General features: G+C 72.8%; 44 protein-coding genes, 3 tRNA genes and 2 pseudogenes (2 of these 49 cut by a window edge). 24 read left to right on the forward strand and 25 right to left on the reverse strand.

Annotated features, from left to right (window positions below):
* Positions 1-1,928 carry the 3' end of an HAD-IC family P-type ATPase gene (locus tag ACIQR3_RS21730; protein WP_403541260.1) on the forward strand. Its footprint begins 2,419 nt before the window's first position, so 1,928 of the gene's 4,347 nt are visible here — the last part of the coding sequence; the start codon falls outside the window, past its left edge; its stop codon occupies positions 1,926-1,928.
* Between the two features lie 2 nt (positions 1,929-1,930).
* On the opposite strand, the gene ACIQR3_RS21735 is transcribed toward ACIQR3_RS21730, so the two are convergent.
* A complete protein-coding gene (locus tag ACIQR3_RS21735; protein WP_403541262.1) occupies positions 1,931-2,791 on the reverse strand; it encodes an aldo/keto reductase in 861 nt (286 codons plus the stop codon).
* Between the two features lie 74 nt (positions 2,792-2,865).
* Between ACIQR3_RS21735 and ACIQR3_RS21740 the strand changes: the two genes are divergently transcribed.
* The gene (locus tag ACIQR3_RS21740) at positions 2,866-3,528 is read left to right on the forward strand and encodes a DNA-binding response regulator (RefSeq protein WP_403541265.1); all 663 of its coding nucleotides are present in this window, start codon (positions 2,866-2,868) and stop codon (positions 3,526-3,528) included.
* A gap of 25 nt (positions 3,529-3,553) precedes the next feature.
* Here the strand turns inward: ACIQR3_RS21740 and ACIQR3_RS21745 are convergent, their stop codons facing one another.
* On the reverse strand, positions 3,554-5,005 hold the full coding sequence (locus tag ACIQR3_RS21745; RefSeq protein ID WP_403541268.1) for an MFS transporter: 1,452 nt from the start codon (positions 5,003-5,005) through the stop codon (positions 3,554-3,556).
* A gap of 77 nt (positions 5,006-5,082) precedes the next feature.
* On the opposite strand from ACIQR3_RS21745, the gene dusB reads away from it, so the two are divergent.
* On the forward strand, positions 5,083-6,225 hold the full coding sequence (dusB, locus tag ACIQR3_RS21750; protein WP_403541269.1) for a tRNA dihydrouridine synthase DusB: 1,143 nt from the start codon (positions 5,083-5,085) through the stop codon (positions 6,223-6,225).
* Here the strand turns inward: dusB and ACIQR3_RS21755 are convergent, their stop codons facing one another.
* Both ACIQR3_RS21755 and ACIQR3_RS21760 read right to left on the reverse strand, forming a co-directional pair.
* Positions 6,226-7,944: a CDP-alcohol phosphatidyltransferase gene (locus ACIQR3_RS21755; RefSeq protein WP_403541270.1), complete on the reverse strand. Its 1,719-nt coding sequence runs from the start codon at positions 7,942-7,944 to the stop codon at positions 6,226-6,228.
* Positions 7,945-8,182: 238 nt separating this feature from the next.
* The gene (locus ACIQR3_RS21760) at positions 8,183-10,132 is read right to left on the reverse strand and encodes a glycogen debranching N-terminal domain-containing protein (protein ID WP_403541273.1); all 1,950 of its coding nucleotides are present in this window, start codon (positions 10,130-10,132) and stop codon (positions 8,183-8,185) included.
* A 292-nt stretch (positions 10,133-10,424) separates the two neighbouring features.
* Here ACIQR3_RS21760 and ACIQR3_RS21765 point away from each other — a divergent pair, with 292 nt between their 5' ends.
* Together ACIQR3_RS21765 and ppdK are read left to right on the forward strand one after the other, a co-directional pair.
* Positions 10,425-11,693, forward strand: coding sequence for an ROK family protein (locus tag ACIQR3_RS21765; protein WP_403541275.1), 1,269 nt, complete (start codon positions 10,425-10,427; stop codon positions 11,691-11,693).
* 407 nt (positions 11,694-12,100) lie between these two features.
* Positions 12,101-14,830, forward strand: a complete 2,730-nt coding sequence (gene ppdK / locus ACIQR3_RS21770) for a pyruvate, phosphate dikinase (RefSeq protein WP_403541277.1) — start codon at positions 12,101-12,103, stop codon at positions 14,828-14,830.
* 460 nt (positions 14,831-15,290) lie between these two features.
* Here ppdK and ACIQR3_RS21775 read toward each other — a convergent pair whose 3' ends face one another.
* The gene (locus ACIQR3_RS21775) at positions 15,291-16,010 is read right to left on the reverse strand and encodes a GntR family transcriptional regulator (RefSeq protein WP_403541279.1); all 720 of its coding nucleotides are present in this window, start codon (positions 16,008-16,010) and stop codon (positions 15,291-15,293) included.
* Positions 16,011-16,064: 54 nt separating this feature from the next.
* Here ACIQR3_RS21775 and ACIQR3_RS21780 point away from each other — a divergent pair, with 54 nt between their 5' ends.
* From ACIQR3_RS21780 to ACIQR3_RS21800, 5 genes are all read left to right on the forward strand, one after another.
* Positions 16,065-16,880, forward strand: coding sequence for a class I SAM-dependent methyltransferase (locus ACIQR3_RS21780; RefSeq protein WP_403541281.1), 816 nt, complete (start codon positions 16,065-16,067; stop codon positions 16,878-16,880).
* 171 nt (positions 16,881-17,051) lie between these two features.
* Entirely contained in the window at positions 17,052-17,516 is a 465-nt protein-coding gene (locus ACIQR3_RS21785) for a hypothetical protein (RefSeq protein ID WP_403541283.1), read from the forward strand.
* 13 nt (positions 17,517-17,529) lie between these two features.
* The gene (locus tag ACIQR3_RS21790; RefSeq protein ID WP_403541285.1) at positions 17,530-17,892 is read left to right on the forward strand and encodes a DUF952 domain-containing protein; all 363 of its coding nucleotides are present in this window, start codon (positions 17,530-17,532) and stop codon (positions 17,890-17,892) included.
* Between the two features lie 102 nt (positions 17,893-17,994).
* Entirely contained in the window at positions 17,995-19,209 is a 1,215-nt protein-coding gene (locus ACIQR3_RS21795; RefSeq protein ID WP_403541288.1) for a cytochrome P450, read from the forward strand.
* Between the two features lie 8 nt (positions 19,210-19,217).
* Positions 19,218-20,300, forward strand: coding sequence for a type III polyketide synthase (locus tag ACIQR3_RS21800; RefSeq protein WP_403541289.1), 1,083 nt, complete (start codon positions 19,218-19,220; stop codon positions 20,298-20,300).
* A 2-nt stretch (positions 20,301-20,302) separates the two neighbouring features.
* Here ACIQR3_RS21800 and ACIQR3_RS21805 read toward each other — a convergent pair whose 3' ends face one another.
* The 6 genes from ACIQR3_RS21805 to ACIQR3_RS21830 form a co-directional block, all read right to left on the reverse strand.
* On the reverse strand, positions 20,303-20,866 hold the full coding sequence (locus ACIQR3_RS21805) for an excalibur calcium-binding domain-containing protein (protein WP_403541292.1): 564 nt from the start codon (positions 20,864-20,866) through the stop codon (positions 20,303-20,305).
* Positions 20,867-21,005: 139 nt separating this feature from the next.
* Positions 21,006-21,593, reverse strand: coding sequence for an ALF repeat-containing protein (locus tag ACIQR3_RS21810; protein WP_403541294.1), 588 nt, complete (start codon positions 21,591-21,593; stop codon positions 21,006-21,008).
* Between the two features lie 149 nt (positions 21,594-21,742).
* Positions 21,743-22,687 carry an SMP-30/gluconolactonase/LRE family protein gene (locus ACIQR3_RS21815; RefSeq protein WP_403541295.1) on the reverse strand — a complete coding sequence of 315 codons (945 nt, stop codon included), beginning with the start codon at positions 22,685-22,687 and terminating at the stop codon, positions 21,743-21,745.
* A 134-nt stretch (positions 22,688-22,821) separates the two neighbouring features.
* On the reverse strand, positions 22,822-23,190 hold the full coding sequence (nirD, locus tag ACIQR3_RS21820) for a nitrite reductase small subunit NirD (protein ID WP_403541297.1): 369 nt from the start codon (positions 23,188-23,190) through the stop codon (positions 22,822-22,824).
* Positions 23,187-25,775, reverse strand: coding sequence for a nitrite reductase large subunit NirB (gene nirB / locus ACIQR3_RS21825; RefSeq protein WP_403541299.1), 2,589 nt, complete (start codon positions 25,773-25,775; stop codon positions 23,187-23,189). The genes nirD and nirB overlap by 4 nt, the downstream gene beginning before the upstream one ends.
* Positions 25,775-26,989, reverse strand: coding sequence for an NAD(P)/FAD-dependent oxidoreductase (locus tag ACIQR3_RS21830; RefSeq protein ID WP_403541300.1), 1,215 nt, complete (start codon positions 26,987-26,989; stop codon positions 25,775-25,777). Before ACIQR3_RS21830 ends, nirB begins: the two co-directional genes overlap by 1 nt.
* Positions 26,990-27,109: 120 nt before the next feature.
* Here ACIQR3_RS21830 and ACIQR3_RS21835 point away from each other — a divergent pair, with 120 nt between their 5' ends.
* Positions 27,110-27,892, forward strand: a complete 783-nt coding sequence (locus ACIQR3_RS21835) for a TSUP family transporter (protein WP_215174781.1) — start codon at positions 27,110-27,112, stop codon at positions 27,890-27,892.
* Positions 27,893-27,902: 10 nt separating this feature from the next.
* Here the strand turns inward: ACIQR3_RS21835 and ACIQR3_RS21840 are convergent, their stop codons facing one another.
* Together ACIQR3_RS21840 and ACIQR3_RS21845 are read right to left on the reverse strand one after the other, a co-directional pair.
* Positions 27,903-28,529, reverse strand: a complete 627-nt coding sequence (locus ACIQR3_RS21840; RefSeq protein ID WP_403541302.1) for a class F sortase — start codon at positions 28,527-28,529, stop codon at positions 27,903-27,905.
* A gap of 111 nt (positions 28,530-28,640) precedes the next feature.
* Positions 28,641-29,174 (reverse strand): hypothetical protein, encoded by a 534-nt coding sequence (locus ACIQR3_RS21845; RefSeq protein ID WP_403541304.1) that lies wholly within the window; start codon positions 29,172-29,174, stop codon positions 28,641-28,643.
* Between the two features lie 231 nt (positions 29,175-29,405).
* On the opposite strand from ACIQR3_RS21845, the pseudogene ACIQR3_RS21850 reads away from it, so the two are divergent.
* A pseudogene (locus tag ACIQR3_RS21850) lies at positions 29,406-29,835 on the forward strand (NADPH-dependent FMN reductase).
* 113 nt (positions 29,836-29,948) lie between these two features.
* Here the strand turns inward: ACIQR3_RS21850 and ACIQR3_RS21855 are convergent.
* From ACIQR3_RS21855 to ACIQR3_RS21865, 3 genes are all read right to left on the reverse strand, one after another.
* On the reverse strand, positions 29,949-30,302 hold the full coding sequence (locus ACIQR3_RS21855) for a beta/gamma crystallin domain-containing protein (protein WP_403541306.1): 354 nt from the start codon (positions 30,300-30,302) through the stop codon (positions 29,949-29,951).
* 191 nt (positions 30,303-30,493) lie between these two features.
* Positions 30,494-32,587: a molybdopterin oxidoreductase family protein gene (locus ACIQR3_RS21860; RefSeq protein WP_403541308.1), complete on the reverse strand. Its 2,094-nt coding sequence runs from the start codon at positions 32,585-32,587 to the stop codon at positions 30,494-30,496.
* Between the two features lie 97 nt (positions 32,588-32,684).
* A complete protein-coding gene (locus ACIQR3_RS21865; protein WP_403541310.1) occupies positions 32,685-33,368 on the reverse strand; it encodes a vancomycin high temperature exclusion protein in 684 nt (227 codons plus the stop codon).
* 221 nt (positions 33,369-33,589) lie between these two features.
* Between ACIQR3_RS21865 and ACIQR3_RS21870 the strand changes: the two genes are divergently transcribed.
* The gene (locus tag ACIQR3_RS21870) at positions 33,590-34,357 is read left to right on the forward strand and encodes a sirohydrochlorin chelatase (protein WP_403541312.1); all 768 of its coding nucleotides are present in this window, start codon (positions 33,590-33,592) and stop codon (positions 34,355-34,357) included.
* Between the two features lie 105 nt (positions 34,358-34,462).
* Here ACIQR3_RS21870 and ACIQR3_RS21875 read toward each other — a convergent pair whose 3' ends face one another.
* Positions 34,463-35,299 carry an enoyl-CoA hydratase/isomerase family protein gene (locus ACIQR3_RS21875; protein WP_403541314.1) on the reverse strand — a complete coding sequence of 279 codons (837 nt, stop codon included), beginning with the start codon at positions 35,297-35,299 and terminating at the stop codon, positions 34,463-34,465.
* 108 nt (positions 35,300-35,407) lie between these two features.
* Between ACIQR3_RS21875 and ACIQR3_RS21880 the strand changes: the two genes are divergently transcribed.
* The 6 genes and pseudogenes from ACIQR3_RS21880 to ACIQR3_RS21905 all read left to right on the forward strand — a co-directional run bounded on the left by ACIQR3_RS21880 (position 35,408) and on the right by ACIQR3_RS21905 (position 43,523).
* On the forward strand, positions 35,408-35,827 hold the full coding sequence (locus tag ACIQR3_RS21880) for a winged helix-turn-helix transcriptional regulator (protein WP_403541544.1): 420 nt from the start codon (positions 35,408-35,410) through the stop codon (positions 35,825-35,827).
* A 49-nt stretch (positions 35,828-35,876) separates the two neighbouring features.
* The gene (locus tag ACIQR3_RS21885) at positions 35,877-37,160 is read left to right on the forward strand and encodes a deoxyguanosinetriphosphate triphosphohydrolase (protein WP_403541317.1); all 1,284 of its coding nucleotides are present in this window, start codon (positions 35,877-35,879) and stop codon (positions 37,158-37,160) included.
* A gap of 78 nt (positions 37,161-37,238) precedes the next feature.
* On the forward strand, positions 37,239-38,501 hold the full coding sequence (locus ACIQR3_RS21890) for an NAD(P)/FAD-dependent oxidoreductase (protein ID WP_403541319.1): 1,263 nt from the start codon (positions 37,239-37,241) through the stop codon (positions 38,499-38,501).
* 29 nt (positions 38,502-38,530) lie between these two features.
* Positions 38,531-40,438 (forward strand): DNA primase, encoded by a 1,908-nt coding sequence (gene dnaG, locus ACIQR3_RS21895; protein ID WP_403541322.1) that lies wholly within the window; start codon positions 38,531-38,533, stop codon positions 40,436-40,438.
* 82 nt (positions 40,439-40,520) lie between these two features.
* A pseudogene (locus ACIQR3_RS21900) lies at positions 40,521-41,835 on the forward strand (RNA polymerase sigma factor).
* Positions 41,836-42,194: 359 nt separating this feature from the next.
* Complete coding sequence (locus ACIQR3_RS21905) at positions 42,195-43,523, forward strand: SGNH/GDSL hydrolase family protein (protein ID WP_403541324.1); 1,329 nt, start codon at positions 42,195-42,197, stop codon at positions 43,521-43,523.
* On the opposite strand, the gene ACIQR3_RS21910 is transcribed toward ACIQR3_RS21905, so the two are convergent.
* From ACIQR3_RS21910 to ACIQR3_RS21925, 4 genes are all read right to left on the reverse strand, one after another.
* A complete protein-coding gene (locus ACIQR3_RS21910; protein ID WP_403541327.1) occupies positions 43,520-45,448 on the reverse strand; it encodes an ABC transporter ATP-binding protein in 1,929 nt (642 codons plus the stop codon). The genes ACIQR3_RS21905 and ACIQR3_RS21910 overlap by 4 nt on opposite strands.
* The gene (locus ACIQR3_RS21915; protein ID WP_403541330.1) at positions 45,448-47,181 is read right to left on the reverse strand and encodes an ABC transporter ATP-binding protein; all 1,734 of its coding nucleotides are present in this window, start codon (positions 47,179-47,181) and stop codon (positions 45,448-45,450) included. The genes ACIQR3_RS21910 and ACIQR3_RS21915 overlap by 1 nt, the downstream gene beginning before the upstream one ends.
* Positions 47,182-47,297: 116 nt before the next feature.
* Complete coding sequence (locus ACIQR3_RS21920; protein ID WP_403541333.1) at positions 47,298-48,752, reverse strand: FGGY-family carbohydrate kinase; 1,455 nt, start codon at positions 48,750-48,752, stop codon at positions 47,298-47,300.
* A gap of 50 nt (positions 48,753-48,802) precedes the next feature.
* The gene (locus tag ACIQR3_RS21925; protein ID WP_403541335.1) at positions 48,803-49,108 is read right to left on the reverse strand and encodes a YtxH domain-containing protein; all 306 of its coding nucleotides are present in this window, start codon (positions 49,106-49,108) and stop codon (positions 48,803-48,805) included.
* Between the two features lie 147 nt (positions 49,109-49,255).
* Here ACIQR3_RS21925 and ACIQR3_RS21930 point away from each other — a divergent pair.
* The 3 genes from ACIQR3_RS21930 to ACIQR3_RS21940 all read left to right on the forward strand — a co-directional run bounded on the left by ACIQR3_RS21930 (position 49,256) and on the right by ACIQR3_RS21940 (position 49,680).
* Positions 49,256-49,328: transfer RNA gene (locus tag ACIQR3_RS21930), tRNA-Asn, on the forward strand.
* 6 nt (positions 49,329-49,334) lie between these two features.
* Positions 49,335-49,407: transfer RNA gene (locus ACIQR3_RS21935), tRNA-Asn, on the forward strand.
* 199 nt (positions 49,408-49,606) lie between these two features.
* Positions 49,607-49,680, forward strand: a tRNA-Ile gene (locus ACIQR3_RS21940).
* 89 nt (positions 49,681-49,769) lie between these two features.
* On the opposite strand, the gene ACIQR3_RS21945 is transcribed toward ACIQR3_RS21940, so the two are convergent.
* Genes ACIQR3_RS21945 through ACIQR3_RS21955 form a run of 3 tightly spaced genes read right to left on the reverse strand, consistent with a single transcriptional unit; the run spans position 49,770 to position 53,446 of the window.
* Positions 49,770-50,426: a DUF742 domain-containing protein gene (locus ACIQR3_RS21945; RefSeq protein WP_403541338.1), complete on the reverse strand. Its 657-nt coding sequence runs from the start codon at positions 50,424-50,426 to the stop codon at positions 49,770-49,772.
* Between the two features lie 15 nt (positions 50,427-50,441).
* Entirely contained in the window at positions 50,442-50,876 is a 435-nt protein-coding gene (locus ACIQR3_RS21950; RefSeq protein ID WP_403541341.1) for a roadblock/LC7 domain-containing protein, read from the reverse strand.
* Entirely contained in the window at positions 50,873-53,446 is a 2,574-nt protein-coding gene (locus ACIQR3_RS21955; protein ID WP_403541343.1) for a nitrate- and nitrite sensing domain-containing protein, read from the reverse strand. The genes ACIQR3_RS21950 and ACIQR3_RS21955 overlap by 4 nt, the downstream gene beginning before the upstream one ends.
* A 551-nt stretch (positions 53,447-53,997) precedes the next feature.
* On the opposite strand from ACIQR3_RS21955, the gene ACIQR3_RS21960 reads away from it, so the two are divergent.
* Positions 53,998-54,390 carry a DUF485 domain-containing protein gene (locus ACIQR3_RS21960; RefSeq protein ID WP_403541345.1) on the forward strand — a complete coding sequence of 131 codons (393 nt, stop codon included), beginning with the start codon at positions 53,998-54,000 and terminating at the stop codon, positions 54,388-54,390.
* Positions 54,387-55,982 carry a cation acetate symporter gene (locus ACIQR3_RS21965; RefSeq protein ID WP_403541348.1) on the forward strand — a complete coding sequence of 532 codons (1,596 nt, stop codon included), beginning with the start codon at positions 54,387-54,389 and terminating at the stop codon, positions 55,980-55,982. The genes ACIQR3_RS21960 and ACIQR3_RS21965 overlap by 4 nt, the downstream gene beginning before the upstream one ends.
* 55 nt (positions 55,983-56,037) lie before the next feature.
* On the opposite strand, the gene ACIQR3_RS21970 is transcribed toward ACIQR3_RS21965, so the two are convergent.
* Positions 56,038-57,299, reverse strand: the 3' portion of a protein-coding gene (locus ACIQR3_RS21970; RefSeq protein WP_403541350.1) for a diacylglycerol/lipid kinase family protein. The gene runs 79 nt beyond the window's last position; 1,262 of the gene's 1,341 nt are visible here — the last part of the coding sequence; the start codon falls outside the window, past its right edge; the stop codon is at positions 56,038-56,040.

A 57,299-nucleotide genomic window follows, 5' to 3' on the forward strand; every position in this document is an offset into this window, starting at 1 on the left:
CGGAGGCGGCCCGCGCCGTGTCGCTGGCCTCCCGCACCCCGGCCGCCGCCGGCGTACAGGCCCGGCTCCAGGAGCTGACCGGCAAGGCGCTGCCGCTCACCCTGGCCGGCGGCGCCGCGGTGACCGGGCTGTCGCTGCTGCGCGGCACGCCGATCCGGCAGGCGGTCAGCGGCGGCGTGTCGGTGGCGGTGGCCGCGGTGCCCGAAGGGCTGCCGCTGGTGGCGACGGTCGCGCAGCTCGCGGCGGCCCGGCGGCTCGGGCGGCGCGGCGTACTGGTGCGCACCCCGCGCACGCTGGAGGCGCTGGGCCGGATGGACACCGTCTGCTTCGACAAGACCGGCACGCTCACCGAGAACCGGCTGCGGCTGGTCCGCGTCGCGGACGAGAGCGGCGCGGTGCACCGGGCCTCCGCGCAGGAGGCGGCCGAGACGGTACGGGTCGCCGCCCGCGCCTGTCCCCGGCTGGACGGCGACGGCACCCGGCCCACCCACGCCACCGACGAGGCGGTCCTCGACGCCGCCGGGGACGACGCGGAGTGGGAGCAGATCGAGGGGCTGCCGTTCGAGACCTCGCGGGGTTACGCCGCCGCCGTCGGCCGCGCCGGGGACGGCACCCCGGTCCTGGTCGTCAAGGGCGCCCCCGAGACGGTGCTCCCGGCCTGCCCCCGCCTCCCGGACCACGCGCACGACGGCGCCCACGACCTGGCCGCCGCCGGACTGCGCGTCCTGGCGGTCGCCCACCGTCCGCTGACCGGCGGCGAGGACCCGGCCGAGCTGCTCGAACGCCCCCTGGACGAGCTGGACCTGCGCTTCACCGGGCTGCTCGGCCTGTCCGACGTGGCCCGCGAGACGTCCCCGGCGCTGGTGCGGGGGCTGCGCGCGGCGGGCGTACGGCCGGTGGTGCTGACCGGCGACCATCCGCAGACCGCCCGCGCCATCGCCGCCGAGCTGGGCTGGCCCGAGGACGCGGTCGTCGTCACCGGCGACGAACTCGCCGCCGCCGACCGCCGGGGCCGCTCCCGGATGCTGCGCGACGCCGATGTGGTGGCCCGCGTCGCGCCCGAGCAGAAACTCCAGGTCGTGGAGTCGCTGCGGGACGCCGGGCGGGTCGTCGGCATGGTCGGCGACGGCGCCAACGACGCCGCCGCGATCCGCGCCGCCGACATCGGCGTCGGCATCAACGCCCGCGGCTCGGCCGCCGCCCGCAACGCCGCCGACCTGGTCGTCACCGGCGACGACCTGCTGGTCCTGGTGGAGGCGGTGCGCGAGGGCCGCGCCCTGTGGCACAGCGTCGCGGACGCCATCGCCATCCTGATCGGCGGCAACGCCGGCGAGGTCGGCTTCGGCATCCTCGGCACGGTCCTCGGCGGCTCCGCGCCCCTGTCGACCCGGCAGATGCTGCTGGTGAACCTCTTCACCGACCTGTTCCCGGCGATGGCCGTGGCGGTGACCGAGACCGGCGACCCGGAACAGGAGGACGCGGACGCGGGCGCCCCGCTGGGTACGGCCGTCCTGGGCGAACCCCTGATCCGGCAGATCCGGCACCGGGCGCTGACCACGGCGCTGGGCGCGACGATCGCCTGGCTGTTCGGCCGGTTCACGCCGGGCACCCGCCGCCGGTCGACGACGATGGCGCTGTGCGCGGTGGTCGGCACCCAGCTCGCCCAGACCCTCGCCGACCGGCGCGGCAGCCGCCTGGTGCAGCTGACCTCGCTCGGTTCCGCCGCCGCGCTGGTCGCCCTGGTGCAGACGCCGGGCGCCAGCAACCTCTTCGGCTGCACCCCGCTCGGGCCGCTGGCCTGGACGGGCGTCGCCCTCGCCATCACCGCGGCGCTGGCCGGGCAGCGGGCCCTGCCGCACGTGGAGGAGGCGGTGGCGCGGGTGTGGCCGAAGGTGGCGGAGCGGCTGCCGGAGTTCGCCCGGGTCTGAGTTCAGCCGAGGTCGGCGAGGTCCTCCTCGGTGAGGGTGATCCCGCCGGCCGCGACGTTCTCCTCCAGGTGGGAGACGGACCCCGTGCCGGGGATGGCCAGCGTGACGGGGGAGGAGGCCAGCAGCCAGGCCAGCGCGATCTGCGGGACCGTGGCCCCGTGGCGGTCGGCGACCTCGGCCGGCCGGTCGCCGGCGGCGAGACCGTCGTGGCCGCCGCCGAGGGGGAAGTACGGCACGAAGGCGATGCCGGCCTCCTCGCACGCCCGCAGCAGCTCCACGTCGTCCCGCCGGGCGGCGTGGAAGTGGTTCTGGACGGCGGCGACGGGTGCGATGGCGCGGGCCTCGGCGAGGTGGCCGGCGTCGATGTGGCTCAGCCCGAGGTGCCGGATCAGGCCCTCCTCGCGCAGCGCGGCCAGCGCCTCGAAGCGGGCGGCGACGGACTCGCCGCGCGGCGGCGGCGCCATGCCGCCGATCCGCAGGTAGACCAGGTCGAGACGGTCCAGCCCGAGGGTCTCCAGGTTCTCCTCGACCAGGGCCCGCAGCCCCGCCGGGTCGGTGATCGCCCGCGCCCCTCCGTCCGGGGTGCGCACCGGGCCGACCTTGGTGGCGATCACCAGACCGGCCGGGTAGGGGTGCAGGGCCTCGCGGATCAGGTCGTTGGCGCGGACGCTGCCGTCGTCGCTGGTGTAGAAGGCGGCGGTGTCGATGTGGTCGACGCCGAGTCCGACGGCGCGGCGCAGCACGGCGCGGCCGGTCTCGGGGTCACGGGCCGGGCCCAGGAAGGAGTGGGCGGGCAGCCGCATCGCGCCGAAGCCCATGCGGTTGATCACGAGGTCGCCGCCGAGGCGGAAGTCGTTGCTCATGCGGTCCAGCCTCCGCGGCGGGACCCGCGCAGGCGAGGCGGTGGCCACTTGCTGCCAGGGGGCACTATGGACGGGTGGCAGAAACCATGACCATCCGCGGCGACCTGGAGTTCCTGGCCCGCACCGGGCACCTGTTCTCCTCGGTGCGCGAGGAGTTCGTCTGCGCCGCCCGCGACCTGCGCACCTGGCCGCTCCCCGAGACCGGCCGGGCGGCCCGCGCCCGGGTGCGCGACAGCGGGGTGCGGCACGTCCGCAAGCTGATGAGCCCGCTCGCGCTGGCCGACGAACCCGGCCGCGAGCACCTGCGCGCGATGGCCGACGCGGGCGCCCGGGTGCGGATCGCCGCCACCGCGCTGCCGCACGAGACGATCATCATCGACCACCGGTACGCGATCCTCGCCGGACCGGCCGCACCGGCCGGTCCCGACAGCCGCGAGTACACGGTGACCAGCGCGCCCGCCGTGGTCGGCGGGGTCTACTCCCTGTTCGAGGCGGTCTGGGAGGCGGCGACCGACCTCGCCGCGTTCCTGCGCGCCGAACGGCCCCGCCTCGACGCCGGCAGCCGGACGATCCTGCGCGCCCTGGCCTCGGGCGCCACCGACGAGAGCGCCGCCCGCGAACTCGGCATGTCCCTGCGCACCTACCGCCGCCGCGTCGCCGGCCTCCTCACCGCCCTCGACGCGGACTCCCGCTTCCAGGCGGGGCTGCGGGCGGGGGAGATGGGGCTGAAGGGCTGACGGGCCGAAGCGCTCAGGGGCCGCGTCACACCCCCGCCCGAGCCCCCTCACGCGCTCCCGGCTCCGCCGACGCCAGCCGCGCCGCCGCCCGCTCCGCGCTGCCGCGCGCCCACCGCCCCGTCGTCACCCCGCCGAGCACCAGCACCGCCAGACCGCAGGCGGCCAGGATCCACCAGCCGGGCCGGGCGGCGGAGACGAAGGTGTCCGCGTACGACGACCCGCTCACCCCCGCGGCCAGCACCGCGCCGATCACCGCCACGCCGAGGGTCTGGCCCAGCTGGCGGCTGGTGGAGGCGACGGCGGCGGCCACGCCCGCCTGGGCGCGGGGCATGCCGGAGACGGCGGTGTTGGTGATGGGCGCGTTGACGAAGCCGAAGCCGACACCGAACAGGACGAAGCCGAGGAAGAGGGTGGCGTCGGAGGTCTCGGCCTCGAAGGCGGCGAACAGCACCCCGCTCACCGTCATCGCCGCGCCCGCGACCAGCAGCGAGAGCCGCGGCCCCCGGCTGCCCACCAGCCGCCCGGACAGCGGCGCGCACAGGAACATCGGCAACGCCATCGGCAGCATCCACAGCCCGGCGTGCAGCGCGCTGAGCCCCCGTACGTTCTGGAGGTACAGCGTGGACAGGAACAGGAACCCGCCCAGCGACGCGAACGCGCCGATCGCTATGAGCGTCGCCCCGCTGAACGGCGCCGAGCGGAAGAACCGCAGGTCGATCAGGGGCTCGCGGCGGCGCGGCTCGTAGATCAGCAGCCCGGCCAGCGCGACGACGGCGACGCTCGCGTACGGCAGCACGGCCGCGAGCCCGGCGTTCGGCGCCTCGATGATCGCGTACGTCAGGCTGCCGAACAGGGCGATCACCATCACCTGGCCCAGCGGGTCGGGGCGGCGCGCCTTCGGGGCGCGGGACTCGGGGACGCAGCGCAGGGTGAGCAGCAGGGCGGCCAGCCCCACCGGGAGGTTGATCCAGAAGATGGAACGCCAGCCGACCGACTCCACCAGCACCCCGCCGACCAGCGGTCCCGCGGCCATCGAGATGCCGACGACGGCGCCCCACACGCCGATCGCGCGGGCCCGCTCGCGCGGGTCGGTGAAGGTGTTGGTGATGATCGACATGGCGACCGGGTTGAGCATCGAACCGCCCACCGCCTGCACCATCCGGAACACCACCAGCGACGACAGGTCCGGCGCGAGGGAGCACAGCACCGAGCCGACGGTGAAGACGGCCAGGCCCGTCATGAACACCTTCTTGCGGCCGATCCGGTCGGCCGTCGACCCCGCGAGCATCAGCAGTGCGGCGAGGACGAGGGTGTAGGCGTCGACGGCCCACTGGAGGCCGGAGGTACTCGCGTCCAGGTCCCGTTGCAGGGCGGGCAGGGCGACGTTCAGGACCGTGTTGTCGATGCTCACGATGAGCAGGCTCATGCAGCAGATCGCGAGCACGAGCAGACGGCGGCGACGGGTCAGCTCGGGCATGGGTTCATCGTACGCCGATATCGATAGTATGCCTAACTAACTAACTTTGCCATTTCATTACACGGCACAATGGAGGAATGTCCACGTCCAGGCCCGCGCCGCTCCAGATCGGCCCGCACACCGTCCAGCCGCCCGTCGTCCTCGCCCCGATGGCCGGGATCACCAACGCCCCCTTCCGCACCTTGTGCAGGGAGTTCAGCGGGGGCAAGGGCCTGTTCGTCAGCGAGATGATCACGACCCGGGCGCTGGTCGAGCGCAACGAGAAGACCATGCAGCTGATCCACTTCGACGCGACCGAGAAGCCGCGCTCGATCCAGCTGTACGGCGTCGACCCGGCCACCGTCGGCAAGGCCGTCCGCATGATCGTGGACGAGGACCTCGCCGACCACATCGACCTCAACTTCGGGTGCCCGGTCCCCAAGGTGACCCGCAAGGGCGGCGGCTCCGCCCTCCCCTTCAAGCGGCCCCTCCTCCGCGCCATCCTGCGCGAGGCCGTCACCGCCGCCGGTGACCTGCCCGTCACCATCAAGATGCGCAAGGGCATCGACGACGACCACCTCACCTACCTCGACGCCGGCCGGATCGCCGTCGAGGAGGGCGTCACCGCCGTCGCCCTGCACGGCCGTACCACCGCCCAGCACTACGGCGGCACCGCCGACTGGGAGGCCATCGCCCGCCTCAAGGAGGCCGTCCCGGAGATCCCGGTGCTCGGCAACGGCGACATCTGGTGCGCCGAGGACGCGCTGCGGATGGTCCGCGAGACCGGCTGCGACGGCGTGGTCGTCGGCCGCGGCTGCCTGGGCCGGCCGTGGCTCTTCGCGGACCTGGTGGCCGCCTTCGAGGGCCGGGAGGACCGCGCGCGCCCCACCCTCGGCCTGGTCGCCGACGCCATGGTCCGGCACGCCACCCTGCTCGGGGAGTGGATCGGCGACGAGGCACGCGGTGTGATCGACTTCCGCAAGCACGTCGCCTGGTACCTCAAGGGGTTCGCGGTCGGCTCCGAGATGCGCAAGCGGCTCGCGATCACCTCCACCCTGGCGGACCTGCGCGCCGGGCTCGACGAACTGGACCTCACCCAGCCCTGGCCGGCCGGCGCCGACGGCCCCCGCGGCCGCACCTCCGGCAACAACCGCGTCGCCCTCCCGGACGGCTGGCTGAAGGACCCGTACGACTGCGCGGGCATCGGCGAGGACGCGGAACTGGACACCTCCGGCGGCTGATCAACTCCCGGAGGGCGTGGTGCCGTAGGCCGTCAGGAAGCGGTCGCGGAAGGCGCTCATCCTCCAGACCGGGGCGTCGTGGGCGGGCTTGAGGCCCTCCGTCCAGTTCCAGCCGTCGATCGCGTCCAGCACCTCCGGGTCCTTGGCGACGATCGAGACGGGCACGTCCCGGCCGGCGTGGTCGCCGCTGACGCGGGCGATGGGCTGGTGGTCGCCGAGGAAGACCAGGACGGTGTCGTCGGTGCCGTAGCGCTCCAGCCACTGGGTGAGACTGGTGACGGAGTACTGGATGGACCGGCCGTACGCCCGCTTGGACCGGTCGCCGTCGGCGACGACGTCGGCCGCCTTCTCGCCTGCCTCCGCGATCGGGCCGAAGGCCCGCCCGTCGCCCAGCTCGTCCCAGTCCACCAGCTCCGGGACCGGCGCCCACGGCTGGTGACTGGAGGTCAGGACGATCTCCGCCATCAGCGGCCGGTCGCGCTCGCGGCCGTGCTCCAGGCGCTGGAACGCCTCCAGGGCGTACTGGTCCGGCATGGTCGACCAGCTGAACTTCGGCCCCCGGTAGCCCAGCCGGGACGCGTCGTAGACCGTGTCCAGGCCGAAGAACTCCGCCTCCGGCCAGCTCTTCCGCACGCCCGGCATGATCCCGACCGTGTCCCACGCCCCGGTCCGCCGGAACGCCTCGGTTAGGGTGAGCCGCCCGCTCGACGTCACCGTCCGGTAGCGCTGCTGGTTGTCGACCCACAGGCCGGACAGGAACGTGGAGTGACCGAGCCAGCTGTTGCCGCCGTACGTCGCCGACGTCAGCCAGCCGCTCTCGGCCCGGAACCCCGCCTTCGCCAGCTCCTGCGTACCCGCCTCCAGCGTCCGGTCCACACCGGGCGCGATCAGCGGGTCCTCGACGGCGGAGCGGCCGTAGCTCTCGACGAAGGCGAACAGGACGTCCTTGCCGCGCAGGTCCGGGACCAGCTCGGCGGCGGGGGTGGCGCCGAAGGCGTCGGTCCCCGCCTCCTTCTCGAACGCCGCCTCGTCGCGGACGGTGTCCACCACCCGCCGGGCCTGCACTTCCAGCGCCCCGGTGGCCCGGTCCGAGGCGAGGGGCGTCCCGAACGGCTGGAGACCCAGCGCCGAGCAGCTGATCCACACCGTGGCGGCGACCAGCGCGCCCCGCCCCGCCCGCTCCCGGTGCGCGGCCAGCACCTCGCCGAGCCGGACCGCCGCCAGCGCCGTGACCACCGGCACCAGCACCGCGAGGACAACGGCGCCGACCGTCGCCCAGACGGCGGTGGCCCCGCCCAGCGAGTCCGCCACGTACGCCCGCGCGTCGTCCAGCAACTCCCAGTCGAGGACCGGGTTGAAACCCCGGCCGAGGTACTCCCGGAACCCCATGTCGAGCAGGTTCAGCAAGGTCAGCGCACCGAGCAGGGCCCCGGCCGGCGCGGCCACCGCACGGCGGGCCCGGCGCGGCAGGGCGAGCAGCACCACGGCGCCGACGACCGCCTCCGCCGGGATGCGGGCGAAGCGGTCCGGCCGCAGCGCGCCGAGGGTGTTCGGCAGCAGCAGCGCCCCGAGGACCAGCAGGGCGGCCAGCACGGTCACCGTCCGGCGCGTGACGAGGGCCGCCGCCGGGTGCCGGGTGCGCCAGGCACGCCAGTGGGCGAGGCGGGAGCGCGCGGCATCGAGCGGCGCGGCCTGCGCGAACCGCGTGAACACAGACACCCGGGGATTCCCTCCGTACGACACCGGACCGGTGACGGACCCGGTGTGGGGGCCCGGGTCCGCCGTATCTCAGTACGGGTGTCGGGGGGCGGGTGTTCACATGGGTGGTGTCGGTGTTGGTGTTGGTTTGGTGTTAGCGGTGGCGGTGGCGGTGGCGGTGGCGTCGGCCTCGGGCCCCCGGCCGCGTCCGGCGGCGACGTGCGACGGGGGCCGGCCCCGTCGCACGACCGCCGGAGGCTCACGCTCCGCCGACCGCCGTCAGCAGTGCCAGCGGGGCCGCCGCCGCCCGGGACTCCCGTACGCACGCGTGCGGGTACGGCACCGGCTCCGGATGGCTCTCCCGCCCGTACCCGGCCAGCACCTCCGGCAGCCGGTGCCCGACCGCCGTCGCCGCGTCGACCATGCCGTGCGCCACCGTCCGCGCCTCGTCGTGCAGCCCGTAACGGGCCAGCCCCAGCGCGATCAGCGCGTTGTCGTGCGGCCACACCGATCCCCGGTGGTACGACAGCGGGTGGTACGCCGCCTGCCCGGCCGCCAGCGTCCGCACCCCCCACCCGGAGAAGAAGTCGGGTTCCAGCAGCCGCCGTCCGACCAGTTCCCCGTACTCCTTGTCCAGCAGCCCCGACCAGAGCAGGTGCCCGGCGTCGGAGGCCAGCGCGTCCACCCGGCGCCCCTCGCCGTCCAGGGCCAGGGCGGGGAAGGAGTGCTCGGGCATCCAGAAGTCCCGCTGGAAGCGGTCGCGCAGATCACCGGCCGCCTGCTCCAGCAGCCCCGCGTACTTCTCGTCCTCCCACACCGTGCGGGCCAGCCACGCCGTGCGGCGCAGCGCGTCGTACGCGTACCCCTGGGCGCCCGCCGCCGCGACCGCCCCGGAGGGCCGGGAGCCGTCGGCGTGGCAGACGGCGCCGGGGGAGTCCTTCCAGTTCTGGTTGGCGAGGCCGCCCCGGTCGGCGCGGTAGACCAGGTAGCCGCGCGAGGTCAGCCCGCCGTGGTCCAGCATCCAGCCGACCGCGGCCCGGGCGTGCGGCTGGAAGCGGCGGGCCGTCGCCGTGTCCCCGGTCTGCTCCACGTAGGCGCCGAGCAGCACCAGGAACAGCGGGGTGGCGTCGACCGACCCGTAGTAGCGCCCGTACGGCACCTGCCCGAAGTGCGCCAGCTCCCCGTACCGCACCTCGTGCACGATCTTGCCGGGCCGGGCCACGCCCGGGTCGGTGCCGGACGCCGTCCGCGCCGTCGCCTGCGTCGCCGCGAGCGCGGCCAGCGTGGCGGCGGCCGGCCCGGTCCGGTAGGGGAGCGTGAAGAGGGAGGTCAGCAGGGCGTCGCGGCCCAGCAGGGTGAGGAACCAGGGGGCGCCGCCCGCCGGGACGCGCAGTTCCTCGCCGTCCGGGCCCCGCGCCGGGACCTGGAGCGAGGCCAGGTCCGCCAGGCCCCGCGCGCAGGCCGCCGCCAGCTCCGGCCAGCCGGTCGGGAAGGCCACGCCCCGGGCGAACGCGTCCTCCTCGGCGAGCAGCCGCCGCACGGCGGCGGCGGGGGAGCGCGGCACCCGCACCGCCCGCCGGTGCCCGTGCGGCCGGGCCACCACCCGCAGGACCAGCTCGGCCGTGCCGTGCGGATCGAGGTCGAGGGTCCACACCAGGCGCCGGGCCCCGGTGCCGGTCTCCTCCACCGCGTCCGGCGCGGGCTCGGAGGTCACCGTGGTGACCGAGCGCCACTCGCCGCGCCGGTAGGCGAACTCCACGCCGTGCGGCAGCACCTCGCGGGAGCGGACGGCGCCGGGCTTGGCGTAGGTGCGGTGGTCGGCGCGCAGCTCGAACTGGTCGGCGAAGTCGGCGTCGGCGGTGACCGCGAGGTGGATCGTGGTCGGCACCGGGCGGTTGCTGGTCACCCGCAGCGCCTCGACGAACGAGCCGTCCCCGACGGCCTGTTCCCGGAAGACGGTGTACGCGGGCGGCTCGTCGCGTCCGCCGCGCGGCACCAGCACACAGCGGGCGGTGTCCCCGCCCGCGACGGGCGTGAGGGCGTCCGGCACGGCGCCGTCGACGGTGAGCTGCCAGCGGCTGAGGTGGCGCGCGTCCCGGACGAACAGGCCGTCCGGTCCGCCGCCGCCCCGCACCCCGCTGATGTCCCCGTGGTCGCCGACGGCCGCGAACGTGCCGCCGTGCACGAGCAGTTGATGACGTTCCGTCATGCCGGGCCCCCTCCCTGGCCGCCGCCATACTGGTGTCCGGGGTGCGAGAAGGAGTCCGTGGGCGGGGGAGGTGGGGCAGGGTTCAGGTGCGCGGTGGGTCGGGTGGTGCTGCGGGCGGTGGTGGGACCTTCTGTGGTGGTGCGGGTGGTGGTGGGTCGGTTCATGCGATCCACTCGGGACTCCCCGAAGACGTCCGGCCTGCCGATTCGGCGGTGGCTACCATAGAGTTACGTCTATTTAACACGCATAACTCACTATGTAATGCAGAGTTGGGAAACACAAGGGGGTGCGCATGACCGAAGAGCCCGGCAGGACCGGGGCGACCACGACCGGGGCACCAGGCAGAGGCGTCACCAGAACGAGTGGCCAGGCGAGCGCCGGTGACCTGCTCGCACTCGTGCGCAGCGGCCGTGCCACCACCCGCGGGGCGCTCCAGCAGGCGACCGGTCTGTCCCGGGCCACCGTCGGCCAGCGCCTCGACCGGCTGTTCCGCGCGGGCTGGCTGCGCGAGGGCGCCGGCGGCCCGGTCGACTCCCCGCTGGGCGGACGCCCCTCCATCACGCTGGAGTTCGACGACGAACACGCCGTCGTCCTCGCCGCCGACCTGGACACCCGGCACGCCCGCGCCGCCCTGCTCACCCTGACCGGCGAGATCGTCGTCGAGCACAGCGGCGCCCTGGTCGTCGAGGACGGCCCGGAGGCGGTCCTCGGCGAACTGGGCCGCTGGTTCGCCGGACTGCTGGAGAAGGCCGGGCGCGGCCTCGACGAGGTGTGCGGCATCGGCCTCGCCGTCCCCGGTCCGGTCGACCGCGACGCCGGCCGGGTGGTGCAGCCGCCGATCATGCCGGGCTGGGACGGCTACGACATCCGGGGCCGGCTGGCCCGTGCCGTCACCGAACGCGCCGGGGCCGCCGCCGCCCCCGTACCGGTCCTGGTGGACAACGACGCCAACCTCATGGCCTACGCCGAGCAGCGCGCCGCGTACCCGGACGCCTCGGCGTTCGTGCTGGTCAAGGTGTCGACGGGCATCGGCGCCGGGGTCGTGGTGGACGGGCACATCTTCCGCGGCACGGACGGCGGGGCCGGGGACATCGGCCACATCCGCGTCCCCGAGGGCGCCCAGGCGCTGTGCCGGTGCGGCTCGTACGGCTGTCTGGCCGCCGTCGCCAGCGGGGGCGCCGTGGCGCGGCGGCTGACGGCGGCCGGGGTGCCGGCGGAGTCCGGCTCGGACGTGCGCAAGCTGCTGGCGGGCGGGCACCCGGAGGCGGTCGCGCTGGCCCGGGAGGCGGGGCGGCTGGTCGGGGACGTCCTGGCGACCGTGGTGACCCTGCTCAACCCCGGCGTGCTGATGATCGCCGGGGACTTGGCCGGAACCCCCTTCCTCACCGGCGTGCGGGAACTCCTCTACCAGCGGGCGCTGCCGCGTTCCACCGCCCGTCTGGAGGTCGTCACCTCGCGGCTCGGCGAGCGGGCCGGGCTGATCGGCGCGGGGGCGCTGGTGGTGGAGCACCTGTACGCGCCGCGGCGGGTGGAGGAGCGGTTGTCGGCGCTCGGGGTGTGACGGGGGCGTTTCCGTCCCGTCGGCGGCGTCCGCATCGTGAAATCCGGGGCGTCGGGACGGCGTGATTCTCGCCACCCTTGATAAGGGGTCTGCTCAGATGAGCGGATCATGGGCGGGTGCACTTCTCCAAGGGGTGGCACTCGGTGCCACCCCTTGATCGTTCATCGATCGAACTCAATCGAAGGGAAACCTGCTCATGTGAGCGGCGGGGGAGGGGTGTGCCGATTCCTGTGTTCAAGAAGTGAAGACAGGGAGGGGCGGCTGCTTGCCATGCCTTGACTTTCGATCCGCTGGCGGACGGGTGGTTACAGGCGTATGACGCGCAAGTAGACGTACCCAGGCGCCTTTGATCTGGGTACATTCCTCGCCGTCAGGGCAGCCACCGCGTCCTCGAGGAGTCGAGACCCGTGTCGGAAAACAAAGATCCCCAGGATCCCCAGGTGACGAAGTTCGTTTACGACTTCACCGAGGGCAACAAAGACCTCAAGGACCTGCTCGGCGGCAAGGGTGCCAACCTCGCCGAGATGACCAACCTGGGCCTCCCGGTCCCGCCCGGCTTCACCATCACCACCGAAGCCTGCAAGACCTACCTCGACAGCGGCGAGGAACCGGCGGCACTGCGTGACGAGGTGAGTGCGCACCTCGACGCCCTCGAAGCGCGGATGGGCAAGAAGCTCGGCCAGCCCGACAACCCCCTGCTCGTCTCCGTCCGCTCCGGTGCCAAGTTCTCCATGCCCGGCATGATGGACACGGTCCTCAACATCGGACTCTCCGACAAGTCCGTGCAGGGCCTGGCCGCCCAGGCCGGCGACGAGCGCTTCGCGTGGGACTCCTACCGCCGCCTCATCCAGATGTTCGGCAAGACCGTCCTCGGCGTCGACGGCGACCTCTTCGAGGAGGCGCTGGAGAAGGCGAAGACGGCCAAGAAGGTCACGGTCGACACGGAACTGGAGGCCGCCGACCTCAAGAAGCTGGTCACCACCTTCAAGAAGATCGTCAAGAAGGAGGCCGGCCGGGACTTCCCGCAGGACCCGCGCGAGCAGATGGACCTCGCCATCAAGGCGGTCTTCGACTCCTGGAACGGCGACCGCGCCAAGCTCTACCGCCGTCAGGAGCGCATCCCGCACGACCTCGGCACGGCGGTCAACGTCTGCTCGATGGTCTTCGGCAACCTCGGCCCGGACTCCGGCACCGGCGTCGCCTTCACCCGCGACCCCGCCTCCGGCCACCAGGGCGTCTACGGAGACTACCTCCAGAACGCCCAGGGCGAGGACGTGGTGGCGGGCATCCGCAACACCGTCCCGCTGGCCGAACTGGAGCGGATCGACAAGAAGTCGTACGACCAGCTGATGCAGATCATGGAGACCTTGGAGAACCACTACAAGGATCTCTGCGACATCGAGTTCACCATCGAGCGCGGGCAGCTGTGGATGCTCCAGACCCGCGTCGGCAAGCGCACCGCCGGCGCCGCCTTCCGGATCGCCACCCAGCTCGTGGACCAGGGCCTGATCGACGAGGCCGAGGCACTCACCCGGGTCAACGGCGCCCAGCTCGCGCAGCTCATGTTCCCCCGCTTCGACGAGGACGCCAAGGTCGAGCAGGTCGGCCGGGGCATCGCGGCCTCGCCGGGCGCGGCGGTCGGCAAGGCGGTCTTCGACTCGTACACGGCGGTGAAGTGGTCCCGGTCCGGCGAGAAGGTCATCCTGATCCGCCGGGAGACCAACCCCGACGACCTGGACGGCATGATCGCGGCGGAGGGCATCCTGACGAGTCGCGGCGGCAAGACGTCCCACGCGGCGGTCGTGGCGCGGGGCATGGGCAAGACCTGTGTCTGCGGCGCGGAGGAGCTGGAGGTCGACACCAAGCGCCGCCGGATGACCGTGCCCGGCGGGCATGTGGTGGAGGAGGGCGACGTCGTGTCGATCGACGGCTCGTCCGGCAAGGTCTACCTGGGCGAGGTCCCGGTGGTCCCGTCCCCGGTCGTCGAGTACTTCGAGGGCCGGATGCACGCGGGCGCCGAGGACGCCGACGAACTGGTCGAGGCGGTCCACCGCATCATGGCCTTCGCCGACCGCAAGCGCCGGCTGCGGGTGCGGGCCAACGCCGACAACGCCGAGGACGCGCTGCGGGCCCGCCGCTTCGGCGCCCAGGGCATCGGGCTGTGCCGCACGGAGCACATGTTCCTCGGCGACCGCCGCGAGCTGGTGGAACGCCTGATCCTGGCGGACACGGAGGCCGAGCGCGAGGAGTCCCTGAAGGGACTGCTTCCGTTGCAGAAGCAGGACTTCGTCGAACTCTTCGAGGCGATGGACGGCCTCCCGGTCACCATCCGCCTCCTGGACCCCCCGCTGCACGAGTTCCTCCCCGACATCACGGAACTCTCCGTCCGCGTGGCCCTCGCCGAGTCCCGCCAGGAGCCCCACGAGAACGAACTCCGCCTCCTCCAGGCCGTCCACCGCCTGCACGAGCAGAACCCGATGCTGGGCCTGCGCGGCGTACGCCTCGGCCTGGTCATCCCCGGCCTCTTCACGATGCAGGTCCGCGCCATCGCCGAGGCCGCCGCCGAGCGCAAGGCGGCCAAGGGCGATCCGCGCGCCGAGATCATGATCCCGCTGGTGGGCACGGTCCAGGAGCTGGAGATCGTCCGCGAGGAGGCGGACAAGGTCATCGCCGAGGTCGAGGCGGCCTCCGGGGCCCACCTCAAGCTCGCCATCGGCACGATGATCGAACTGCCGCGCGCCGCGCTGACCGCCGGGCAGATCGCGGAGTGCGCGGAGTTCTTCTCCTTCGGCACCAACGACCTCACCCAGACGGTGTGGGGCTTCAGCCGCGACGACGTCGAGGCGTCCTTCTTCACGGCCTACCTGGAGAAGGGCATCTTCGGCGTCTCCCCCTTCGAGACGATCGACAAGGACGGCGTCGGCTCCCTGGTAGCCGCCGCCGCGAAGGCCGGCCGCGCCACCCGTCCCGACCTCAAGCTCGGCGTCTGCGGCGAGCACGGCGGCGACCCCGAGTCCGTCCACTTCTTCCACCAGGTGGGCCTGGACTACGTCTCCTGCTCCCCGTTCCGCATCCCGGTCGCCCGCCTGGAAGCGGGCCGCGCCGCGGTCCAGTCCACGGGCAGCGACCACCGCTGACCCCACCGGAACGCCGGTCCGCCGCCTGTCACCCGACCACCCTCACCGATCGGCGACGGCACCGGTCCGCGAGAAGGGGGCGGCACCCTTGTGCGGGGGTGCCGCCCCTTCGGCTACGGCGCCGCGTCACCCAGGGGAGACACCGCCCGTCCGGACCGGCAGCGGGGGCACCGGCAGGGTGGATAGCCGTCTCCCACCGGCACCGGGCCCTTCACGTCGAGGACAGTGATCGTGCCCCGATCGGCGGTGACGGTGCCGTCCCGGGCGACTCGGTAGACATGCAGAGTCATTTTGACCTCGGGCTCAGGAGGGGTTGTAGCGTTCACGATGTTGACGCTCCTCTACAGCGTTGACCGCGCCCCGGGACCGTCGCGAGCGGTCGCCGGGGTCTGTGCTGTGACAGCACTGCCGAGGAGACTGGACCGGTGGACCGGTCCAGTCAAGGAGAACTCGGAAGAGCTCACCCCATCGGGTACTGCTCGACCTGCTCGAAGACATGCGACGCCGTCACGCCCTCCTCGCACACGAGCGGACGGTGCTCCTGGTCGAGCGCCACATGCAGGACGACCGCCACGGCCGTGGGCTGCTCCACCGCCAGGAGCCGGGCCTCCTCGGCGTCGGCCAGCCGTACCGTGGTGTGATCCACACCCTCCACCGGGAAACGCCCCGTCGCACGGCGCACATAGTGGGTGGTGCCTTCCGCGATGGGCCCCTGCCCGGCCAGGCGGGGAGCGGCCTCAGCGATCGCCGGCGGGAACCATGCCGTCACCAGACTGTGCGGAGAGCCGTCGTCGAGCAGTACCAGCCGGACCCTGCGCAGCGCCTGCTCTCCCTCCGCGAGGCGCAGAACCTCGGCGACACGAGGGGGCGGCACCGTATGGTCCGGGACCCCGAGACGTCGGTACGCCGCTCCGCCGCTGATCCGGGCGGAGCCCGCCCGGCGACCTCCTGCGGGCCGGGCGACCGGAGTCTCCACGACCGTGAACCCGGCCCCCTGACGGGCCACGACCAGACCGTCACGGACCAACGTGTCGTACGCCTTGACCACGGTCGCCCGCGACACGCCCCACCGCTCGGCCAGATCGCGGCCGGAGGGCAGGAGGTCGCCGGGTCCGAACTCGTCGTTCGCAATCCGTGTGCGCAGCTCTTCGGCGATGCGCTCGTACTTCAACAGGGGCATGGGGCTGCTTCCGCTCACTGGACTGGTCCACCTGGCAACCACCAGAATGCCCGCATGACGAGCCCAGAGGTAGCGCCGGAGATCGTGAGGTTCTACGCAGAGACCGTCGACGAGGCGAGCCGTCTGACGGTGTCGGCCGACGGGCGCCTTGAGATGGTCCGGACGCAGGAACTGCTGCGCCGCTTCCTCCCCGCGCCGCCGGCCCGGCTCCTGGACGTCGGCGGCGGCCCCGGCGCTCACGCGCGATGGCTGGTCGAGGACGGTTACGCCGTGCACCTCGTCGACCCGATCCCCCGACACCTCGAACAGGCGGCGCGGACCGGCGCCACGGTCGAGCGGGGAGACGCCCGTCTGCTCACGGCCGAGGACGCGTCCTACGACGCCGTACTCCTCCTGGGTCCCCTCTATCACCTGCTCGAACGCGCCGACCGCGACCAGGCCCTCGCCGAGGCGCACCGCGTCCTCAAGCCGGGCGGACTCCTGGCGGCGGCGGGCATCAACCGGTACGCGTCGCTGTTCGAGCACGCGGCCTTCGCGCACCTGCACGGCGAGGCGATGCGGGAAAGCATCAGTGCCGTCCTCGACCACCAAGTACATGACGGGAAGCGGGCGTTCACCAGCGCGTACTTCCACAGCGGCGAAGAGCTGCGCGACGAGGTCGCCGCCGCCGGATTCGCCGACGCACGGGTCTACGGTGTCGAGGGCCCGGCCTGGTCCATGCTCGCGGCGGCGGAACGCAACACCGGCACGTCGTTCCGCGACAGCGACCTGTTCGAGTCGGCACTGGCGGCGGCGCGGATGGCCGAGGCATACCCGGAACTCCTGGCGGCCGGCTCCCATCTGCTGGCGTTCGGGCGCCGGGCGGCGTGACTGCCGCGCGAAGGCGCCACGGTGACCGGTGGTGAAGCCGCCTTGCGGGCGCTGCGGCGCGCGGCGGTGAGCCGTCCCCCACACGGATGACTCGGCGGTGGCGGTCGGCTGGCGGCATCGGGTGCGGGCAGTTTTCCCGGGACCGTTCAGGTACGTCTGGAGGAGACCGTCTTGAGCACTCCCGCACCGTCCTCGTTCCGGATCACCACCGCTCCCGACCTCGTGTACGGCGTGTGGAACGCCGAGAGGTTCGAGACCAGGTCGGCCGACTGGGTCCAGGTGCCCGGCGCCGAGGTGCACCTGATGCTCGGACAGGGGTGGCCGTCGTACGGGGCGCAGTTCGTGGCGACGTTCAGTGCCGAGGCGCTGTGTTCCGACAACGACAAGGACGGGCAGGGCGTGCTCCAGGCCACCGTGTTCTTCGGGGACACGCAGGCCGAGCCGGTCAGCGGCAACCACCGTTTCGTGACCGCCCGCGGCAACCCGGAGTGGTCGAGCCACACCTTCCTCCGGACGGTGCGGTTCGAACCGGACTCCGCCGTGCGGGACGTCTCGGCCCGGGTCAAGCTCAAGGCGAGCGGGGCCGAGGGCGGCGTGCAGAACTGGTTCCTGAAGATCGAGCGGTTCAGTCTCTGAGGGAGGGACCCGCATGCTCTATCACGCGGCCTCCCTGGAGGCCTGGCTCACCGATCCGCACCTGCCCTACTCCTCCGCGACCCTGCGCACCGACGGGTCCGTGCACTGTTCCGCCGGCGAGGAGGCTCTGCTGGCCGCCGTGGCCCACATCCCGGAGAAAGGCCCGCTGCTGGCGCTCGTCATCGACGAGACGAGACTCGACCCGCCGGTGACCTGGGCGACCGGGGCCTCCGGGGCGCCGGTGGCGCGCATCCGCGGTCCCGTGAACCGGGACGCGGTCGTCGCGCGGATGGAGATCGAAAGGGACGGCGAGGGCCGGGCCACCGGGCTGGCCCCGCTGAAACGGGCCTCGCCCGGGGGCGAAGACCACCCTTAAGAGCGGTTTATCGCTTAATGCGGTGTTCGCGGCTGGTGGCGGGTATCGGCCCGGCAGGCCCGTGAATCGGCGGGCCTCGCGCTGAAGGGGGGAATCACCGCGATGACTGCCGCGGAGATCGAAACGGAAAGGGCGTGCCCGTTCCGGCACGACGACGCTCTGGAACCCGACCCGTTCATGACCCGGATGCGGACCGAGGCCCCCGTGGCCCGGGTCCGCATGCCGTACGGGGAGGGCGACTGCTGGCTGGTGACCCGCTACGAGGACGTACGGACGGTGACCTCGGACCGGCGGTTCAGCCGGGCCGCGCTGATCGGCCGGGACTTCCCGCGGATCACCCCGGAGCCCATCGCCCAGTCCGAGGCGATCAACCTGATGGACCCGCCCGCGCTCAACCGCGTGCGCCGGCTCGTCGTCAAGGCCTTCACCACACGCCAGGTCGAGGCGCTGCGGCCCTGGACCCAGCTGACCACCGACGCGCTGCTGGACGCGATGGAGGAGCACGGCCCGCCGGCCGACATCGTCGCCCACCTCGCCGACCAGTTGCCGCTGATGACGATCAGCCAGCTCATGGACATCCCCGACGCGGACCGCCCGCGGCTGCGCCGGTGGGCGATGACGATGATGTCGATGAGCGCCGCCGACCGGACCTCGGCGGTCGAGGCGAAGGCCGCCCTGCGCGCCTACTTCGCCGAGCTGACCGCCGCGCGGCGCCGCGACCCGGGCGACGACCTGATCAGCTCGATGGCCACCGCCCGCATCGGCGAGGAAACCCTCGACGCGGACGAACTGACCGTCCTGGCCATGCTCCTGCTGGTCACCGGCCACGACACCACCACCTACGACATCTGCAACAGCGTCTACACCCTGCTGACCCACCCCGACCACCTGGCCCAGCTGCGGGCCCGCCCCGAGCTGCTGCACCAGGCCCTGGAGGAGCTGTTGCGCTTCATCCCGTTCCGCCAAGGCGTCGGCATCCCCCGGGTGGCGCTGGAGGACGTCGAACTCGGCGGGCAGCTCATCCGCGCGGGCGACACGGTGCACGTGTCGTACCTGACCGCCAACCGCGACGAGGCGGTGTACGAGCGGCCCGACGAACTGGACTTCGAGCGGCGGGAACCCGCCGGGCACATGGCCTTCGGCTACGGCAGCCACCACTGCCTCGGCTCCCACCTGGCCCGCATGGTCCTCCAGGTGGCCATCGGCACGCTCCTCACCAGGTTCCCCGGGCTGCGGCTGGCCGTACCCGCGGACGAGGTGCGGTGGAACACCGTGTCGATCTGGCGCTATCCGCTCGCCCTCCCGGTGACCTGGTAGCGGCGGCCATGGCCACGTTGTGCAGGCCGGCCGTCGCCGTGCCCGAGTACGTCATCACCCGCGAGCAGACCCTCGACCTGGCCAGGGAACTGCACGCCGACCACCCGCAACTGAAACTGGCGCTGCGCCTGATCGCCAACACCGGCGTGCAGACCCGCCACCTGGTGCAGCCCATCGAGGACACTCTGCGCCACCCGGGCTTCACCGTGCGCAACGCCCGGTACGAGGCGGAGGCCAAGAACCGGGTGCCCGAGGCCGCCCTCCGCGCCCTGGCCCACGCCGAACTCACGCCCCGCGACATCGACATGATCATCTACGTGTCGTGCACGGGGTTCATGATGCCGTCGATGACCGCCTGGCTCATCAACACGATGGGCTTCCGGCCGGAGACCCGGCAACTGCCGATCGCCCAGCTCGGCTGCGCCGCGGGCGGCGCCGCCATCAACCGCGCCCACGACTTCTGCACCGCCTATCCGCGGGCCAACGTCCTGATCCTGTGCTGCGAGTTCTGCTCGCTGCTCTACCAGCCGACGGACCTGGCCGTGGGCAACCTGCTCTCCAACGGGCTGTTCGGGGACGCCATCGCCGCCGCGGTCGTCCGCGGCCGGGGCGGCAAGGGCGTACGGCTGGACCACAACGGCTCCCACCTGGTGCCCGACACCGAGGACTGGATCTCCTACGCGGTCCGTGACACCGGCTTCCACTTCCAGCTCGACAAACGGGTGCCGGGCACCATGGCCGACCTCGCCCCCGCCCTGCGCGCCCTGGCCGAGCTGCGCGACTGGAACGTCTCCGACCTCGCCTTCTACATCGTCCACGCCGGAGGTCCCAGAATCCTGGACGACCTGTGCACGCACCTGAACGTGCCGCCGGAGATGTTCCGCTACAGCCGGGCCACCCTCACCGAACGCGGCAACATCGCCAGCGCCGTCGTCTTCGACGCGCTGGGCCGCTTCTTCGACGACGGCGGCGCCGACCACGCGGCCCCGGGCCTCATCGCGGGCTTCGGCCCCGGCATCACCGCCGAGATCACCCTCGGCACCTGGAGCAGGACGGAGGAACCGGACCGGCCGCCGGTCCCCGTGGGCTGACGCTACTCGCAGCCGACCCCGTCCCCGTCCCGGTCCAGGTGTCCGCCGTAGCCGGGGTCGCCCACGCGGACGGGGGCGGCGCCGGCGGCCCGGGCGGCGTCGCAGTTGCGGTAGTAGACGGAGCCGCCGGCGTCGCTGTCGTCGTCGGCGGAAGTGCCGGTGTCCGTGTCCGTGTCCGCGACCGCCTCCCGCGTCACCGTTCTCGTGACGGTGACCTTGACGGTCTCCTTGGCGGTCACCGTCTCGGCCGGCTCGGGCTCCGGGGTCTCGGTCGCCGTCTCCGTCAGGGTGACCGTCGGCCGGGCGGCGGCGGCCACGGCCTTCCCGTCGGCCTTCGTGCCGCCCTCGCCGTCTCCGTCCCCGCCGCCGATACCGACGCCGACGAACAGGGCCAGTGCCAGGGCGGGCAGGACGTACCGCTTCCGGGCCCACTTGGGGGCGGGCCCGGAAGCGGGCACGGGCGCAGCGGGGTACGGCGGGTAGGGCGGCTGCGGGTGCTGTGCGTGCGGTGCCTGCTGCGGGTACTGCTGGTGGTGCGGGCTGCGCGGGTCGTACGGGCCGGTCATCAGGTCCCCCCTCGGTGGTGCGTGAGGGGGCGACCGTATGGCGGATACATCAATCTGTGGAGGGGGTGTGATGAAGCCGTGATGCGACTGTGTCGTCAGAGGTGGAAGGGGCCCCGCACCTCATAGCCCCCGGCCGGCTCTAGCCGTCGACCTCGTACCGCCCGACCTCCAGGAAGTACCGCAGGCCCTCCGGGGTGTTGTCGTCCAGCGCCGCGCTCGCCGCCGCGCGCAGGGCGTCGCTGCTGGCCGGGTCGGCGAGGATGCGGGCGATGGCGACGCGGTCGTCCTCGGCCTGGGCGAGGCGGTAACCCGTCTCCAGCCAGGCGCGTATCTCGTCGGCGTCGTTGTGGTCGAGGAGCTGGTTCACCTCCGCGATGACGCGCTTGCCGCTGTCGGGATCGGCGAGGAGCGTGGTGAGGCGGACCCGGTCGTCCTCGGCCTGGGCGAGGCGGTAGCCGGTCTCCAGCCAGGCGCGCATCTCCTCCACGGTGCCGTCGTCGAGGAGCGCGTTCGCCTCCCTGATCACGCGCTTGCCGCTGTCGGGGTCGGCGAGGACCCGGGCGATCGCCACCCGCAGGTCGTCCGCGTCCATCTCGTCGTAGGGCGAGTCCGCCACCGCCACGGCGGTCACCGGGGTCGCGGCGGCGGCGAAGGACGGGGTGGCGAGCAGCAGTACCGGGGCGAGGGCGCCGGAGGCCACGGCGAGGGTCACGCGGGTCAGTCTCACGGAGTCAACCACCTTGTGTCGTAGTCGCGGGGTGGGGCGACGGCATCGTCCCACCGGGGACGGGCCGGGGCACTGCCCGGACCGGGCAGTATCCGCCGGTCATCATTGCCGGTGACCCGCCCTGTGTCAGCGGGATGCGCGCCGGGGCACTACAGCGGCACCGCCACCGCGTTGAACGCCGTCTCCGGCGTCTGCGGGCTGGTGAACCGGGCGTTGACCAGGTACAGGCGGTCGCCGTGGCGGGCGGCGGTGGTGGGGACGTCGAAGCGGGGGTCGGTGATCGTGCGGCGCAGGGTGGCCGTCGTGGCCCCGGCGTCCAGGTCCCAGACGCTGACCAGGTTCAGGCGGTTCTGTACGACGTACAGGGTGCGGCCGATGCGCAGCAGGCCGTCGCCGTTGACGACGTCGGCCGCGCCGGAGAGCATGATCCGGCGGGCGGCGCCGGTGCGGAGGCTGACGCGGTACAGCTCGCCCGGCGTGCTCTTGACGACGATCAGACCGGTGCCGTCGGGGGAACCGACCACGCCGTTGGCGTTGTTGACGTCCGGGAGCTGCTCCCAGTCGCCGGTCAGCGGCAGCGCGCGGACCTCGCCGCGCCGGCCGCGCGGGACGCCGTACAGGACCGCTTCGCGGGAGTCGGTGAACCAGGCGCGGTCACCGAGCAGCACCACGTCGTTGATGAAGTGGCCTGTGGGAGAAGTGAGTGGGTGGGTGTGCAGCAGCGTGCCCGTGCGGGCGTCCAGGACGCGGGCCGTCCCGCCGCCGCCCCCGGCGACGTACAGCAGGCCGTCCCGGTCGAGTTTCAGGCCGATGGAGGCGAGGCCGCTGCCGCCGCCCCACAGCACCTCGCCCGCGCCGGTGCGCAGGTCGGTGCGGTAGACGGCGCCGTCGGCGCGCGAGCCCAGGTACGCGTACGGCCGGGCACCGATGGCGATGCCCTCGGGGAGCCAGCCGTCGGGCAGCGGGAACTCGGTCGGCCGGGCGCGCCCCGGGGCGGCCTGGGCGGAGCCGGTGCCGGCGGCCACCGCGAGGGCGGCGACGGCGGCCCCGCCGAGGAGGGCGCGGCGGGACGGGCGGGGGTGGGTGTCGGTCATCGTTCGGGCCTCCGCGTCGGAAGGGGAGCGGTGCGGAACACGGACGTGACCCAGTGAAACGCCAGGGCCCTGGTTTCACGACGCGCCCGCCGAACCCGACAGGCAACCGACAGGGCGGGGCCGGGCAGTGGACGCTAGACGGCCGCCGTGACGGCCCGCGCCCGCACCTCGTACGCCGTCACCCGCACCGACTCGTCGTCCAGGCACTGCCCGGTGGCGAGGTCGAAGCGCTGCTTCAGCAGCGGGGAGGCGACGAACGGGCGGCCCCCGTGGGTTCCGGTCAGGCCCCGGGAGAGGACCGCCGCGCCGGTGAACGGGTCGCGGTTGTCGATGGCGTACAGCGTGCCGGTGCGGTCGCGGAAGAGGGCCGCCTGGGTGCCGTCGGGCAGCAGGGCCGCCACGCCCCGGCCGGGGAGCAGCCGGTTCAGGTCGCAGACGGTGAACCAGTCGTCCGCCAGGCGGAGCTGGACCGACAGGTCGGTGGTCTCGGGGGCCAGGGTCATCGCTGGGAGGTTCCTTCCAGGGGGCGGTGGCCGATGGAGAGCAGCGGCAGGTCGGGCTTCATCTGGTCGCGCTCCGGGACGAAGCCGACGACCGGGTCGGGGGTGTCCGGCGCGTTGACGAAGGACACGAACCGGGCGAGCTTCTCGGGGTCGTTGATGGTCTCCGCCCACTCGTCGCGGTACCCGGCGACGTGGGCGCTCATCAGCGCCTCCAGCTCGTCGCAGATGCCGAGCGAGTCGTGGACGACGACGTCGCGCACGTGGTCCAGGCCGCCGGGGATGCGCTCCAGCCAGGTCGAGGTGCGCTCCAGCCGGTCGGCGGTGCGGATGTAGAACATCAGGAACCGGTCGATCAGGCGGACCAGTTCGGCGTCCGACAGGTCCTGGGCGAGCAGGTCGGCGTGGCGCGGGGTGGCGCCGCCGTTGCCGCCGACGTAGAGGTTCCAGCCGCTGGAGGTGGCGATGACGCCGAAGTCCTTCGACTGGGCCTCGGCGCACTCCCGCGCGCAGCCCGACACCGCCGACTTCAGCTTGTGCGGCGACCGGAGCCCCCGGTACCGCAGCTCCAGGTCGATCGCCATCCGCACCGAGTCCTGCACGCCGTACCGGCACCAGGTCTGCCCCACGCACGACTTCACCGTGCGCAGCGACTTGCCGTACGCGTGCCCGGACTCGAAGCCGGCGTCCACCAGCCGCGCCCAGATCGACGGGAGCTGTTCCACCCGCGCGCCGAACATGTCGATGCGCTGACCGCCGGTGATCTTCGTGTAGAGCCCGAAGTCCCGCGCGATCTCACCGATCACGATCAGCTTCTCCGGCGCGATCTCCCCGCCGGGGATGCGCGGCACGACGGAGTACGAGCCGTTCTTCTGCAAGTTGGCCAGGAAGTGGTCGTTGGTGTCCTGGAGCGCGGCCTGCTCACCGTCGAGGACATAGCCGCTGGCGCCGATCGCCGGGGCGAGGGAGGCGATGATCGAGCCGACCGTCGGCTTGCAGACCTCGCACCCGTCGCCGCCCCGGGCCGCCTCCCGGCCGTACCGGTCGAGGAGTTCCTGGTAGGAGGTGATCCGCAGGGCGAGGACGATCTCGTACAGCTCCTCGCGGGTCTGCCCGAAGCAGCCGCACAGGCCCTTGTCGACCTCGACGCCGCTCGCCTCCAGCTCGGCGGTGACCAGCTGCCCGAGCACCTTCACGCACGAGCCGCAGCCGGTACCGGCCTTGGTGCACTTCTTCACCTCGGGCACCGTCACGCACTGGTGGTCGGTGACCGCGCCCCGGATCGTGCCCTTGGTGACGTTGTGGCAGGAGCAGATGACGGCGTCGTCGGGGAGGGCGGCCGGGCCGAGCTGCGCCGGGGCCCCGGCCCCCGCCGGCAGCACCAGCGACTCCGGCGAGACGGGCGGCACCGACCCGGTGAACGCCTTCAGCGTGCCGTACGCCTCCGCGTCCCCGACCAGGATGCCGCCGAGCAGCGTGCCGTCCCGGCCGATGACCAGCTTCTTGTACAGCCCGGCGCGGGAGTCGGAGTACACCACGTCCAGGCAGCCGTCGGCCGTGCCGTGCGCGTCGCCGAAGGACGCCACGTCCACGCCGAGCAGCTTCAGCTTGGTGGACAGGTCGGCGCCGGTGAACGCCGCCTCGTCCTCGGCGATGGTCGCGGCGGCCGTCGCCGCCTGCTCGTACCCGGGCGCGACCAGCCCGTACACCCGCCCGTCCACCGCCAGCGCGCACTCGCCGATCGCGAAGACGTGCGGGTCGGACACGGTCCGGCACTGCTCGTCCACCGCGATCCCGCCGCGCTCGCCCACCGTCAGCCCGCACTCCCGGGCGAGCTGGTCGCGGGGCCGCACCCCGGCGCTGAACACGACCAGATCGGTGGCGAGTTCGGACCCGTCGGACAGCTTCATGCCCCGCACGGCACCCTCGCCGTCGGTCACGATCTCCTGCGTGCCGACGCCCGTGTGCACGGACAGCCCCATCTCTTCGATGGTCCGCAGCAGTGCGGCGCCGCCGCCCTCGTCCACCTGGACGGGCATCAGCCGGGGCGCGAACTCCACGATGTGCGACGTGAGCCCGAGCCCCTTCAGCGCACCCGCCGCCTCCAGGCCCAGCAGCCCGCCGCCCACCACCGCACCGGTCGTCGCGGTCTTCGCGTACTCCTCGATGGCGAGCAGGTCCTCGATCGTGCGGTACACGAAACAGCCGGTGGCGTCCTTGCCGGGGACCGGCGGCACGAACGGGTACGAGCCGGTGGCCAGCACCAGCACGTCGTACCCGACGACCAGCCCCGACCGCGCCGTCACCGTCTTCGCCTCCCGGTCGACGGACTCGGCCGGGTCACCGACGTGCAGCTCGATGCCGTGCTCCGCGATGAACGCGAGGTCGGTCATCGACAGGTCGTCGGGGGTCTTCCCCGAGAAGTACGAGGTGAGGGCGACCCGGTCGTAGGCGGGGCGCGGCTCCTCGCACAGGACGACCACGCGGTGCGTGGCGGTCAGGCCGCGCTCGGCGAGCGCTTCCAGGAAGCGCTGGCCGACCATGCCGTGGCCGACGAGCACGATCGTGGCCGTCTTCTCCGTGGACATCAGGAGCCTCCGTCGTTGGTGAGCAGGTGGAGCAGGGGGCCGTCGTCGGGGAGCGGCTCTGCTCCCTCCCAGGCGCGGGCGAGGGCGCTGACGGTGCCGAGTTCGCCGACCAGGACCCCGCCGACCAGCCGGTCGTCGCGGACGACGACCTTGCGGTACGTGCCCCGGGTGGCGTCGGCGAGCTGCACGACGTCGTCGCCCGGGAGGGCCTCGGTCTCCCCGAACGCGGCGAGGTCGAAGGGGCTGTCCGGCCCGGTCAGGGTGAGCCGGGTCAGCGAGCGGGTGCCGCCGTAGCGGGCGGCCGGGTCACCGGCCAGCGACCGGGCGAGCGCGTCGGCCTGTTCCAGCGCCGGCGCGGCGAGCCCGTACAGCGTGCCGGCGTGCTGCGCGCAGTCGCCGATGGCGCGGATGTGCGGGTCACTGGTGCGCAGCTCGTCGTCGACGACGACGCCTTTGCGTACGTCGAGACCCGCGTCCACCGCCAGACCGGTACGCGGCCGGACCCCGCACGCCAGCACCACCAGATCGGCGTCGAGGGCGTACCCGTCGGCCAGCTCGACCGACCGCACCGCACCGCCGACGCAGCGCACGTCGCGCACCCGGCACTCGGTGTGCACCTCGACCCCGAGGTCCTCCAGGTGCCGGCGCACCAGCCGGGAGGCGGCCGGGTCGAGCTGGCGCTCCATCAGCCGCTCGGACTGCTGGGCCAGCACCACCTGCGCGCCGCGCACCGCGAGCGCCCGCGCGGCGGACACCCCGAGCAGCCCGCCCCCGATCACGACCGCCCGCGCCCCCGGCCGCACCGCCCGCGACAACGCCAGGCAGTCGTCGAGGGTCCGGAACGCGTGGACGCCGCGCGGCAGTTCGTGCCCGGGCGTGAACAGCCCCCGCAACGGCGGAAGCACGGCATTGGACCCGGTCGCCAGCACCAGCGTGTCGTATGCGATCACCGAACCGTCGGCCTGGGTGACGGTCCGCGCGTCCCGGTCGATGCCGGTGACCCGCCCCCGGACCAGCCCGGCGGGCTCCGGCAGCGCGATCACCTCGGCGCCGTACCGTCCGGCCAGCACCTCGGCGAGCAGCACCCGGTTGTACGGCGGGTGCCGCTCCTCGCCGATCAGCAGCGCGGGCACGCCCAGCTCGCCGAGGCGCCGGGTGAGGGTGACACCCGCGAGGCCGGCGCCGATCACCACCACACGCGTATTCGAGGTCATGCCACCGAGCGTGCGGTGCCGGTGTTACCCGGCCGCATCACCTCTGTTTCCCACGGGGAACGCTGCCCTCAGTGGCAGCGGGACGCGGGTGTGAGGGAACGGCGGGCTATCGTCATGATCATGCCCGACATCACGCTGACCATGATCGTCCTGCTCTGCCTGGCCGCCCTGGCCGCCGGCTGGATCGACGCCGTGGTGGGCGGCGGCGGGCTCCTGCTGCTGCCCGTCCTCCTGCTCGGCCTGCCCGCCGGCACCCCGGCCGCGCACGCGCTGGGCACCAACAAGGCGGTGGCGATCGTGGGCACCACGGGCGCGGCGGTGACGTACGCGCGCAAAGCCCCCGTCGACGTCCGGCTCGCCGTCCGGATCGGCCTGGCGGCCCTGGCCGGCTCCTCCGGCGGGGCGTTCTTCGCGGCCGGCATGAGCACCGAGGTCCTCAAGCCGGTCATCATGGTGGTCCTGCTCGCCGTCGCCGCCTTCGTCATCCTGCGCCCGGCCTTCGGCACCGCCCCCGCCACCGGCCCGGCCACCCGCCGCCAGGTCCTCGCCGCGATCGGCCTCGCCGGCCTCGGCATCGGCTTCTACGACGGCCTGATAGGCCCCGGCACCGGCACCTTCCTCGTCCTGGCGCTCACCGCCGTCCTCCATCTCGACCTGGTCACGGCCTCCGCCACCGCCAAGATCGTCAACTGCTGCACCAACGCCGGCGCGCTCGCCACCTTCGCCTGGCAGGGCGCGGTCCTGTGGCAGCTGGCCGCCCTGATGGCCGTCTTCAACCTCGCCGGCGGCATGCTCGGCGCGCACACGGCCCTGAAGAAGGGCAGCGGCTTCGTCCGGATCGTGCTGCTGACGGTCGTCTTCGCCCTCGTGGCGAACATGGCGTACGAGCAGTGGCTGGCCTGACCTCCACGGCTCACCGGCGGCTGCCGGTCAGATGGGCGAAGACCACCACGTTCCCCTGATAGCCGGTCCCGCGCGACCAGCCGCCCCCGCACGTGATGACCCGCAACTCGGCCCGCCCGGCGCGGCCGTACACCTTCTCGTCGGGGAAGTCCTCGGCGTCGTACACCTCCACCGCGTGCACGGTGAACACCGCCACCGACCCGTCCCGCCGGTCCACCTCCACCGTGCCGCCCCGCTTCAGCGCGCCGAGCCGGTAGAAGACGGCGGGCCCCCGCGCGTTGTCGACGTGCCCGGCGACGATGGCGGTCCCCGTCTCGCCGGGCGTGGTGCCGGCCTCGTACCAGCCGGCGAGGTTGTCGTCCTCGGCGGGCGGCACCTCCAGGCTGCCGCCGGCGGTCAGCCCGAGGCCGGTCAGCGGGGCGCTGACGCCGATCGCGGGGATCCGCACACGGTCGGGCGGGGAGGGCGGCAGCGGCGGGGCGTCGGGTGCCTGCCGCCCGTGCCCGGCGCGGGCCTCGGCGGCGGCGGGCTGCGGCGGCGGCCCGGACCCGGCCCCGCCCCACAGCAGCCAGGCCCCCGAGCCGAGGGCGAGGACGGTGACGCCCGCTATGACGGTGTTACCGACCCTGCGGCGCATGACGAGGACCCTTCTCCCTTCGCCCCGGGCCCCCTCCGGGCCGCGAGGGGCGTCGGACCCGGAGGGGGTGGGGAAGTGCGGTACCGGCGGACGGGCGGCGGAGGGTGCCCGTCAGATCCCGTCGCCTCTCGCCCGGCGATGCAGGAGCCAGGTACCGCCCGCGGCGGCGACGGCCAGAGCCGCCACACCGGCCGCGGTCTGCACGGGATCGGGGCCCAACGCGCCACCGACCCCCGTCTTCACGCTCCCCTTCGGATACACCTGAGCCCCCGCCGACAAGGTGACCACCAGGTCCCCCGCGACCCGCTTCCCGCTCCTCGCACAGGTCGCGACGATCTCGTACGTCCCCGGCTGCGCACCCGGCGGCACCCGGAACCGGCCGGTCGTCGTCCCGGCCTCGCCGTCCGGCGCCAGCGTGAACGCCCCGGCCCCCACGGCACTGGCGTCCCCGGCCGCCGTACCGCCCTTGCCGCACGCCTCCGTGTCCACCGCCGCCCGGTCGCCCGGCACGACCGAGGCCGGCCGCAGCAGCAGCCCACCGGACGGGTCGCCGGGTACGCCGCCGTACGCGGGCCCCGCGGCGATCAGGCCGGCACCGGCCGCGGCGAGTGCGGTACCGGTCAGCAGGCGGGCGGTACGTCGCATCAGCAGTACTCCTTCGAGGTGGCCGGCTCGGGCTGTCGGTGACCCCTGCCCCTCCGAGGAAAGGGCCGGCGCTCCCGCCCCGCTCCCTGACCGAACGTCAGGATTACGGAGAACGGGTGCCTTTCTTTCCCGTTCCAGCAGGTCACGGCCGCGTCCCGAACGCGGGACCGCCCGGGTGTGAACGGGTGACCCCTTGACCTCGACCGAACTCGAGCCACGAGGCCGACCGCCATGAAGGCAACGGGCGCACCCCTCGCACCCCTCGGCACCACCCTCGTCATCGGCAGCGACCGCCACGGCCGCTTCGGTCCCCCGAAACCGGCGTCCGCCGACGCCTACCCCCGAGTACAACCACTCCTTCCCGGCGGCCCAGAACCTCATCGACTGGCACTGCACGGAAGGGCAGGCCGAGCCCGTCGCCCTGGTCACCTACGGCGGCCTGCGCGCCGCCGAGCACCTCCGTCAGGTCTTCGCGGAACTCCACGCCGTGACCGTCCGCGACACGGTCTCCTTCCACCACGCGGGCGCCGCCTTCGACGACGCGGGCCGCCTGAAGGACCCGTCCGGCCCGGACGCGGCGGCGAAGGCGGTGCTGGACCGGCTGACGTGGTGGGGGAGGGCCCTGCGAGAGGCGAAGGAGCGGCGCCCGTACGGTGGTTGAGACACTCCCCCCGGGCGGGCGACCGCGGTCACCGAGGGCCGCTCGTCCGCCGCGGGGATGCCGGTGCGGGGGAGCGGCCCTCGGTGCGCGTCACGATGCCTGCGGGACGTTCCTCACAGGATCTCGATGGCGTTGACCTTCGGCGGACGGTTCGGGAAGCTGATCACCGTGTTCCGGGCGATCTTCACCACGTCGCCGTTGTTGTCGTAGTACTTCACGTCGTTGTTCCCGGTGGAGATCTTGTCGACCCACCACCCGCCGAAGTTCGTCCTCCCGGCGTTCGCGTAACAGTCCACGCTGTCGGTGCCGTTCATGTGGGACCAGATCTTCAGGAACCCCTTGTCGGGGTCGCAGGTGACCTTGTTGATCGCGTGCGCGGACCCGGTCGGCCCGACCAGCGTGAACGCGGCGGCCGCGGCGACCGCCGTGGCCATGGCCCGTACGACGCTCTTCTTCTTCGAGGTCATGTTCTCTCCCAGAGCCGGATGCAGAACGGTGAATTCCGCTGCCAACTGTCCTGGCCTCCTCGGCGCGAGAACAAGACATGCCCGGGCATACCACCCCTTCGGGTGGAGCGGTGAAGGAACGGCCGGCCGCTGGGGCACCGTGACGCGGACCGCCGGCAAGAGCGTCCGGTGGGAGCCGGACAGCCGACGCGCTACGACACCGCCTCCACCCGCACCGCGCACACCTTGAACTCCGGCATCCGCGACGTCGGATCCAGCGCCGGGTTGGTCAGCACGTTCGCCCGCCCCTCGCCCGGCCAGTGGAACGGCATGAACACCGTGTCCGGGCGGATGCCGGTCGTGATCCGGGCCGGGGCCACCGCCCGCCCCCGCCGCGACACGACCGCCACCGGGTCGCCCTCCGCCGCGCCCAGCCGCGCCGCCAGCCGGGGGTGCAGCTCGACGAACGGCCCCGGCGCCGCCGCGTTCAGCTCGTCCACCCGCCGGGTCTGGGCGCCCGACTGGTACTGCGCCACCACCCGCCCGGTGGTCAGCAGCACCGGGTACTCGTCGTCCGTCTCCTCCGCCGCGGGCCGGTGCGCGACCGGCACGAACCGCGCCCGCCCGTCCTCCGTGGCGAACCGGTCGAGAAACAGGCGCGGGGTGCCGGGGTGGACCTCGGCGTCCCCGGCCGGACACGGCCAGAACACCCCGCCCTCCTCCGCCAGCCGCCCGTAACTGATCCCGGAGTAGTCCGCGACCCCGCCCGCACTCGCCCGCCGCAGTTCCTCGAACACCTCCTGCGGATCGGCCGGGAAGCCCTTCTCCACCCCCAGCCGGTCGGCCAGCTCGTGCAGCACCTCCAGGTCGCTGCGGACCCCGTCCGGCGGCGTGATCGCCCGGCGCCGCAGCAGCACCCGCCCCTCCAGACTGGTCGTCGTCCCCGTCTCCTCCGCCCACTGCGTCACCGGCAGCACCACGTCCGCCAGTTCCGCCGTCTCCGACAGCACCACGTCGCACACCGCCAGGAAGTCCAACGACCGCAACCGCGACTCCACATGGGCCGCCCGCGGCGCCGACACCACCGGGTTGGACCCCATGAGCAGCAGCGACCGCACATCGCTCCCCAGCGCGTCCAGCAGCTCGTAGGCGCTGCGCCCCGGCCCCGGCAGCGAGTCCGGGTCCACCCCCCAGACCTCGGCGACATGCCGCCGCGCCGCCGGATCGGTCAGCTTCCGGTAGCCGGGCAACTGGTCGGCCTTCTGCCCGTGTTCGCGCCCGCCCTGCCCGTTGCCCTGCCCGGTCAGACAGCCGTACCCGGAGTACGGCCGCCCGGCCCGCCCGGTCGCCAGGCACAGGTTGATCCACGCGCCCACCGTGTCCGTGCCCTTGGACTGCTGCTCGGGCCCGCGCGCGGTCAGCACCATCGCCGCCTCAGGCGCGCAGAACAACCGCACGGCCTCCCGCAGCTCCGGCACCGGAACCCCGGTGATCCGCTCCACGTACTCCGGCCAGTGCGCCATCGCCGCCGCCCGCGCCTCCTCCCAGCCGGAGGTCCGCTCGGCCACGTACGCCTCGTCGACCCGCCCCTCCGCCACCACCAGGTGCAGCAGCCCCAGCGCCAGCGCCAGATCCGTACCCGGCCGGGGCGCCAGGTGCAGGTCGGCCTGCTCGGCCGTCTTCGTGCGGCGCGGATCGACGACGATCAGCGTGCCGCCGTTCTCCTTCAGCTCGCGGAAGAAGCGCAGCGACGGCGGCATGGTCTCGGCCGGATTCGAACCGACCAGGATCACACAGCCCGTCCGCGGAATGTCCTCCAGCGGAAACGGCAGCCCCCGGTCGAGGCCGAACGCCTTCGTGCCGGCCGCCGCCGCCGACGACATGCAGAACCGCCCGTTGTAGTCGATCTGCGAGGTCCCCAGCACCACCCGCGCGAACTTGCCCAGCGCGTACGCCTTCTCGTTGGTCAGCCCGCCCCCGCCGAACACCCCGAGCGCGTCCGCGCCGTGCTCCGCGCGGATCGACCCGAGCGCCGCGGCGATCCGGTCCAGCGCCTCGTCCCACCCCGCCTCGACCAGCGTCCCGTCCGCCGCCCGCACCAGCGGCGACGTCAGCCGCACCCGCGAGGACAGCACCGCCGGCGCGGTCCGCCCCTTGCCGCACAGCGCACCCCGGTTCACCGGGAAGTCCACCCGCTCGGAGACCTCCACGGTCCCGTCGGCGGCCGGCGTCAGATTCATGCCGCACTGCAGAGCGCAGTACGGGCAGTGCGTCGGCGTGGGTGTCGGCGTCGCGATGTTCTGCATGTCACCCACAGTGCGGCGCGCGTGTTACGCGGCCCGGCGGCTCCCTGTTACGCGGCCGGGACGGCGACCTCCCCGCCGCCCCGCCCCCGCCGTGAGGTCAGCGCCCGGCGGCCTCCAGCGCCCGCCGCACCCCCGGCTCCTTCGGCCCGAGGAAGCGCGGGTCGGGCTCGAACACCACGTCCAGCGCCGCCTTCCCGGCCGCGAAGACCTCCCGTACGGCCCCGTAGTACCAGGTCAGGTCGTGCCGGTCCGCCGCCGCGACGCCGTACGGCGTGACCCCCGCCGCCTCGCACAGCGCCACCGCCCGCCGGAGGTGGAAGCCCTGGCTGATGAGAACGGCCCGGTCGACCCCGAAGATCTTCTTCGCGCGCACGCAGGAGTCCCAGGTGTCGAACCCCGCGTAGTCGCTGACGATCCGCGCGTCGGGCACCCCGTGCCGGACCAGGTACGTCCGCATGGCGTCCGGCTCGTCGTACTCCGCGCGACTGTTGTCCCCGGTGACCAGGACCACCTCGATCCGGCCCGCCCGGTACAGCTCGGCCGCCGCGTCCAGCCGGTGCGCCAGGTACGGCGACGGCTCGTCGTCCCACAGCCCGGCGCCGAAGACGACGGCCACGTCGGTGCGGGGCACGTCGTCCACGGCACGCAGCCGGTCGCCCGTCACCAGGCGCAGCCACGCCCCCGGCAGCAGCGCCAGTACGCACACCGCCACCACGGCCTGCGTCAGCCGCCGCCACCCGGCCCGGGTACGCGGCAACCGCGGTCGCCACCGTCTGCGCATCGGGCTCCCTCCCGAGACGGCCCCTGACGGGCCCCTGACGGGCCCCCTGACGGCCCTCCTGGTTCTCAGGGACGTCCCACCGGCCCCGTCGGTTCGCGGCACCTGCGAAAACCCGGGCCCGAGCCACCTCACACCGCCCACCCACCCCGCCGTGATCCCCCCGAAAACACCCGTGACGCCCGTGCAACGGGCCGGCAACCTCCCCCGGCGACGATCGATCCATGACGACGACCACCCTTCCCACCCCGCCGGGCTCCCCGCACGACCCCGGCCCCGCCCTGGTCGTCGTGGCCCACGGCAGCCGGGACCCCCGCGCCCTGCGCACCGTACGCGCCCTGCTGGACCAGGTCCGCGCCCTGCGCCCCGGCCTGCCGGTCCACCTCGGCCACATCGAGCTGAACGAGCCCCTGCTCCCCGACACCCTCGCCGCCCTCGGCGACCGGGAGGCCGTCCTCGTGCCGCTGCTCCTCAGCCGCGGCTACCACGTCAAGCGGGACATCCCCGAGATGGCCGCCGCCTCCCCGGTACGGGCCCGGGTGGCCGCCCCGCTCGGCCCGCACCCCCTCCTGGTGGACGCCCTCCACGCCCGCCTGACCGAGGCCGGCTGGCGGCGCGGGCGCGGCGACGCGGTCGTCCTGGCCGCCGCCGGCTCCCGCGACCCCGACTCCGCCGTGGACACCGGCCGCACCGCCCGCCACCTCGCCGCCCGCCTCGGCGTCCCCGTGGTCCCCGCCTACGCGTCCACGGCCGCGCCGGCCGTCCCTGACGCGATCGCCGCCCTCACCGCCGCCGGCCACCGCCGCATCGCTGTCGCCTCCTCCTTCACGGCCCCGGGCCGCTTCGCGACGGAGACGGCGGCCGCGGCCCCGTGGATCGCCGCGGCCCCGCTCGGCACCCACCCGGCGATGGCCCGCCTGATCCTCCACCGCTACGAGGAGGCGGCGCCGGCGACCGCACCCGCGGCCCCTCGGGAGCTGGCGTCGGCCTGAGAGCGTCCTCGCGCGTCACGCACACAGGTCTCGCCCGACGGCTTCCCACGCCGTGACTCCCACGCGTGACTCCCGCGTCACTGGCTCTACGGTCCCTGCTGGTCCCTACCGGTCGGCAGCGACGCTTCGCATGACCGACTCGTGGTCGCGCTCGCCCGCCGGGGTCTGCGCACCGCGCTCCAGAGCCCCCGTCATGAGCCGGGCCGGCAGGTCCCCGCTCACCAGCGCCGCCCACGCGTCGTGTTCGGCGCGCAGACCGTCGGTCAGGTCCGCCGGAGGGACCAGCCGCTTGGCGGCGGCGATGAGCTCCGGGGAGAGCGCGGCGACCTTCTCCGCCACCCCGTCGACGAACGCGTCCAGCTCCGCCGCGGGCACCGCACGGTTGATCCACCCGTAGGCGGCCGCGGTGTCCGCGTCCACCAGGTCACCGGTGAGCAGCAGCTCCAGCGCGCGGTTGCGCCCGACCCGCTCGCCCAGGTACTGCGTTCCGCCGCCGCCCGGAACGATGCCCATCAGCACCTCGCTCTGGCCGAGTCCCGCGGTCTCCCGCGCGGCGAAGGTCATGTCGGCCGCCGCGACGAACTCGGCACCGCCGGCCCGGGCCTTGCCCGCCAGTTTCACGATCGTCACCTGGGGCTGGTGACGCAGCAGCTCGCCGACCCCCTGGAACAGATTGGCGTCCGGGTTGCGGTCCGCGATCTCCCGCAGTCCGTCCATCTCGTCGAGGATGTGGATGTCGACGTGCGCGATGAAGAACTCGGGGTTGGCGCTGGAGAACACGATGACGCGGACCGAGCGGTCGTCCCGCAGCGCCCCGAGGGCGTCGTGCAGTTCGCGGATCAAGGTCCCGCTGAGCACGTTGACCGGGGGATTGTCCAAGGTGATCCGCGCGACTCCGGCATCGATGCCGACACGGAGCGTCGTGTACTGGTCCAGGTGCATGAGTGTCCCCAGGTGTGCGGTGGGCTAGTAGGTTTGCAACGCATACCAACCCTGGGACCCGCGCCATGAACCGGTCAATAACGCACTTATGGACAACCAAGGATCATGATGGATACCCCTCCCTCGCCCCAGCCGCCCCAGCCGCCCCAGCCGTCTCAACCACCCCGCAGCACCCCGCGGTTCAGCGCGGAGTGCCCGAGCCGGCCCATCCTCGACCAGATCTCCGACAAGTGGTCGATGATGGTCCTGGCGGTCCTGGAGCAGCCGACGCGGTTCAACGAGATCAAGCGGCAGCTGGAGGGCATCACCCAGCGGGTACTGACCCAGACGCTGCGCCGGCTCGAACGCAACGGCATGATCCGGCGCCGGGTGCTCGAAACCTCCCCGCTGGGCGTGGAGTACTCCCTCACGCCCCTCGGTGAGTCGTTCCGCGGCCCCTTCACACGCCTGTACGAATGGACGGTCGAGCACAGCGACGAGGTCCTGTCGGCGCAGCACGCGTACGACGCGCGGTCATCGGGGCGGTAGTTCTCCGGGCGGAACGTCCCCGCACCCGCGCACGACGTACTGTCGGTCCATGAAAGGCACCGCACCGGAAGGCACCGCACCCCTCACCCCCTACGACCCCACGTCAGTGGCCCGCTGGGCCCCCGAGCCCGACAAACGCCCCGGCCGCACCGCCTTCCAGCGCGACCGCGCCCGCGTCCTGCACTCCTCCGCGCTGCGCCGCCTCGCCGGGAAGACGCAGGTCGTCACCCCCGGCGACCCCACCCCCGCCTGGGACGCCAGCCCCCGCACCCGTCTCACCCACTCCCTGGAATGCGCCCAGGTCGGCCGCGAACTCGGCGCCGCCCTCGGCTGCGACCCCGACCTCGTCGAGGCCGCCTGCCTCTCCCACGACCTGGGACATCCCCCCTTCGGCCACAACGGCGAATCCGCGCTGAACGAGTTCGCCGAGGACTGCGGCGGCTTCGAGGGCAACGCCCAGTCCCTGCGCCTGCTCACCCGCATCGAACCCAAGCGCTTCACCCCGGACGGCCCCGTCGGCCTCAACCTCACCCGCGCCACCCTCGACGCCGCCACCAAGTACCCCTGGTCCAGAGGCGCCCACCCCGCCGACCCGGCGTCACCCAAGTTCGGCGTCTACGACGACGACCGCCCCGTCTTCGACTGGGTCCGCGAAACCGCCCCCGCCCCCGGCCGCATCTGCTTCGAGGCCCAGGTCATGGACTGGTCCGACGATGTCGCCTACTCCGTGCACGACGTCGAGGACGGCCTGCACGCCGGCCACATCCACCCCGACTGCCTGCTCGCCGACCCCGAACGCCAGGCCGTCTTCGCCACCGCCCGCACCCGCTACGCACCCCCCGGCACCGACCCCGCCGAACTCGCCGCCGCCCTCGACCGCCTCCTCGCCCAGGAGTGGTGGCCGCACGGCTACGACGGCACCGCGCTCGCCCAGGCCCGCCTGAAGGACGCCACCAGCCAGCTCATCGGCCGCTTCTGCCTGGCCGCCGAGGCCGCCACCCGCGCGGCGTACGGCACCGGCCGCCTCACCCGCTACGCCGCCGAACTGGTCGTCCCCCGCGCCACCCGCCTGGAGTGCGCCGTCCTCAAGGCCGTCGCCGACCGGTACGTCATGCAGCGCGACGAACAGGAACGCCTCCGCGCCGACCAGCGGATCGTCGTCGCCGAACTGGCCGCCGCCCTCACCCGCCGGGCACCGGACGGCCTGGACCCCCAGTTCCGCGCCCTGTTCGACAAGGCCCCCGACGACCGCGCCCGCAAACGCGTGATCGTCGATCAGATCGCCTCCCTCACCGACGCCTCCGCCCGCTCCCTCCACGCCCGACTGAGCTGATCGGACCACCCCTCTTCCCGCGGCCCGCTCCGTGCGGGACGCTCGCATGTGGCGGAACGCTGACGAGGAGGCAAACAAGTGGTCGACGCTGATCAGACATTCGTCATCGTCGGAGGAGGGCTGGCCGGCGCCAAGGCGGCCGAGACGCTCCGCGCGGAGGGCTTCTCCGGCCGGGTGATCCTCATCTGTGACGAACGCGACCACCCCTACGAGCGCCCCCCGCTCTCCAAGGGCTACCTCCTCGGCAAGGAGGAACGCGACAGCGTCTTCGTGCACGAACCCGCCTGGTACGCCCGCAACGACATCGAGCTGCACCTCGGCCAGACCGTCGTCTCCGTCGACCGCGCCACCCGCACCGTGCACTACGGCGACGACGGCACCCGCGTCCGCTACGACAAGCTGCTCCTCGCCACCGGCGCCGAGCCGCGCCGCCTCGACGTCCCCGGCACCGGCCTGGCCGGCGTCCACCACCTGCGCCGCCTCGCCCACGCCGAACGCCTCAAGGGCGTCCTTGCCGCCCTCGGCCGGGACAACGGCCACCTGGTGATCGCCGGCGCCGGCTGGATCGGCCTGGAGGTCGCGGCGGCGGCCCGCGAGTACGGCGCCGAGGTCACCGTCGTGGAGCGCGCGCCGACCCCGCTGCACGGCGCCCTCGGCCCCGAGCTGGGCGCCGTCTTCGCCGAGCTGCACCAGGCGCACGGCGTCCGCTTCCGCTTCGGCGTGTCCCTGAACGAGATCGTCGGCCAGGACGGCGTGGTGCTGGCCGCCCGTACCGACGACGGCGAGGAGCACCCCGCGCACGACGTGCTCGCCGCGATCGGCGCCGCGCCGCGCGTCTCGCTGGCCCAGGCGGCCGGCCTGGAGATCGCCGGCCCGGCCGACGGCGGCGGCATCGTCGTCGACGAGGCCCTGCGCACCAGTGACCCCGACATCTACGCGGCGGGCGACGCGGCCTCCTTCCCGCACCCCGCCGGGACCCGCCGCCGCGTGGAGCACTGGGCCAACGCCCTGAACGGCGGCCCGGCCGCCGCCCGCTCCATGCTGGGCAAGGAGATCACCTACGACCGGGTGCCGTACTTCTTCTCCGACCAGTACGACCTGGGCATGGAGTACAGCGGATGGGCGCCGCCGGGGACGTACGACGAGGTGGTGATCCGGGGGGACGCCGGGAAGCGGGAGTTCATCGCGTTCTGGCTGAAGGACGGGCGGGTGCTGGCCGGGATGAACGTGAACGTGTGGGACGTCACAGAGGACGTCCAGCGGCTGATCCGCACCGGAACCCCGGTGGACGCGGACGCGCTGGCCGATCCGCGCGTCCCCCTCGGAAGCCTCGGCGCCTGAGTGCCGTACCGCCCCCGTAGAATTCACGCGTGGCTGGACGGATCAACGACGAGGACGTGAAGGCGGTACGGGACGCGGTCCCGATCGACGCCGTCGTGTCCGAGTACCTCCAGCTGCGCAACGCGGGCGGCGGCAACCTCAAGGGGCTGTGCCCGTTCCACGACGAGAAGTCCCCGTCCTTCCAGGTCAGCCCCAGCAAGGGACTGTTCCACTGCTTCGGCTGCCAGGAGGGCGGCGACACCATCACGTTCGTGATGAAGATCGACCACCTCACCTTCTCGGAGGCGGTCGAGCGGCTGGCCGGCCAGGCCGGCCTCACCCTGCGGTACGAGGAGGGCGGGTACAACCCCTCCCACCAGCGCGGCGAGCGCATCCGCCTGGTCGAGGCCCACAAGGTCGCCGCGCAGTGGTACGCCGAGCAGCTCGCGACCTCCCCCGAGGCCGACGCCGGCCGGGTCTTCCTCGCCGAGCGCGGCTTCGACCAGGCCGCCGCCGAGCACTTCGGCGTCGGCTACAGCCCGCAGGGCTGGGACCACCTCACCCGCTACCTGCGCGGCAAGGGCTTCAGCGACAAGGAACTGCTGCTGTCCGGCCTCGCCCAGGAGGGCCGCCGCGGCCCCATCGACCGCTTCCGCGGCCGGCTGATGTGGCCGATCCGCGACATCGGCGGCGAGGTCGTCGGCTTCGGCGCCCGCAAGCTCTACGAGGCGGACAACGGGCCGAAGTACCTCAACACCCCCGAAACCCCCATCTACCGCAAGTCCCAGGTCCTCTACGGCATCGACCTGGCCAAGAAGGACATCGCCAAGGCCTCCCGCGCGGTCGTCGTCGAGGGCTACACCGACGTCATGGCCTGCCACCTCGCCGGCGTGACGACCGCGATCGCGACCTGCGGCACGGCCTTCGGCACCGACCACATCAAGATCCTGCGCCGGCTGCTGATGGACAACGGCAGCGCCCGCGTGATCTTCACCTTCGACGGCGACGCCGCCGGGCAGAAGGCGGCCCTGCGTGCCTTCGAGGACGACCAGAAGTTCGCCGCCGAGACGTACATCGCCATCGCGCCGGACAACATGGACCCCTGCGACCTGCGGCTGGCCAAGGGCGACGAGGCCGTCGCCGACCTGGTCGAGCCGCGCACGCCGCTGTTCGAGTTCGCCCTGCGGCAGATCGTCTCCCGCTACGACCTGGACACCCCGGCCGGCCGCGCCGCCGCCCTGGACGAGGCGGCGCCCGTCGTCGCCCGCATCAAGAACAGCGGCGCCCAGCACGAGGTCGCCGTCCAGCTCGCCGGGATGCTCGGCATCCTCGACACCCAGTTCGTGGTCAAGCGCGTCGGCCAGCTCGCCCGCTGGGCCCGCGAGCGCGGCGGCGGCGGTGACCGGGGCCCCGCTCCCGGCGGCCCCCGGCAGCAGCAGTACGCCCCCGCCCCGGCCGCCCCCAGCGGCCCCTCCCTGACTCTCCGCAACCCCGTCTACGCCACCGAACGCGAACTCCTCAAGCTCGCCCTCCAGCGCCCCGAACTGGTCTCCCCGGCCTTCGACGCGTACGGCGTCGACGAGTTCACCGCCCCGCCCTACGCCGCCGTACGCCAGGCGATCCTGGACGCGGGCGGCGCCGAGCACGGGGTCGAGGACCCGCAGGAGTACCTGGTCAGGGTCCGGGAGGCGGCCCCCGACGACACCGTCCGCGCGATGGTCACGGAGCTCGCCGTCGAGGCGATCATGCGCCGCGCCGTCGACGACGTCTACGCCGGCGAGGTGCTGGTCCGGGTCCGCCGCCGCGCCGTCGAGCGCCGCATCCGCGACATCCACGCCACCTTCACCCGCCTGGGCAACGGCGGCGACCCCGCCCACCTGGCCACCGTGCAGAACGAGCTGTGGGTGCTGGAGAAGTACGACCGCGCCCTGCGCGACCACGGCGCCGCCGCCCTCTGATACCGCGCGGTCACGGACCGGACGCAAAAAGTCACCGCACGCCCCTCGTGGCGGAGTTGTGTCGTACCCCACACTGGTGCCGGTGCCTGAGTCCTCGGAGCGCGGCCGGTCCGTCCCCGACGGGTCCGGAGAACCCCGCGGTTCCGACCATCGCGTACGGGACGGACAGCGGCGAGGCCGCCGACTCCGTCCCCGAAGTACCGCTGCCGCACGGCCGGGCAGCGATCACCCTGGAGGTCGCACCCGTGCAGACCCAGACCCTCGCGCAGAGCGGCGCACAGACCCGCGCACAGGCCGGCGGCACCGCCGACGGCCCGGAACCGGAGGCCGCCGCGGACGTCCTCGCCGCGCTGCCCGGCCAGCACCGCGCCGCGCACCATCCGGAGGACCCGCCGCCCGCCGACGCCGTGGAACCGGCCGCCGAGCCCGCGGCGGGGACCGAGCCGGAACCCGTGGACGCGCCGCCCGCCCGGGCCGACACCACCGGCCCGTCCTCGGACCTGTTCCGCCAGTACCTCCGCGAGATCGGCCGCATCCCGCTGCTCACCGCGGCCGAGGAGGTCGAACTCGCCCGCCGCGTCGAGGCCGGCCTGTTCGCCGAGGAGAAGCTGAGTACCGCCACCGACCTGGACAGCCGCCTCGCCCACGACCTGGACCGGCTGGTCGTCATGGGCCGGATGGCCAAGCGCCGCCTCATCGAGGCCAACCTGCGCCTGGTCGTCTCCGTCGCCAAGCGGTACGTGGGACGCGGGCTGACCATGCTCGACCTCGTCCAGGAGGGCAACCTCGGCCTGATCCGGGCGGTCGAGAAGTTCGACTACGCCCGCGGCTACAAGTTCTCCACGTACGCCACCTGGTGGATCCGGCAGGCCATGTCCCGCGCCCTGGCCGACCAGGCCCGCACCATCCGCGTCCCCGTGCACGTCGTCGAGCTGATCAACCGGGTCGTCCGCGTCCAGCGCCGGATGCTCCAGGAGCGCGGCTACGAGCCGACCCCCGCCGAGGTCGCCGCCCACCTCGACCTGCTGCCCGAGCGGGTCAGCGAGGTGCTGCGGCTCGCCCAGGAGCCCGTCTCGCTGCACGCGCCGGTCGGCGAGGAGGACGACGTGGCCCTCGGTGACCTGATCGAGGACGGCGACGCCGCCAGTCCCGTCGAGTCGGCCGCGTTCCTGCTGCTGCGCGAGCACCTGGAGGCGGTGCTCTCCACCCTCGGCGAACGCGAACGCAAGGTCGTCCAGCTCCGCTACGGCCTCGCCGACGGCCGCCCCCGCACCCTGGAGGAGATCGGCCGCATCTTCGGCGTGACCAGGGAACGGATACGCCAGATCGAGTCCAAGACCCTCAACAAACTCCGCGACCACGCCTTCGCGGACCAACTGCGGGGTTACCTGGACTAGGGCCTGTCGTTTGGATCACGCCGCAGACGCGGGGTCTGGCACGCGCATCTGCGGCGTTGTCGTCACTCGCCGACTCCCCCACGCTCGGCTGCGCTCGCGCGGGGGGACCCCCATCGCGTCGACTCCCTCCTCCGCCTTGCAGCTGCACGCACCAGACCCCGCTCACCGGCATGGAGAAGTCCCGCCGGTGTCCTGCGTCCTGATCCAAACGACAGGCCCTAGTGAGACGGCGCCGATCGCAAGTTTGTTCTTGAGGTGGGTGGGACAGGAAAGCATCGTCCGCAAGCCAAGACAGAGTCGTCCCCGGCGAGGCGCTGATGTTCCTGATTCCTGAGCGAGTCCTGCGACCGAGCGCGCGGGTGAGACGTACCGCGGCGGCCCTGGCCCTCACGCTCACCACGGCCGCCACCCTGGTCTCGGGCACGACGGCCTCGGGCACGACAGTCTCAGGCAGCACAGTCTCAGGCACCACGGTCTCAGGCACGACCGCCGAGGCCACCGGCGACACCGCCACCCCCCAACGCTCCGCCGCCCGCGCCTGGTTCACCTCCTGGTCCAGCTCCCAGCACAACCTCGCCCCCACCACCCTCACCGACCAGACCGTCCGCATGGTCACCCACCTCAGCCAGGGAGGTGACGCCGTGCGCATCCGCGTCCAGAACACCTTCGGCACGACCCCCCTCACCGTCGACGCCGCCACCGCCGCGCTCACCGACGGCAAGAGCGCGGCGACCCAGGGACGCCCGCGCCCCGTCACCTTCGAGGGCCGGCGCCACGTGGTCGTCCCCGCGGGCGGCGAGGTGTGGAGCGACCCCACCCGGCTCGCGACCCGCGCTCAGAGCGACGTGGCGGTGTCGCTGTCCGTCTCCGGCACCGTCGTACCGGGCCGGCACGACACCGCCTTCCGCACCAACTACCTCACCGAGCCCGGCAGCGGCGACCACACCGCCGACACCGACGCCGCCGCCTACACCAGGACCACCGGGTCCACCTACCTCGTCACCGCCGTCGACGTCCACAACCCCCGCCTGAAGGGCACCGTCGTCGCCTACGGCAGCTCGGTGGTCGACGGCATCGGCTCCACCGACTGCGGAACGGGCTGCACGGAGCTGGGCACCAACCGGCGCTGGACGGACGACCTGGCCCGCAGGGTCATCACCGAACTGCCGCCCACCCGGCAGTTCGCCGTCGCCAACGCCGGCGTCAACGGCACCACCAGCGCGGCCGACTGCCCGAACCTGGGCGACGCCGTCCGCGGCCTGGACGCCGGAGCCCGGCTGGAACGGGACGTCCTGTCCCTGCACGGAGTCACCGCCGTCCTGTACTACTACGGCACCAACGACCTGCCCGCCGGATGCGACGCCGACCAGATCCTGGCCTCCTACCGCACCACGTTCCAGCGCCTGCACGACGCGGGGATCGAGGTGTACGTCACCCCGATCACCCCGCGCCCCGGCTACACCGACCAGCACAACCGGACCCGGCACACCGTCAACACCTTCGTCACCCGGTGGAACGACTGCGCCGGCACCTGCAACGGCATCCTCGCCTTCGACCAGGTCCTCAAGGACCCGGTGAAGCCGAACAGCATCAACCCGTCCTACGACACCGGCGACGGCGTCCACGCCAACATCGCCGGCCAGCAGGCCCTGGCCGACACCGTCTCCCTCCCCATGCTGGTGCCCTAGTCGACCTCCGCCACCGCCTGCGCGAACTGCGCCTGGTAGAGCCGCGCGTACGCCCCGCCGCCCGCGAGCAGCTCGTCGTGCGCGCCCTGCTCCACGATCGACCCGTTCTCCATGACGAGGATGGTGTCCGCGTCCCGGATGGTGGAGAGCCGGTGAGCGATGACGAACGAGGTCCGCCCGTGCGCCAGCTTGGCCATCGCCTTCTGGATCAGCACCTCGGTACGGGTGTCGACCGACGACGTCGCCTCGTCGAGGACCAGGATCACCGGGTCGGACAGGAACGCCCGCGCGATGGTGATGAGCTGCTTCTCACCGGCGCTGACCCCCGTGCCCTCGTCGTCGATCACGGTGTCGTAGCCGTCGGGCAGCGTCCGTACGAACCGGTCGGCGTGCGCGGCCCGCGCCGCCTCCTCGATCTCCCCGCGCGTCACCTCGCGCGCGGCCCCGTACGCGATGTTCTCCGCGATGGTGCCGCCGAACAGCCAGGTGTCCTGGAGCACCATCCCGATCCCGGCGCGCAGTTCGTCCCGTGACATCTTCGCGATGTCGACGCCGTCGAGGGTGATCCGCCCGCCGAACACCTCGTAGAACCGCATGAGGAGATTGACGAGCGTCGTCTTGCCGGCCCCGGTCGGGCCGACGATGGCGACCGTGTGCCCCGGTTCCACCGTCAGCGACAGGTCCTCGATCAGCGGCTTCTCCGGGTCGTACCGGAACGACACGTGTTCGAGCGCGACCCGCCCGCGCAGCTCGGCCGGCTTCTCCGCCGCCACCGGGTCGGCCGACTGCTCCTCCGCGTCCAGCAGCTCGAAGACCCGCTCGGCGGAGGCGACGCCCGACTGCACCAGGTTGGCCATCGACGCGACCTGCGTCAGCGGCATCGAGAACTGCCGGGAGTACTGGATGAACGCCTGTACGTCCCCGATGGACAGCGAGCCCGACGCCACCCGCAGTCCGCCGACCACGGCGACCAGCACGTAGTTCAGGTTGGACACGAACATCATCAGCGGCTGCATGACCCCGCTGTTGAACTGCGCCTTGAACCCGGCCTGGTACAGCGCCTCGTTCTGCTCGGCGAACCGCGCCGCCGACTCCTCCTGCCGCCCGAACACCTTCACCAGGGCGTGCCCGGTGTACATCTCCTCGATGTGCGCGTTCAGCTTGCCCGTGGTGCGCCACTGCTGCACGAAGTGCGGCTGCGACCGCTTGCCGACGCGGGTGGCCACCACGAACGACAGCGGTACGGTCACCAGCGCGACCAGCGCCAGGATCCAGGAGACCCAGAACATCATCGCGAGGACGCCGATGATGGTCAGCAGCGAGTTGATCAGCTGGCCCATCGACTGCTGGAGGGTCTGGCCGATGTTGTCGATGTCGTTGGTGGCGCGCGAGAGCACCTCGCCGCGCTGGCGCCGGTCGAAGTAGGACAGCGGCAGCCGGGACAGTTTCGTCTGCACGTCCTCGCGCAGCCGGAACATCGTCCGGTTGACCGCCCGGTTGACCAGCCGGGTCGCCACCGCCATCAGCAGCCCGGCGACCAGGAAGGTGCCGAGCGCGAGCAGCAGGACGTGCCCGACCGCCGTGAAGTCGATGCCCTCGCCCGGCGTGAAGTCGGTGGACCGCAGCATGTCGGCGACCTGGCCGTCACCGCGCTCCCGCATCGACTCCAGCACCTGCTCCTTGCCGGCCCCGGACGGCATCTCCCGCCCGATGATCCCGGCGAAGACCAGGTCGGTGGCGTTGCCGAGGATCTTCGGCCCGATCACATTGAGCCCGACGCTGACCACCACGCACAGCAGCAGCACACCGATCGTCAGCCGCTCCGGCCGGAACTGCCCGACCAGCCGTTTGCCCGACCCCTTGAAGTCCATGGAGTGCTGGTCGGGTCCGCCCCCGGCCATCATCCGCCCCGCCGGCCCGGCCATCAGGCAGCCTCCGCTTCCGTGAGCTGGGAGAGCACGATCTCCCGGTAGGTGTCGTTGTCCGCCATCAGCTCGTGGTGCCGTCCGGTGCCGACGACCCGGCCCTCGTCGAGGACGACGATCCGGTCGGCGTCCCGGATCGTCGAGACCCGCTGCGCGACGATGACGACGGTCGCCTCGGACGTCTCCCGGGCGAGCGCGGCACGCAGGGCGGCGTCGGTGGCGTAGTCGAGCGCGGAGAAGGAGTCGTCGAAGAGGTAGATCTCCGGCCGCTGCACGAGCGTCCGGGCGATGGCGAGCCGCTGCCGCTGCCCGCCCGACACGTTCGTGCCGCCCTGCGCGATGGGCGCGTCGAGCCCGCCCTCCAGCCGCTCCACGAACGGCTTCGCCTGCGCGACCTCCAGCGCGTGCCACAGCTCCTCGTCGGTGGCGTCCGGATTGCCGTACCGCAGGTTGGTCGCGACGGTGCCCGCGAACAGGTACGGCTTCTGCGGCACCAGCCCGACCGTCCTGGCTAGCACCTTCTGGTCGAGGGTCCGTACGTCCGTCCCGTCCACCAGCACCTCCCCCTCGGTGGCGTCGAACAGCCGGGGGACCAGCCCGAGCAGGGTGGACTTGCCGCTGCCGGTCGAGCCGATGACGGCGGTCGTCTCGCCCGGCCGGGCGACCAGCTCGACGTTCCTCAGCACCGGCTCCTCGGCACCCGGATAGCGGAAGCCCGCCCCCCGGATCTCCAGCAGTCCGTGCCGTCGCAGCTCGGTGACCGGCGCGAGCGGCGGCACCACACTGCTCTCGGTCTCCAGCACCTCCATGATCCGCTCGGCGCACACCTCCGCGCGCGGCACCATCATGAACATGAAGGTGGCCATCATCACGGACATCACGATCTGCATCAGATAGGCGAGGAACGCGGTCAGGTCGCCGATCTGCATCCCGCCGCTGTCGATCCGGTGCGCCCCGAACCAGACCACCGCGATCGACGACAGGTTCACCGTGGTCATGACCACCGGGAACATCAGCGCGAGCAGATTGCCGGCGCCGACCGCCACCTCGGTCAGCTCGCCGTTGGCCTTGCGGAACCGCTTCTCCTCGTACGCGTCCCGCACGAAGGCGCGGATGACCCGGTTGCCGGTGATCTGCTCCCGCAGCACCCGGTTCACGGTGTCCAGACGCACCTGCATGGCCCGGAACAGCGGCCGCAGCCGCCGTACGATCAGCGTCACGCAGACGCCCAGCACGGGCACCACCGCGACCAGCACCCCGGACAGCGGCACGTCCAGGCCGAGCGCCAGCACCACGCCGCCCACGCACATGATGGGCGCCGACACCATCAGCGTGAACGTCATCAGGGCCAGCATCTGGACCTGCTGCACGTCGTTGGTGGTCCGGGTGATCAGCGACGGCGCGCCGAAGTGGGCGACCTCCCGGGCGGAGAAGGACTGCACCCGGTCGAAGACGGCACCGCGCACGTCCCGCCCGAGCGCCGCGGCGGTCCGCGCGCCGTAGTACACGGCACCGATGTTGCAGACGACCTGCACCAGCGAGATGAGGATCATCAGGGCGCCGTAGCTCAGGATGTAGCCGGTGTCGCCGTTGACGACACCCTGGTCGATGATGTCGGCGTTCAGGGTCGGCAGGTAGAGGGTGGCGCAGGTCTGCAGGAACTGCAGTGCCACCAGCCAGGCGATGGGTTTCTTGTAGGGCCTGAGACAGGTCCGCAGCAGTCGTATGAGCACGCTCGGTCTCTCGGAGTCGGCGGTGGGGGCGAGTGGTTGCCCTTGGCCCCTATCGTCGAACACCCGACCCGCGTTACCTCAACCGATTAACCCAACAGGCCCCCTCGGGCGACGGCTCAGACGCGGAACGCGCCGGGGTGCGTCTGCTCCCGTACGGACACGTACTGCTGCCGTACCGCCTGACCCACCGCCAGTTCCTCGCCGGGGTCCAGCACCTGCGCGACCGCCCCCTGCCAGGCCGGGGGAGTGCGCGGGTCCAGCGTGCCCTGCGACACGCCCAGCGCCCAGGCCGCCTGCCGCGCCGCCCCGATCGCCGCGTAGTCCGCGGGCTGCGGTACGACCACCTGCACGCCGAACAGCGCGGGCGCCGCCGCCTGCACGGCCGGCAGCTCGGCGGCCGGCCCCAGCAGGAAGATCCGCCGCACCTCGACCCCCCGGCCGCGCAGCACGTCCAGCGCGTCGGCGAGCCCGCACAGCATCCCCTCGAACGCGGCCCGCGCCAGGTGCTCCGGCCGCATCGACTCCCGCCTCAGCCCCGCCAGGGTCCCCGCCGTGTGCGGCAGGTGCGGCGTCCGCTCACCCTCCAGGTAGGGCAGCAGCACCAGCCCGTGCGCCCCCGGCGTCGACTTCATCGCCAGCTCGGACAGGCTCTCCAGATCCGGCAGCCCGAGCAGCTCGGCGGCCCCGCGCAGGGTCCGTACGGCGTTCAGGGTGGTGACGACCGGCAGGTGCATGCCGGTCGCGTCGGCGAGCGCGGTGATCATCCCGGACTGGTCGACGAGCGGCTCGGAGTGCACGGCCATCACGGACCCGGACGCGCCCAGCGAGACGACGGCGTCCCCCAGCCCGATACCGAGCCCGAAGGCGGCGGCCTGGGTCTCGCCGGTCCCGGCGGAGATCAGCAGCCCCTCCGGCGTCGTACCCGCCGCGTCGGCCGGACCGATCACCTCCGGCAGCATCGCGTGGTGCCCGAGCGCCAGCTCGACGAGATCCGGCCGGTACCCCCCGCTCGCCGCCGACCAGTACCCGGTCCCGGACGCCCCGCCCCGGTCCGTCGTCCTCCGGACCGGCCGCCCCAGCAACTGCCACACCAGCCAGTCGTGGGACTGGAGCAGTACGGCGGTCCGCGCGGCGTTCTCCGGTTCGCTGCGGGCCAGCCAGCGCAGCTTGGTCACCGGCTGCGCGGCCTGCGGCACACTCCCCACGGCCTGCGCCCAGGCCTCCCGGCCGCCGAGCGCGTCGACCAGGTCGGCCCCGGCCACCTGCGCCCGCTTGTCGCCGCCGACCATCGCGGGCCGCACGGTGTTGCCCTGCGCGTCCAGCGGCACGACCGCGTTGGCCTGCGCCGACACGCCGATCGCCTGCACGCCCTCCAGCAGCCCGCCGCCGGCCGCCTCGCCCAGGGACAGCAGCCACGCCTGCGGGTCGACGTCGGAAGGACGGCCCCCACCCTCGGGACCGTCCACCGGATGCGGCGCGTACCCCTGCCTGAGTACGGCCCCCGTGTCCGAGTCACAGACGACGATACGAGTGAAATCGGGTGAACTGTCCAACCCGGCGACTATCCCCATGACCGAAATTCTGCCGTACCGCACGGGGTGGGCGTGCCGGGTGGGGCCCCTCAGGTGTTGCTGGTGCCCCAGTCGTCACCGGCCGAGCCGTTCGCGCTCCGCTCCCGCAGGGACTTCACCCGCTGGGCCACCGAGTCCGGCATCCGGTCCCCGACCTTGTCGCTGACCACGTGGTACGCCTTGTCCGCGAACTGGCGGCCCTGGAGCGCGGCCGACTCCGCGGTGTTGCGCACCGCCGGGTTCTGGGAGACCTGCCGAGCGGCCTTCTTCAACTGCTCGTAACGCTCCCGCCCCGCCTTCGTGCCCAGTACGTACCCCACGGCGAGTCCGACGACGAACGTGAGCCGGTAACGCATGACGGCCACCCTTCCTTTGCCTCTGTCTGCGATGCCGGGGAGGACCGATTGGCGGAGCACCCCCCTGCTTGCGCTAATGTATGTGTCGCAGCGAACGCGCGCCCCCTGGCGGATACCCAGGGAGCAACGTTCGATGCGACGAGGCGATCCTCGGTAGCTCAATTGGCAGAGCAGCCGGCTGTTAACCGGCAGGTTACTGGTTCGAGTCCAGTCCGGGGAGCTTCGATCTTCCGTAGCTCAATTGGCAGAGCAGCCGGCTGTTAACCGGCAGGTTACTGGTTCGAGTCCAGTCGGGAGAGCATGGTGAACGAGGACCCTTCGGGGTCCTTTTTCATGTCCGCCCGCAGTCTCCGGCCGCGTCCGGGAACCGCGCGGGCCGCCCCGGAGTCCTCAAGGTCAGAACGCCGCAGCGGGAAGCCGACCACCCGGAGCAGGAGATCGTATGAGCGGCTATGCTGCGGCAGACGGCGCGCACACGTGTACGCGACACGCCGCTATGGGGCGGTAGCTCAGCCGGTTAGAGCAGCGGACTCATAATCCGCCGGCCGTGGGTTCGAGTCCCACCCGCCCCACCGCGCGTCCCCAGGCAGAATCGTTCTGACCTGGGGAGACGTGTTTCCGGGGGTGATCGCCCCGACGTCCCGCCGGGTCGGGACGGACGTCAGAGCCGGCGCAGTCCGATCAGCACCCGTTCCATCAGCGCGTGGGTCGGGACGTCGCCGAAGTCGGTGGCCGCCTCGTGGACGACGATCAGCCCGCGGTCCGCCAGGTCGCCGAGGAGGACCTTGGCCACCCCCAGCGGTACCGCGACGAGCGCCGCCACCTCGGCGACCGACCGCGGTTCCCGGCACAGGTCGAGCACCGCGTGGTCCCACTGCGTGGCGGCGCCGGGGGCACCGGCCGGATCGGCGGTGGTGACCAGGGTCTCGACCTCGAAGTGGTGGTGCGACCTGGTCCGGCCGCCCGTCCACGCGTAGGCGCGGACGAACGAGGCCGGCGCCCCGGGCTCCCCGTCCCCGGCGTCCTCGGCGTCCCAGACGTCCCCGGCGTCCCAGACGTCCCAGACGTCCCCGGTGTCCCGGACGGACGGCTGGTGGTCCGTCCGGGACACCGGCCCGTACGGTTCGGGGGCGGGCGGCGGCGGGGCTTCGCCGCTGTCGTCGCGCGCCCTGTCCGGCGGCGTGTCACGCCGGCCGGAGGTCTTCCGCCTGCGCCGCCCGGTGCCGAGACTGAACGCGTTGAGCACGTCGGCGAAGGTCTGTTCGTCCTCCGCTTCCCGATCTCTTCCAGGGCCGGACGGGCCTCCACCGGTGCTCATCTTCTCCCCGTCCGGCTATCGGGCAGCAGTCTGCTGGAACTGCTGCAGCTCGGTGCGGAGTTCCGGAGTCAGCAGCTCGCCGACCTGATCGACGAGGACGGCCATCTCGTAGGCTATCTGGCCGATCTCGCAGTCCGGAGCCGCCAGGGCGACCAGGCAGGAGCCGTCCCGGATGGACATCATCAGCATGTTGCCATGCTCCATCTGGATCACCGTGCGCAGCGCGCTGCCGGTGTCCATGCAGTGAGCGGCGGCCTGGATCAGGCTGATGGCGCCCGCCGCGATGGTGGACAGCTGTTCGGCACGCTCGGGCGCCAGTTGGTCGGACGCGGTGAGCAGCAGGCCGTCGGCCGAGATCACGACGGCGTGCGCCACGTTGGGGACGCGCTCCGTGAAGTTGGTGACCAGCCATCCGAACTGGCTCACCTCCGAGGAATGGGGTGATGTCATGGGTTCTTCCTGCCCGTCGCCGATGGATTGTGCGTCTGGTCGGGCTGTGCCCGACGGATGCCCGACTGGTAGCTGCTGAGGAAGCTGTGGGCGCGGCTGGCGTTCCGGCTCGAGGCCGTCCCGTCCGCGGGGGCCGCCCGCTCGGTCCGGGCCGGAGCGGGCGGCGTACGCGGAACCCGCCTGGGCAACCCGGCCTGGGTGCTGTCGGCCGTCCGGCCGGGTTCCCGCGCACCGCCCCCGGCCGGGCGCCGGACGGCGAGCGCGGGCCTCTCCGCCGCGGCGCGCGGCGCCGGCGCGTCCGTGCTGCCGTCGGTGTCGCGGGCCGCCGTCGCCGATGCGGCGAGGGCGAACCACGGCGGGCCGGCGGTCTTGTGCGGCGCGTCCCGGTCGGGCGGGACGCGCCGTGGTGTGCCGGCGGTGGTCGTGGCGGTGCCGAACGGTTTCCGCGGGGGGTACGTCGCCGGGGCGGCGCCGTCCGGCCGGCCGCCGCGCGTCCGGGTCGGCAGCGTCGGCGGCGGGGCAGCGGGGTGTCCGGCCCCGGTGCCCGGCCGGCCCGTGCGGAACGGCGCCTGCGGCTGTGCCTGTACGTGCGCCGTGACCAGCCTGGCCGGTACCAGGACGCGGGCCCGCAGCCCCCTGGCTCCCGGCCGCGGGCTCAGGCTGACGGCGATGCCGTGCCGGCCGGCCAGACGGCCGACCACGGACAGTCCCAGCTGCCGGGAGGCGGGGGCGTCCGTGCCGGCGTCCGTCGCCACGCGCCGGTTGGCCCTGGCCAGGTCGCTCTCGCTCATCCCGATGCCCCCGTCCAGGATCTCGATCAGCAGCGCACCGTCGGGCTGCCGGGCGCCGCCGACGAGCACCTGGGTGTGCGGCGGGGAGAACGCGGTGGCGTTGTCGAGCAGCTCGGCGACGAGCCGCCCCAGGTCACCGGCCGCGTACCCGACCACCTCGACGGAAGGTCCGGGCTGAACGAGTACGCGCTGGTACTGCTCGATCTCGGAGACGGCACTCCTCAGCACGGCGTCCAGCGCGGCGCCCTGGGAGGAGCGCACCAGGGCGCTGCCGCACAGGACCATCATGTTCTCGTTGTTGCGCCGCATCCGCGTCGCCAGGTGATCGAGCGCGAAGAGGCTGGCCAGCTGCTCCGGGTCCTCCTCGTGCCGTTCCAGCTGTTCCATCATCAGCAGCAGCCGGTCCACCAGGCTCTGGCTGCGCCGGGAGAGGTTGACCAGGGAGTTCCTGAGGTCGCCGCGGAGCGCGGCCTGTTCCGCCGCCAGGCGTACGGCCTGGGAGTGCACCGTGTCGAAGGCCCTGGCGAGCTGACCGAACTCCTCCGTGGTGTGCACTGGCACGACGTCGGCCACGGCGTCCGCCGTCCGCCCCTCGCGCATGCTCTCGACCGCGGCGGGCAACCGGTGTTCCGCCACGTCGAGTGCCGTCGAGCGCAGGACGGCCAGCGACCGCAGCAGATGCCGGCCGATCCCCAGACCGATGGCCAGGGCGAGCAGGAGTACGGCGAAGAGGACGACGGACGCGACGCCCGCGCTGTCGCTCGTACGGTCGTGCAGTGCGGCCGACGAGGTGCGCAGCCTGTCGAGGAAGCCGTCCGACACCTCGTCGACGAGCGCTCCGGCGGCCTCCGAGTCGCTGTTCCAGCGGTCGACCGGCACGGGCAGCCACGTGGTGGCGTTCCGCTCGGCGCCCGACGCGGGGGACTCGGCCAGTACGTCGCTCACCACCTGCGCGCGCCGGGTGACGGCGGCGCCGGTGACCGTGTGCCGGTATGCGCTCAGCTCCGCGGGGGTGGCCAGGGCCCGGAAGTCACCGAGTTTGTCCCGCAGGCGTACGTCGGCCGCTCGCAGCGCCTCGACGAGTCGCGGGGTCATCGGACGGTCCCGGCCGGGGGCTTGGAGCAGAATCGCGTGCTGTACGTGGATCTGCTCCTCGACGGCCTCCAGGTCGTACAACGCCGTCGCCGACCTGGTGAGTTCCGGGGTGGCGAACTCGCCGGCGAGCGCCTGGTCCAGATCGAGCACTCCCTTGATGATCGCGCCGTAGCCGTCGAGCGCGGCCCAGGCACCGATGTCGCCGGACGCCACCCGCGAGCGCAGGGCGGGCAGGCGGTCCAGGAGGCCGGCGGCGTCCCGGTAACGGTGCGCCGCGACGCCCGTGAGGAGGGCGCCCCGCTTCCCGGTGCCGGTGACGGCGGCCAGGGCGCGGTCGACGCTGTGCCGCTGCCGGGGCAGACCGGCGTGGGCGCCCGCGGAGTGGCCGTCGGCGGTGTCGTCGGTGCTCAGCCGCTGGACGGACATCGTGCGTTCCATCTGCAGGGTGTTCAGCAGGGTCCGCAGGTCACCGCGCAGGGTGGCCAGGCGTCGCATGTCCGCGTAGGAGTTGGCGCGGGTGACGTCGTCGTGGATCTGGACGACGCCCAGACCGACGGCGAACAGGGCGGGTACGAGCAGCACCGCCGCCAGCTTCACCAGCAGCGGCCAGTTCCGCCACTGCACGAGGGCGGCCCACCGCGACGGCCGTACCGGACGGGTGGCCGCGTGCCTGGCCGCGGTCACGACAGGGGCTCCGCACTCGGCACGGCCGGCTCGCAGGTATCGGTCACGATGCTTTTTTCTCCCGGCTTTTCACCTGAGCATGACGGGGACGCCCGGCAGCACAGGGTGGTGCCGGAGGGACGGGCGACTTCTTCGCGGTCATCCCATGGTGTGCGAACCCGGGCGTGGGCGTATGTCCCCGGTACGCCCAAGGAAATCCATTGTCCCGTCTCCCCGTTCTCGGATGCGAAACGATCCCCGCACGCCGTGTGCCGACCTGTCAAGTGCTGAACTCCGCGCGAGTTTAGGGCAGTCGGGCGGACGGTAACAATGCGGCTCCCCGCCCCGGGTACCGGCGGACCGAGCCGTCACGCACATGTTCTCCACATTCGGGGGGCGGGCCGATGGCATCGTGCGGGTTCGGTGAATGCTGGGCAAAAATAAGATCAAGCCGCCTTCAGTTCGCGACCGCTGGCGGCTTTGAATGGTCGTGGGCTACGGTTCGGCTCCTTCCCACCGCTCACCGCAGGGGTGTCGTGCGCCCTCCTGCCCGCATCCACAGAAAGAGGAACGTGACCAGACCGGCAGGGGCGCCCGCCTTCGACGTGTCCGAGCGGCCTGCCGGACGGGACCTCGGCGATTCCCGGCACGACGGCGGGCCCGGTTACCCGGCGATCCAGCAGAGCGAGGAGTTCGTCCGGCTCCGCAGACGGCTGCGGCTGTTCGTCTTCCCGATGAGTGCTCTTTTCCTCTGCTGGTACATGACGTTCGCGCTGCTTTCCGCCTACGCCGGTGACTTCATGAGCCGCAAGGTCTCGGGCGAGATCAACATGGGTACCGTCATCGGTCTGCTGCAGTTCGTGTCCACGATCCTGATCGTCCTGGCGTACCGGCGTTACGCCCGGAAGAAACTCGACCCGGAAGTGGACAGGATTCACGAACTGGCGGGAGTCGACAAGGAATGAAACGGCAGCTCGCCGCCGAGGCCACCGGCAGTCCTCTGCTCAATCTGAGCGTGTTCCTGGTATTCGTCGTCATCACCCTGTTCGTCGTCTACAAGGTCACCACCAGAAACCAGACGGCGTCCGACTACTACGCCGCGGGCAGCGCCTTCACCGGCGCGCAGAACGGCATCGCGATGTCCGGCGACTTCCTCTCCGCGGCATCCTTCCTGGGAATCACCGGGGCGATCGCCGTCCATGGTTACGACGGGTTCCTCTACTCCGTGGGATGGCTCGTCGCCTGGCTGGTCGCCCTCCTGCTCATCGGTGAGGGGCTGCGCAACACCGGACGGTTCACCGTGGGCGACGTGATGGCCTTCCGCATGCGGCAGCGCCCGGTGCGGGCCGCGGCGGCCAACGCCAGCCTGGTGATCACGTTCTTCTACATGCTCGCCCAGATGGCCGGCGCCGGCGGGCTGATCGCCCTGCTGCTGGACGTGCACACCAGGGGCGGACGGGCGCTGCTCATCAGCGGCGCGGGGATCGTCATGCTCCTCTACGTGCTGGTGGGCGGGATGAAGGGCACGACCTGGGTGCAGATCATCAAAGCCGGCCTGCTGCTGGTGTGCGTGACCTTCATCGCCGTGTTCCTCATCGGCAAATTCGGATTCAGCTTCTCCGCGCTGCTGCAACAGGCGACGGAGAACAGTCCGTTGGGCGAGCGGCTGCTCGAACCGGGCAGCCTGTACGGCCAGAACGGGACGAGCAGAATCGAGTTCGTCTCGCTGGCCCTCGCCCTGGTCCTCGGTATCTCCAGCCTGCCGCACGTGCTGATGCGCCTCTACACCGTGCCGAACGCCAAGGAGGCGCGCAGGTCGGTGGTGTGGTGCACCTGGTCGATGTTCACGTTCTACCTGGGCATCCTGGTCGTCGGTTACGGCGCCACCGCCCTGGTCGGCACGGACGCGATCGTCCACGCCCCGGGCGGGGAGAACTCCGCGGCGCCGCTGCTCGCCTTCCGCATCGGCGGGGTCGTGCTCCTGGGAATCGTCTCGGCGGTGGCCTTCGCGACGATCCTGGCGGTCGTGGCCGGTCTGACGCTGGCCGCCTCTGCCTCGTTCGCCCACGACGTCTACGCCAACGTGATCCGGCGCGGCAAGGCCGATCCCCGGTCCGAGATCCGGGTGGCCCGGCTGACGGCGGTCGTGGTCGGTTTCCTGGCCATCGCCGGCGGCATCGTCGCCGACGGCCAGAACGTCGCCTTCCTCGTGTCGCTGGCCCTGGCCCTGGCGGCCTCCGCCAACCTGCCCACGATGCTGTACACGCTGTACTGGAAACGGTTCAACACCTCGGGGACGCTGTGGAGCATCTACGGCGGTCTCGTCTCCTGCCTCGTGCTCATCGTCTTCTCGCCGGCCGTCTCGGGCACCCCCACGTCGATCTTCGAGAGCGTCGACTTCCACTGGTTCCCGCTGACCAATCCCGGCATCGTGTCGATTCCGCTCTCGTTCCTGTGCGGATATCTCGGCACCGTCCTCAGCCGGCGCCCCGCCGACCCGGACAAGCACGCGGAGATGGAGGTCCGGGCGCTGACCGGAATCGGCGCCCGGCTGTAGCCGGTCGCGGCCTAAGCGGCGGGCACGGTGGCCGCGGGGCCGCGTGCCGCGGTGGTCAGGGGCGGCCGAGGGCGAGGGCCGTGATGCGGCGCCAGTCCAGGGGCGGGGGCGGCGGCTCGGCGCCCGGGCGGTCGCGGGGGACCAGGACGCGCAGGGCGCGGGGGCGGACGGTGCACACCACCGGGGTGGGCAGGGTCAGGGCCTCGCCGTCTACGGCCACCGGGATGCTCTCGGCGGTGTCGGTGGCGGTGACCTCGACCCGGCGGGAGGTGAGGACGGTCAGCGCCGGGGAGAGCGTGCCGCGTACGGCGAGGTCGGCCGCCTGGGCGGCGCCGTCCACGCGGATGCCCAGCACGCCGAGTTCGCCCCGGTCCAGGCGGGGCCTGCGCCCCACGTCGAGGGGGTCGGCCGTGGCGTAGGGGTTGTTGCTGACCAGCAGCGCCTGCTGTCCGTCGACCGGGCGGTCGTCGGCCCGGGCGTCGAGGCGTTCACCGGCACCGCCCGCCAGCAGGTCGGGCAGCGCGTCCAGGGCCGTACCGGCCTTGGCGTCGCGGTACTCGGGGCGCTGCACGATCTCCGCGTACACCCCGAACGACACCGTGTTGACGAACGCCCGGCCCGCCACGTCGCCCAGGTCCACCCGGAACTCCACGCCGTCGGTGAGGGCGTCCAGGCAGCGGGACGGGTCGTCGCGGTCCAGGCCGAGGTCCATGGCGAGGTGGTTGCGGGTGCCGGCGGATATCACCAGGAACGGCAGGTCGTGCTCGGCGGCGACCGCGGCGACCAGCGCCTGGGTGCCGTCCCCGCCGGCGACGCCGAGCAGGTCGGCGCCCTCGGCGACGGCGTTCCGGGCCAGTTCCGCGACGTCCGTGCGGGTGCCCGGGGTGAGCAGGACGACCCGGGCGCCGAGGGCCTCGGCGCGCTCGACGAGGCCGAACCGCTCGACCTTTCCGCCGCCCGAGGCCGGGTTCATGATGAGGACCGCCCGGCGGTGCGGGGGGTGCGGCCGGACCGCCGCCGGCGCCGGGTCCGGCCGGTGCTCCGCGCGCAGGGCGGCGCGGGCGCGGGTCAGGGCCAGGGCCCACAGCAGGACGGCGGCCAGTGCCGTGAACCACATGCCGCCGCTCAGGAAGAGGACGAGTACGGCCACCGGGGCCGCCAGGGCCAGCACCGCGCCGAGCACCCGCAGCGCCCCCCGGTGGGCCAGGAACCACCACGCGCCGACCGCGCACACCGCCAGCCCGGCCAGTGCGCCCAGGATGACCAGGGAACCGCCGTCGCCGAGCGACAGCAGGACGACGACGACCGCCGCCGCGG

The organism is Streptomyces sp. NPDC090994 (assembly GCF_044768905.1).
In the GTDB taxonomy this organism is placed as follows: domain Bacteria; phylum Actinomycetota; class Actinomycetes; order Streptomycetales; family Streptomycetaceae; genus Streptomyces.

Excerpts from the sequence above, each read along its gene's own strand:
- nirD (WP_403541297.1), bottom strand. The coding sequence starts at position 23,190 with ATGACCCTGGCCCCCGAGACCACCGACCTGTCGGTCCAGCTCCGCCTG.
- ACIQR3_RS21920 (WP_403541333.1), bottom strand. The coding sequence starts at position 48,752 with ATGGGGATAGTCGCCGGGTTGGACAGTTCACCCGATTTCACTCGTATC.
- dusB (WP_403541269.1), top strand. The coding sequence starts at position 5,083 with ATGTCCACGTCCAGGCCCGCGCCGCTCCAGATCGGCCCGCACACCGTC.
- ACIQR3_RS21765 (WP_403541275.1), top strand. The coding sequence starts at position 10,425 with ATGACCGAAGAGCCCGGCAGGACCGGGGCGACCACGACCGGGGCACCA.
- ACIQR3_RS21925 (WP_403541335.1), bottom strand. The coding sequence starts at position 49,108 with ATGCGTTACCGGCTCACGTTCGTCGTCGGACTCGCCGTGGGGTACGTA.
- ACIQR3_RS21795 (WP_403541288.1), top strand. The coding sequence starts at position 17,995 with ATGACTGCCGCGGAGATCGAAACGGAAAGGGCGTGCCCGTTCCGGCAC.
- ACIQR3_RS21965 (WP_403541348.1), top strand. The coding sequence starts at position 54,387 with ATGAAACGGCAGCTCGCCGCCGAGGCCACCGGCAGTCCTCTGCTCAAT.
- ACIQR3_RS21845 (WP_403541304.1), bottom strand. The coding sequence starts at position 29,174 with ATGCGACGTACCGCCCGCCTGCTGACCGGTACCGCACTCGCCGCGGCC.
- ACIQR3_RS21855 (WP_403541306.1), bottom strand. The coding sequence starts at position 30,302 with ATGACCTCGAAGAAGAAGAGCGTCGTACGGGCCATGGCCACGGCGGTC.
- ACIQR3_RS21880 (WP_403541544.1), top strand. The coding sequence starts at position 35,408 with ATGGATACCCCTCCCTCGCCCCAGCCGCCCCAGCCGCCCCAGCCGTCT.
- ACIQR3_RS21790 (WP_403541285.1), top strand. The coding sequence starts at position 17,530 with ATGCTCTATCACGCGGCCTCCCTGGAGGCCTGGCTCACCGATCCGCAC.
- ACIQR3_RS21735 (WP_403541262.1), bottom strand. The coding sequence starts at position 2,791 with ATGAGCAACGACTTCCGCCTCGGCGGCGACCTCGTGATCAACCGCATG.
- ACIQR3_RS21885 (WP_403541317.1), top strand. The coding sequence starts at position 35,877 with ATGAAAGGCACCGCACCGGAAGGCACCGCACCCCTCACCCCCTACGAC.
- ACIQR3_RS21870 (WP_403541312.1), top strand. The coding sequence starts at position 33,590 with ATGACGACGACCACCCTTCCCACCCCGCCGGGCTCCCCGCACGACCCC.
- ACIQR3_RS21835 (WP_215174781.1), top strand. The coding sequence starts at position 27,110 with ATGCCCGACATCACGCTGACCATGATCGTCCTGCTCTGCCTGGCCGCC.
- ACIQR3_RS21800 (WP_403541289.1), top strand. The coding sequence starts at position 19,218 with ATGGCCACGTTGTGCAGGCCGGCCGTCGCCGTGCCCGAGTACGTCATC.
- ACIQR3_RS21760 (WP_403541273.1), bottom strand. The coding sequence starts at position 10,132 with ATGACGGAACGTCATCAACTGCTCGTGCACGGCGGCACGTTCGCGGCC.
- ACIQR3_RS21775 (WP_403541279.1), bottom strand. The coding sequence starts at position 16,010 with ATGCCCCTGTTGAAGTACGAGCGCATCGCCGAAGAGCTGCGCACACGG.
- nirB (WP_403541299.1), bottom strand. The coding sequence starts at position 25,775 with ATGTCCACGGAGAAGACGGCCACGATCGTGCTCGTCGGCCACGGCATG.
- ACIQR3_RS21860 (WP_403541308.1), bottom strand. The coding sequence starts at position 32,587 with ATGCAGAACATCGCGACGCCGACACCCACGCCGACGCACTGCCCGTAC.
- ACIQR3_RS21780 (WP_403541281.1), top strand. The coding sequence starts at position 16,065 with ATGACGAGCCCAGAGGTAGCGCCGGAGATCGTGAGGTTCTACGCAGAG.
- ACIQR3_RS21830 (WP_403541300.1), bottom strand. The coding sequence starts at position 26,989 with ATGACCTCGAATACGCGTGTGGTGGTGATCGGCGCCGGCCTCGCGGGT.
- ACIQR3_RS21865 (WP_403541310.1), bottom strand. The coding sequence starts at position 33,368 with ATGCGCAGACGGTGGCGACCGCGGTTGCCGCGTACCCGGGCCGGGTGG.
- ACIQR3_RS21815 (WP_403541295.1), bottom strand. The coding sequence starts at position 22,687 with ATGACCGACACCCACCCCCGCCCGTCCCGCCGCGCCCTCCTCGGCGGG.
- ACIQR3_RS21875 (WP_403541314.1), bottom strand. The coding sequence starts at position 35,299 with ATGCACCTGGACCAGTACACGACGCTCCGTGTCGGCATCGATGCCGGA.
- ACIQR3_RS21910 (WP_403541327.1), bottom strand. The coding sequence starts at position 45,448 with ATGGCCGGGCCGGCGGGGCGGATGATGGCCGGGGGCGGACCCGACCAG.
- ACIQR3_RS21805 (WP_403541292.1), bottom strand. The coding sequence starts at position 20,866 with ATGACCGGCCCGTACGACCCGCGCAGCCCGCACCACCAGCAGTACCCG.
- ACIQR3_RS21840 (WP_403541302.1), bottom strand. The coding sequence starts at position 28,529 with ATGCGCCGCAGGGTCGGTAACACCGTCATAGCGGGCGTCACCGTCCTC.
- ACIQR3_RS21745 (WP_403541268.1), bottom strand. The coding sequence starts at position 5,005 with ATGCCCGAGCTGACCCGTCGCCGCCGTCTGCTCGTGCTCGCGATCTGC.
- ACIQR3_RS21950 (WP_403541341.1), bottom strand. The coding sequence starts at position 50,876 with ATGACATCACCCCATTCCTCGGAGGTGAGCCAGTTCGGATGGCTGGTC.
- ACIQR3_RS21945 (WP_403541338.1), bottom strand. The coding sequence starts at position 50,426 with ATGAGCACCGGTGGAGGCCCGTCCGGCCCTGGAAGAGATCGGGAAGCG.